This is a genomic window from Microbulbifer maximicatervae (SeqCode) (genome assembly GCF_052467825.1).
The window spans coordinates 2960073-3017743 of record NZ_CP174327.1 but is presented as its reverse complement, the minus strand read 5'-3'; the positions used below and the strand labels follow the sequence as shown (position 1 = coordinate 3017743).

Annotated in this window: 59 protein-coding genes (1 of these 59 only partly in view); 18 read left to right on the top strand and 41 right to left on the bottom strand. The window is 51.3% G+C overall.

Going from position 1 to position 57671, the window contains the following annotated elements; genetic code table 11:
* The first annotated feature begins 134 nt into the window (after nt 1-134).
* From arsC to sppA, 4 genes are all read left to right on the top strand, one after another.
* Nucleotides 135-479 (top strand): arsenate reductase (glutaredoxin), encoded by a 345-nt coding sequence (arsC, locus tag ACJJII_RS13390; protein WP_444916543.1) that lies wholly within the window; start codon nt 135-137, stop codon nt 477-479.
* Nucleotides 479-1099 carry an NAD(P)H:quinone oxidoreductase gene (wrbA, locus tag ACJJII_RS13385; RefSeq protein WP_444898064.1) on the top strand — a complete coding sequence of 207 codons (621 nt, stop codon included), beginning with the start codon at nt 479-481 and terminating at the stop codon, nt 1097-1099. Before arsC ends, wrbA begins: the two co-directional genes overlap by 1 nt.
* A gap of 10 nt (nt 1100-1109) precedes the next feature.
* The gene (locus tag ACJJII_RS13380; protein WP_413664962.1) at nt 1110-1457 is read left to right on the top strand and encodes a DUF2069 domain-containing protein; all 348 of its coding nucleotides are present in this window, start codon (nt 1110-1112) and stop codon (nt 1455-1457) included.
* Between the two features lie 86 nt (nt 1458-1543).
* Nucleotides 1544-3409, top strand: coding sequence for a signal peptide peptidase SppA (gene sppA, locus ACJJII_RS13375; RefSeq protein ID WP_413664961.1), 1866 nt, complete (start codon nt 1544-1546; stop codon nt 3407-3409).
* Between the two features lie 30 nt (nt 3410-3439).
* On the opposite strand, the gene ACJJII_RS13370 is transcribed toward sppA, so the two are convergent.
* From ACJJII_RS13370 to trpB, 13 genes are all read right to left on the bottom strand, one after another.
* Complete coding sequence (locus ACJJII_RS13370) at nt 3440-3733, bottom strand: DUF3175 domain-containing protein (RefSeq protein ID WP_444916542.1); 294 nt, start codon at nt 3731-3733, stop codon at nt 3440-3442.
* Between the two features lie 72 nt (nt 3734-3805).
* Nucleotides 3806-5026, bottom strand: a complete 1221-nt coding sequence (locus tag ACJJII_RS13365; protein WP_444916541.1) for an MFS transporter — start codon at nt 5024-5026, stop codon at nt 3806-3808.
* Between the two features lie 24 nt (nt 5027-5050).
* Nucleotides 5051-7081, bottom strand: a complete 2031-nt coding sequence (locus ACJJII_RS13360) for a transglutaminase TgpA family protein (protein ID WP_444919277.1) — start codon at nt 7079-7081, stop codon at nt 5051-5053.
* On the bottom strand, nt 7081-8091 hold the full coding sequence (locus tag ACJJII_RS13355) for a DUF58 domain-containing protein (RefSeq protein ID WP_444916540.1): 1011 nt from the start codon (nt 8089-8091) through the stop codon (nt 7081-7083). The genes ACJJII_RS13360 and ACJJII_RS13355 overlap by 1 nt, the downstream gene beginning before the upstream one ends.
* Before the next feature lie 4 nt (nt 8092-8095).
* Nucleotides 8096-9007: an AAA family ATPase gene (locus ACJJII_RS13350; protein ID WP_444916539.1), complete on the bottom strand. Its 912-nt coding sequence runs from the start codon at nt 9005-9007 to the stop codon at nt 8096-8098.
* Between the two features lie 148 nt (nt 9008-9155).
* Nucleotides 9156-10337, bottom strand: coding sequence for an O-succinylhomoserine sulfhydrylase (locus ACJJII_RS13345; RefSeq protein WP_444916538.1), 1182 nt, complete (start codon nt 10335-10337; stop codon nt 9156-9158).
* A 184-nt stretch (nt 10338-10521) separates the two neighbouring features.
* A complete protein-coding gene (purF, locus tag ACJJII_RS13340) occupies nt 10522-12009 on the bottom strand; it encodes an amidophosphoribosyltransferase (protein WP_444916537.1) in 1488 nt (495 codons plus the stop codon).
* A 45-nt stretch (nt 12010-12054) separates the two neighbouring features.
* Nucleotides 12055-12549 carry a CvpA family protein gene (locus ACJJII_RS13335; protein ID WP_282931877.1) on the bottom strand — a complete coding sequence of 165 codons (495 nt, stop codon included), beginning with the start codon at nt 12547-12549 and terminating at the stop codon, nt 12055-12057.
* A gap of 241 nt (nt 12550-12790) precedes the next feature.
* Entirely contained in the window at nt 12791-13435 is a 645-nt protein-coding gene (locus ACJJII_RS13330) for an SPOR domain-containing protein (RefSeq protein WP_413664955.1), read from the bottom strand.
* Nucleotides 13416-14690 (bottom strand): bifunctional tetrahydrofolate synthase/dihydrofolate synthase, encoded by a 1275-nt coding sequence (folC, locus tag ACJJII_RS13325; protein ID WP_444916536.1) that lies wholly within the window; start codon nt 14688-14690, stop codon nt 13416-13418. Before folC ends, ACJJII_RS13330 begins: the two co-directional genes overlap by 20 nt.
* Nucleotides 14691-14767: 77 nt before the next feature.
* Nucleotides 14768-15622: an acetyl-CoA carboxylase, carboxyltransferase subunit beta gene (gene accD, locus ACJJII_RS13320; protein WP_282931874.1), complete on the bottom strand. Its 855-nt coding sequence runs from the start codon at nt 15620-15622 to the stop codon at nt 14768-14770.
* Between the two features lie 160 nt (nt 15623-15782).
* Nucleotides 15783-16592 (bottom strand): tryptophan synthase subunit alpha, encoded by an 810-nt coding sequence (gene trpA / locus ACJJII_RS13315; RefSeq protein ID WP_444916535.1) that lies wholly within the window; start codon nt 16590-16592, stop codon nt 15783-15785.
* Between the two features lie 92 nt (nt 16593-16684).
* Nucleotides 16685-17908: a tryptophan synthase subunit beta gene (gene trpB, locus ACJJII_RS13310; protein WP_108732438.1), complete on the bottom strand. Its 1224-nt coding sequence runs from the start codon at nt 17906-17908 to the stop codon at nt 16685-16687.
* Nucleotides 17909-18275: 367 nt separating this feature from the next.
* Here trpB and ACJJII_RS13305 point away from each other — a divergent pair, with 367 nt between their 5' ends.
* Nucleotides 18276-18473: a hypothetical protein gene (locus tag ACJJII_RS13305; RefSeq protein ID WP_444916534.1), complete on the top strand. Its 198-nt coding sequence runs from the start codon at nt 18276-18278 to the stop codon at nt 18471-18473.
* A gap of 11 nt (nt 18474-18484) precedes the next feature.
* Here the strand turns inward: ACJJII_RS13305 and ACJJII_RS13300 are convergent, their stop codons facing one another.
* The 8 genes from ACJJII_RS13300 to leuC form a co-directional block, all read right to left on the bottom strand.
* Complete coding sequence (locus ACJJII_RS13300; protein ID WP_444916533.1) at nt 18485-19093, bottom strand: phosphoribosylanthranilate isomerase; 609 nt, start codon at nt 19091-19093, stop codon at nt 18485-18487.
* A gap of 125 nt (nt 19094-19218) precedes the next feature.
* A complete protein-coding gene (truA, locus tag ACJJII_RS13295) occupies nt 19219-20112 on the bottom strand; it encodes a tRNA pseudouridine(38-40) synthase TruA (RefSeq protein WP_444916532.1) in 894 nt (297 codons plus the stop codon).
* 132 nt (nt 20113-20244) lie between these two features.
* Nucleotides 20245-23628 (bottom strand): motility hub landmark protein FimV, encoded by a 3384-nt coding sequence (locus tag ACJJII_RS13290; RefSeq protein ID WP_413664950.1) that lies wholly within the window; start codon nt 23626-23628, stop codon nt 20245-20247.
* A 197-nt stretch (nt 23629-23825) separates the two neighbouring features.
* Nucleotides 23826-24821, bottom strand: a complete 996-nt coding sequence (locus tag ACJJII_RS13285) for an Asd/ArgC dimerization domain-containing protein (protein ID WP_444916531.1) — start codon at nt 24819-24821, stop codon at nt 23826-23828.
* Nucleotides 24822-25010: 189 nt separating this feature from the next.
* Complete coding sequence (gene asd, locus ACJJII_RS13280) at nt 25011-26126, bottom strand: aspartate-semialdehyde dehydrogenase (RefSeq protein ID WP_444916530.1); 1116 nt, start codon at nt 26124-26126, stop codon at nt 25011-25013.
* Nucleotides 26127-26225: 99 nt separating this feature from the next.
* Nucleotides 26226-27284, bottom strand: coding sequence for a 3-isopropylmalate dehydrogenase (gene leuB / locus ACJJII_RS13275; RefSeq protein ID WP_444919276.1), 1059 nt, complete (start codon nt 27282-27284; stop codon nt 26226-26228).
* 30 nt (nt 27285-27314) lie between these two features.
* Nucleotides 27315-27962 carry a 3-isopropylmalate dehydratase small subunit gene (gene leuD / locus ACJJII_RS13270; RefSeq protein WP_108732431.1) on the bottom strand — a complete coding sequence of 216 codons (648 nt, stop codon included), beginning with the start codon at nt 27960-27962 and terminating at the stop codon, nt 27315-27317.
* Nucleotides 27962-29410, bottom strand: coding sequence for a 3-isopropylmalate dehydratase large subunit (leuC, locus tag ACJJII_RS13265; RefSeq protein ID WP_444916529.1), 1449 nt, complete (start codon nt 29408-29410; stop codon nt 27962-27964). Before leuC ends, leuD begins: the two co-directional genes overlap by 1 nt.
* Before the next feature lie 197 nt (nt 29411-29607).
* Here leuC and ACJJII_RS13260 point away from each other — a divergent pair, with 197 nt between their 5' ends.
* From ACJJII_RS13260 to ACJJII_RS13250, 3 genes are all read left to right on the top strand, one after another.
* Nucleotides 29608-30480 carry a LysR family transcriptional regulator gene (locus tag ACJJII_RS13260; RefSeq protein WP_282931865.1) on the top strand — a complete coding sequence of 291 codons (873 nt, stop codon included), beginning with the start codon at nt 29608-29610 and terminating at the stop codon, nt 30478-30480.
* A 162-nt stretch (nt 30481-30642) separates the two neighbouring features.
* Entirely contained in the window at nt 30643-31380 is a 738-nt protein-coding gene (locus ACJJII_RS13255; protein WP_282931864.1) for a TIGR04219 family outer membrane beta-barrel protein, read from the top strand.
* Nucleotides 31381-31510: 130 nt separating this feature from the next.
* Nucleotides 31511-32563 carry an NAD(P)H-dependent flavin oxidoreductase gene (locus tag ACJJII_RS13250; RefSeq protein ID WP_444916528.1) on the top strand — a complete coding sequence of 351 codons (1053 nt, stop codon included), beginning with the start codon at nt 31511-31513 and terminating at the stop codon, nt 32561-32563.
* Between the two features lie 39 nt (nt 32564-32602).
* On the opposite strand, the gene ACJJII_RS13245 is transcribed toward ACJJII_RS13250, so the two are convergent.
* Together ACJJII_RS13245 and pcaB are read right to left on the bottom strand one after the other, a co-directional pair.
* Entirely contained in the window at nt 32603-33343 is a 741-nt protein-coding gene (locus ACJJII_RS13245) for a carbon-nitrogen hydrolase family protein (RefSeq protein WP_282931862.1), read from the bottom strand.
* A 322-nt stretch (nt 33344-33665) separates the two neighbouring features.
* Entirely contained in the window at nt 33666-35015 is a 1350-nt protein-coding gene (gene pcaB / locus ACJJII_RS13240) for a 3-carboxy-cis,cis-muconate cycloisomerase (protein ID WP_444916527.1), read from the bottom strand.
* Between the two features lie 672 nt (nt 35016-35687).
* On the opposite strand from pcaB, the gene ACJJII_RS13235 reads away from it, so the two are divergent.
* Both ACJJII_RS13235 and ACJJII_RS13230 read left to right on the top strand, forming a co-directional pair.
* Entirely contained in the window at nt 35688-36458 is a 771-nt protein-coding gene (locus tag ACJJII_RS13235) for a class I SAM-dependent methyltransferase (protein WP_444916526.1), read from the top strand.
* On the top strand, nt 36451-37386 hold the full coding sequence (locus ACJJII_RS13230) for a TauD/TfdA family dioxygenase (protein WP_444916525.1): 936 nt from the start codon (nt 36451-36453) through the stop codon (nt 37384-37386). The genes ACJJII_RS13235 and ACJJII_RS13230 overlap by 8 nt, the downstream gene beginning before the upstream one ends.
* Before the next feature lie 388 nt (nt 37387-37774).
* Here the strand turns inward: ACJJII_RS13230 and ACJJII_RS13225 are convergent, their stop codons facing one another.
* From ACJJII_RS13225 to ACJJII_RS13170, 12 genes are all read right to left on the bottom strand, one after another.
* Nucleotides 37775-38122 (bottom strand): hypothetical protein, encoded by a 348-nt coding sequence (locus ACJJII_RS13225; RefSeq protein ID WP_444916524.1) that lies wholly within the window; start codon nt 38120-38122, stop codon nt 37775-37777.
* A gap of 141 nt (nt 38123-38263) precedes the next feature.
* Nucleotides 38264-38578, bottom strand: a complete 315-nt coding sequence (locus ACJJII_RS13220; RefSeq protein WP_444916523.1) for a hypothetical protein — start codon at nt 38576-38578, stop codon at nt 38264-38266.
* A gap of 104 nt (nt 38579-38682) precedes the next feature.
* A complete protein-coding gene (locus ACJJII_RS13215; protein WP_444916522.1) occupies nt 38683-39177 on the bottom strand; it encodes a DoxX family protein in 495 nt (164 codons plus the stop codon).
* A gap of 1151 nt (nt 39178-40328) precedes the next feature.
* The gene (locus ACJJII_RS13210) at nt 40329-40613 is read right to left on the bottom strand and encodes a hypothetical protein (RefSeq protein ID WP_444916521.1); all 285 of its coding nucleotides are present in this window, start codon (nt 40611-40613) and stop codon (nt 40329-40331) included.
* A 71-nt stretch (nt 40614-40684) separates the two neighbouring features.
* Nucleotides 40685-41200 (bottom strand): ClbS/DfsB family four-helix bundle protein, encoded by a 516-nt coding sequence (locus ACJJII_RS13205; protein WP_444916520.1) that lies wholly within the window; start codon nt 41198-41200, stop codon nt 40685-40687.
* Between the two features lie 478 nt (nt 41201-41678).
* On the bottom strand, nt 41679-41966 hold the full coding sequence (locus ACJJII_RS13200; protein ID WP_444916519.1) for an energy transducer TonB: 288 nt from the start codon (nt 41964-41966) through the stop codon (nt 41679-41681).
* 121 nt (nt 41967-42087) lie between these two features.
* Complete coding sequence (locus tag ACJJII_RS13195) at nt 42088-42432, bottom strand: lipocalin-like domain-containing protein (RefSeq protein WP_444916518.1); 345 nt, start codon at nt 42430-42432, stop codon at nt 42088-42090.
* Nucleotides 42433-42493: 61 nt separating this feature from the next.
* Entirely contained in the window at nt 42494-42844 is a 351-nt protein-coding gene (locus tag ACJJII_RS13190) for a hypothetical protein (protein WP_444916517.1), read from the bottom strand.
* Nucleotides 42845-42977: 133 nt separating this feature from the next.
* Nucleotides 42978-43379, bottom strand: a complete 402-nt coding sequence (locus ACJJII_RS13185; protein ID WP_444916516.1) for a hypothetical protein — start codon at nt 43377-43379, stop codon at nt 42978-42980.
* Nucleotides 43380-43558: 179 nt separating this feature from the next.
* Nucleotides 43559-44347 (bottom strand): YwqG family protein, encoded by a 789-nt coding sequence (locus ACJJII_RS13180; protein ID WP_444916515.1) that lies wholly within the window; start codon nt 44345-44347, stop codon nt 43559-43561.
* A gap of 103 nt (nt 44348-44450) precedes the next feature.
* Entirely contained in the window at nt 44451-44804 is a 354-nt protein-coding gene (locus ACJJII_RS13175; RefSeq protein WP_444916514.1) for a hypothetical protein, read from the bottom strand.
* A 128-nt stretch (nt 44805-44932) separates the two neighbouring features.
* Nucleotides 44933-45364, bottom strand: a complete 432-nt coding sequence (locus ACJJII_RS13170; RefSeq protein ID WP_444916513.1) for a PH domain-containing protein — start codon at nt 45362-45364, stop codon at nt 44933-44935.
* A gap of 810 nt (nt 45365-46174) precedes the next feature.
* On the opposite strand from ACJJII_RS13170, the gene mutS reads away from it, so the two are divergent.
* From mutS to ACJJII_RS13150, 4 genes are all read left to right on the top strand, one after another.
* The gene (gene mutS, locus ACJJII_RS13165) at nt 46175-48826 is read left to right on the top strand and encodes a DNA mismatch repair protein MutS (protein WP_444916512.1); all 2652 of its coding nucleotides are present in this window, start codon (nt 46175-46177) and stop codon (nt 48824-48826) included.
* A 139-nt stretch (nt 48827-48965) separates the two neighbouring features.
* Nucleotides 48966-49289, top strand: a complete 324-nt coding sequence (fdxA, locus tag ACJJII_RS13160; RefSeq protein WP_108732342.1) for a ferredoxin FdxA — start codon at nt 48966-48968, stop codon at nt 49287-49289.
* A gap of 62 nt (nt 49290-49351) precedes the next feature.
* Complete coding sequence (locus tag ACJJII_RS13155) at nt 49352-50044, top strand: polysaccharide deacetylase family protein (RefSeq protein ID WP_444916511.1); 693 nt, start codon at nt 49352-49354, stop codon at nt 50042-50044.
* Between the two features lie 45 nt (nt 50045-50089).
* On the top strand, nt 50090-50248 hold the full coding sequence (locus ACJJII_RS13150) for a DUF1328 domain-containing protein (RefSeq protein WP_282931841.1): 159 nt from the start codon (nt 50090-50092) through the stop codon (nt 50246-50248).
* 25 nt (nt 50249-50273) lie between these two features.
* Here ACJJII_RS13150 and ACJJII_RS13145 read toward each other — a convergent pair whose 3' ends face one another.
* The gene (locus ACJJII_RS13145; RefSeq protein ID WP_413664916.1) at nt 50274-50816 is read right to left on the bottom strand and encodes a carboxymuconolactone decarboxylase family protein; all 543 of its coding nucleotides are present in this window, start codon (nt 50814-50816) and stop codon (nt 50274-50276) included.
* An 82-nt stretch (nt 50817-50898) separates the two neighbouring features.
* On the opposite strand from ACJJII_RS13145, the gene dinB reads away from it, so the two are divergent.
* From dinB to ACJJII_RS13125, 4 genes are all read left to right on the top strand, one after another.
* The gene (dinB, locus tag ACJJII_RS13140; protein WP_444916510.1) at nt 50899-51975 is read left to right on the top strand and encodes a DNA polymerase IV; all 1077 of its coding nucleotides are present in this window, start codon (nt 50899-50901) and stop codon (nt 51973-51975) included.
* A 273-nt stretch (nt 51976-52248) separates the two neighbouring features.
* Entirely contained in the window at nt 52249-52776 is a 528-nt protein-coding gene (locus tag ACJJII_RS13135; RefSeq protein WP_444912463.1) for an RNA polymerase sigma factor, read from the top strand.
* Between the two features lie 13 nt (nt 52777-52789).
* Nucleotides 52790-53254, top strand: a complete 465-nt coding sequence (locus ACJJII_RS13130) for a hypothetical protein (RefSeq protein WP_444916509.1) — start codon at nt 52790-52792, stop codon at nt 53252-53254.
* A gap of 234 nt (nt 53255-53488) precedes the next feature.
* The gene (locus ACJJII_RS13125; RefSeq protein ID WP_413664912.1) at nt 53489-53857 is read left to right on the top strand and encodes a hypothetical protein; all 369 of its coding nucleotides are present in this window, start codon (nt 53489-53491) and stop codon (nt 53855-53857) included.
* 89 nt (nt 53858-53946) lie between these two features.
* Here the strand turns inward: ACJJII_RS13125 and ACJJII_RS13120 are convergent, their stop codons facing one another.
* The 5 genes in view from ACJJII_RS13120 to ACJJII_RS13100 are tightly spaced (at most 49 nt apart) and all read right to left on the bottom strand, a layout consistent with a single transcriptional unit that may run on beyond the window.
* Nucleotides 53947-54405 carry a MaoC family dehydratase gene (locus ACJJII_RS13120; protein ID WP_444916508.1) on the bottom strand — a complete coding sequence of 153 codons (459 nt, stop codon included), beginning with the start codon at nt 54403-54405 and terminating at the stop codon, nt 53947-53949.
* Nucleotides 54406-54454: 49 nt separating this feature from the next.
* Nucleotides 54455-55231 (bottom strand): SDR family NAD(P)-dependent oxidoreductase, encoded by a 777-nt coding sequence (locus tag ACJJII_RS13115; RefSeq protein WP_413664910.1) that lies wholly within the window; start codon nt 55229-55231, stop codon nt 54455-54457.
* Nucleotides 55232-55233: 2 nt separating this feature from the next.
* On the bottom strand, nt 55234-56010 hold the full coding sequence (locus ACJJII_RS13110) for an SDR family oxidoreductase (protein WP_282931833.1): 777 nt from the start codon (nt 56008-56010) through the stop codon (nt 55234-55236).
* A gap of 24 nt (nt 56011-56034) precedes the next feature.
* Nucleotides 56035-57087 (bottom strand): phosphotransferase, encoded by a 1053-nt coding sequence (locus ACJJII_RS13105; protein WP_444916507.1) that lies wholly within the window; start codon nt 57085-57087, stop codon nt 56035-56037.
* Nucleotides 57080-57671: the 3' end of an acyl-CoA dehydrogenase family protein gene (locus ACJJII_RS13100; protein ID WP_444916506.1), read on the bottom strand. 641 nt of this gene lie beyond the right edge of the window; 592 of the gene's 1233 nt are visible here — the last part of the coding sequence; its start codon lies beyond the right edge, outside the window — the gene reads right to left on this strand; the stop codon is at nt 57080-57082. The genes ACJJII_RS13105 and ACJJII_RS13100 overlap by 8 nt, the downstream gene beginning before the upstream one ends.

The window sequence follows — 57671 nt, the reverse complement described above, 5'->3', positions numbered from 1 at the left end:
AGTATTACTGCCCCAAATAGCCAAGGAGCTCCCGAAAACCCCGCAGGGCGTTGGGGGAATTATTCAGAAGCGCCTTAGAACTCCGCAACATTCTTCGGTTAGAATACGCCAAACAGTAACAGGATGCCGCCACAATGTGGACGATTTACCACAACCCCCGCTGCTCAAAATCCCGCCAAACCCTACAGCTATTGCAGGATAACGGTATTGAACCGGAGGTGGTTCTCTATCTACAAACCCCACCTTCTGCCGAGGATATTCAGAAGTTGCTGCACAAACTGGATATTGATGCACGACAGTTGTTGCGCACTGGTGAAGAACCCTATAAGCAGTTAAACCTGAAAGACAAAGATCTGGCCGAATCCCAGTTAATTGACGCAATGGCTCAAAACCCTATTTTGATCCAACGCCCGATCGTTATAAAAGGCGACAAAGCAGTGATAGGACGGCCCCCTGAAAATGTACTGGGGCTGATCTGATGGATCGGGACAACGAAGGCTATGTCCTCATCCTCTACTACAGCCGCACCGGTGCTACGGCGCGCATGGCCACCGAACTGGCTCGCGGCGTAGAGGCCAGCGGGATTACCGCTCGCCTGCGCACCGTACCCGGCGTATCCCCAGACACTGAAGCCAGCGAGCCGCCGGTACCCACCGAAGGTGCCCCCTACTGTACAATCGAGGACCTGCGCAATTGCTCCGGTTTACTGATGGGCAGCCCCACCCGCTTTGGCAACATGGCCTCTCCGCTGCGCTATTTCCTTGACCAAACCAGTGATATTTGGCTCGATGGCAGCCTTACCGGTAAGCCGGCTGCGGTATTTACCGCCACTGGCAGTCTTCACGGTGGTCAGGAAACTACCTTGGTATCCATGATGCTGCCCCTGCTGCACCACGGCATGTTAATCGCCGGCATCCCATACTCCGAAGCCGCCTTAATGCGCACCCGCACTGGCGGCACACCTTATGGTGCCTCACACTGGTCCGGTGAACACGCCACATCGCTTTCCGATGACGAAGTAACCCTGTGCCGGGCACTGGGCAAACGAGTCGGCAGCCTGGCACAGACGCTGGATAATTCGCATAACGGCGACAACTAGAGGATAAAGTGTGAACGATTCTGTACAGCGCAAGCTCAAGATAGCGCTGCGAATTAACTGGATTTGTTATATCGGCATGCTCGTACTGTTTGTCGTCTGGAATCTATTCCTCGAAGGCGGCTCATTGTTCCTGTGGTGCTTGCAGACCATACCACTGCTGTTGGTACTACCTGGGTTACTAAAGCAGCACTATCGCAGCTATCTGTGGCTCTGTTTTATTCTTTTGCTGTATATCACTGCCAGTATTGTCGACGTAATGATGCCTACACGCGGCTGGCAGGATGGCGTACTGGTAGTCCTTAGCCTTATCCTATTCTTTTCATCAATGATGAGCAGCCGCTGGCATCGCATGCAATAGCCACCGGCACTACTCACATTGCTAATGATTTTGTAACTGATAAATAGACAACGCTTGCCCCTCAGCGCACTAAGGAGTTTTGAGGTTTGACTGATTCATCCAATGAGAAAGGACTGTTCCGCAGCTTTTTTGGTGCCATTGGCGGCTCAATTACCTGGCTGAGGCGAGTGTTTACCAACCTGGTGTTCCTGTTAATACTGGTATTCCTGGGTATCGCAATTTTTGGCAAGGACGAACAGCTGGTAGTCCCACAAGGCGCGGCCCTGCGCGTGGCTCCGAGTGGATTTCTGGTAGATGAACTCAGCCAGCCCAGCGGATTACCGATTTTCTTCGGCGGCTCCCAGGGGCCAGCGGAAATCAGGGTTAAGGATCTTGTCGACTCTATCGACAAAGCCGCACAGGACAAACGCATTTCCGCACTGGTGCTGGAGCTCGACAATATGGTCGGCGGCAGTCTCAGCAAGCTCGACGAGATTGGCGCAGCCCTGCAGCGCTTCAAGGCTGCCGACAAGCCCATTTACGCGGTGGGTGATAACTACACCCAGGCGCAATATTTCCTCGCCAGCCACGCCGACAAGGTGTACCTGAATCCAATGGGTTCCGTGATGCTCACCGGCTTTGGCGTCTATCGGAATTACTATAAAAGCGCCCTTGAAAAGCTCAAAGTCAATTTCCACGTGTTCCGCGTTGGCGACTACAAGGATTTTATCGAACCCTATACTCGCGACGACATGTCTCCGGCTTCTCGTGAGAATAACCAGCGCTGGCTGCATGAACTCTGGAGTGAATACACCGAACAGGTGACCGGCCTTCGCAACCTGCCAACTGAAAGCATCGATCTATTTATCGACGAGCTACCCCAGAAACTGCAGCAGCATGAGGGCGACTGGGCACGTACTGCTCTGGCCAATAAACTGGTCGACCAACTCGCCAACCGCAACTTGGCTGTTCAAGAGCTACGCAAAACCATTGGTGAAGATGAGAACGATGAACGCAGTTATAAGGCCATCGATGCCCTCACCTATTTACGCAGCCAAAAGCTCAGCGAAGTCGCCGCCAAGAAAGAACCCAATAAGATTGCCTTAATCACGGCAAGCGGTTCTATTGTCGATGGCCGCGCTCCCGCCGGCAGGATCGGCAGCGAAAGCCTGGGTGAACTAATCGCACAGGCGCGCAAAAAAGAAGTTGATGCACTGGTTCTGCGCATTGACAGTGGCGGCGGCTCCGCCTTCGCGTCAGAAGCAATTCGACAGGAGTTACTCGCCACCCGCGAAGCCGATATCCCTGTCGTTATCTCCATGGGCAGTCTGGCCGCATCTGGTGGCTACTGGATTGCTACCGGCGGCGATCGAATCTGGGCCTCTCCCGCAACCCTGACAGGCTCCATTGGCGTATTTGGTGCCTTCCCGACCTTTGAGGATTCCCTCGAGGCACTGGGTATTTATACCGATGGTGTGGGCACTTCAGACCTGGCCGGCAGCATGCGGTTGGATCGTGCCCTACCCGAGGCAGCCGCCAGCATCCTGCAACAGGGGGTGGATAATACCTACGCCAGGTTCCTGAGAATTGTGGCCGAGTCCCGTGGCAGCACTCCCAAGGAAGTGCACAAAATTGCCCAGGGCCAGGTCTGGACCGGGCGCGCGGCTAAAAACCTGGGGCTTGTAGACGATCTGGGCAATCTCAACGACGCCATTGCCGACGCCGCACAGCTTGCTGAGATCGAAGAATACGATGTAATAGAGATCCAGCGCGAGCTGACTCCCGGCGAAAGATTCCTGCGCGCCCTGAGCGATAATGTGGATGCACGTATCGCCGCCAGCCTTGAGGCAAACCTGCCACTCGGCGCCTGGTTAAACAGCTTACAACCGGTTTTGGCACCAATCGGCGAACTGCAGAGCTTCCGCGACCCGCGCGGACTCTACGTACGCTGCCTGCCCTGCCTAGCCCCCTAAAAGACTTCATCGCCTCTACCCTGCGCCGGCTCAATGCCGGCGTGAACGCCCATAAAGCTCACGCAATTCATTTTTCGCGGCCTCCAGGATTCTGCGCCTGCGCGCAGGTAAATGGTGGCCCGCACGATTGATATAAAAAGTGAGCATAGACATGGCTGAATGGAAAGGCTCTGATTTGCGCTGCTGACTGGCCTCAGCTGCACTCTTCAGGGATTTGGCTATCGCTTTTGGATCATCCAGGCTAAATACACCGGCTTCAAGGTCCAGCGCATGGCTGTTTGTCGTGACTCTCTGTGACCATTTGGCACTTTTTACTGATACCAAACCCCACCTCCATAACCGCAGTTCCCTGTTAAATATATGGTGGCTCAACCGGATTTGGTCGTTGCGGGATTCCTATACCTCGCTATCGGAAATTTTAACCTGCCGTAGAGCCCCACTCAGGGCAACGAGTGCGAATGCCAATAAACTCAGGATTCCCGCCCACAGTAGTGTCGTCAGAGGCGCTGCAACCTCGCTCAAAACACCCGCAGCCAGGGCCCCCAGCGCCGCAGAGCCAAATAGGGCAAATTGATAAATAGAGATAATGCGACTGCGATAATCCGCCGGCGCCAGCAATTGCACAATGCCTCGCCCCAACCCTGCGGAGGCTGCCGCAACCGCCCCCCAACACAGACACAACAGGATCAAGCCAAACTTTGTTGGCCCCAGGCTGATAGCAATCAAGAGTGCAGCGCTGTAAAGCAAGCACATCAAAATTCCCCGCCCAGGCTCCTGCCCCTGGCCCCGTCTCAACATAGTCACCGTCGCGATCACCGTGCCCGCTATAAATGCCAGCTGCAGGGTCGCGTAGTAACCGGCACCGCGACCGTAGTCCTCGGCCAGTAACGGTAAGACCACCAGGAAAACCCCGATATGCACAAAGCCATTGAATGCCATCAATGCAGTCAGCTCCCGCAAAACCGGGTGTTTCCATGCCTGACTGAGACCATCCAGAATCAGGGTGTGGGATCGCTTCTCTGGTGCCTTTTGACGCTCTTGAGGCTGACGCAAGGAGAAAAGCAATAATGAAGCCACTAGCACAACGGCAATCTGTACACCCAGCAAGTGCTGCAAGCCCCACTGGTCAAATCGACTCGCTAGCAACATTCCCACCGCCTGGCCGCCGTACTGCGCCAACATCATCCAGGTTACGGTTTTTTGCACGCCTCGCTCAGTGGCCTGCCCCTTGCGGTTGCGGGCACTGCGCTGCACCAGGTTGTCCCGTGCCGGCTGTAAAAAAGCGCTGCACACCCCCAGGCAAATTCCGTAAACCATCAAGGTGGATAAATTCAGGACATGGAAGGTGAAATACAACAACAATGCGGTATGACAAAGCGCCAGGCCCAAACAGGCCAGAGCCGACACCAGAGCCGGGTCTCGCCTATCCGCCAAAGCACCGCCAAACAACAGGAATACCAGGTTTGGCAGCAATACTGATGCCTGAATCCACCCCAATTGCAGGGCCGGAAGATCCACGATCGTCAGCGCAATCCAGGGCAGCAATATCACCTGCAACCCGGTTGCCAGGGAAGTGCCGCTATAGCCCAACAGAAACCTTTGCAATTGGGTTGGCATTCTAGATACGAAATAACTCAATGATTAATAACCTGCCAACTCACGCTTGTGCGACGTCATATTTGCCGAGTGCCGCAACCAGAAATACCAGCTTGATAGCTTCCGAAGTGTTCTTAGCCCAGAGCCATCACCACCATAGGCGGCAGACTCAAAAGCCTCTGTCACTGCTACGGCATAACCAGACATCTCCGGTTTTTCCTCGGCAATCCGGCGGGCATAGGACCCTGCAGTCTCACCGGAATGCCGCTGGACCCCATTGCGGGCCATGCGCCGGCAAAAGCGCTGGTAGAGCTTCTCTGCAGGCGCTAACTTGGGTCCTCCTGCGGAGCGGGCCGCCCATAAACTGATACCCAACAAAAGCACAAGAATCGGCGCCCCCAGTAATAGGGCGATACGCATTGGAGACAGATCACCAAATAGCCGCTGTAACAAATTCTGCTGCCGATCGGCATCAAAGCTCACTACGGTTTGATACCAACGGTAGTTGATCATATCCCACTGTAAGCGCAACTGGCTGAGAATGCCGATACGGTGTAAAGGAAATAGGGAGTCCTGCATAAACTCTTCACCCGCCGCACTCTCCAGACCGTCGCGCACCCGCTCCGGAGCTACTGCCGCTGTGGGGTCTACACGTTGCCAGCCTTGGCCGTCGAGCCAAATTTCAGCCCAGGCATGGGCGTCGTACTCTCGCACCAATAAGTACTCTTCTCCACTGACCCACTCACCGCCCTGGTAACCAGCCACTACTCGCGCCGGTATCCCCGCTGCGCGCATGGCAAACACATAACTACCGGCAAAGTGCTCGCAGAAGCCCTGCTGGCTATCGAAAAGAAACTCATCAATAGTATCGCCGCCCAGTGCTGGAGGCTTCAGGGTATAAGTGAAAGCACTGTGAAAGTGCGACAGCAGCTGGGAGGAAACCGCCTCAGCACTGAGCCCCTGGTCCCGCAGGGAAGCCATCCACTGACGAGTACGGCTATTGCCGAAACTGGGAAGTTGCAAATTCCTGCGCCGCTCCGCATTGCTGAGAGTAGCACTGAGCGACAGGGTTTCTCTCGGCCAGGAACTTACCTGGTAAGAAAAGCGGTTGAAAACCGGGGTACGTTTTACCAGGCGATCATCCGTTGTCTCTCCCACACCCGCGCTCTCTGAAGCCGGTTTTGCCATAGCGAATAGCCAGGGGCTGCGGCTCGCTTCCTGGATAACCTGGTAGCGATAACGGGGACCCACTTGCGGAAGCACCTGCTCACCACTTCTCCAATACACTCGCCCGCCATTTCGAGGGTCAACACCATAGCCCTGGCGCCAGGTACGCCCATCAAATTCCGAGTACACCAAGCCCCTCCAGTAGCGCTGCTCAGGCGGGGGGACAGGTCCATCAAAGGAGATACGCAAGGTCGGCTTGCTGGATTTGGAAAGCTCAGTAAAGTCTCCCGGGGCCATCGAATCACTGACACCGGTACGCCCAGCGGAGGTATTCTGTGGCACAGACCAAAGGGGCCCCAGCCTAGGCATAACCAAAAACAACAACACCATCAACGGCGTGGCCTGTGCCACCAACCGCAGGGATAATCCCAGAGCCCGGCGCGGGCGCGCACTAAAGTGTCCCAGCTGCGCCGCCAGGGCTGCAGTAATTACCAACACACTCAGTAAACCGTAAAGTGCATAGGGAATGGTCTGCTCTTGCACAAACAGAGTGGCGGCTACGAAGTAGGCCAGCAGTAGACTGACAAAGGCATCCCTACGGCTGACCAGTTCGAGATTTTTCAGGGTGAATGACAGCGCCAAGAGTGCAATCATCGGCTCCAAAGCAAACAAGCGCCGATAGGACAGAGCCAGTCCCGCCACCGTCAATAAAATCACTGTCAGTTTAAGAGCGCGGCCGGGTAAATCCCTGCGCCCGCGAAAGACTTCCAGGCGCCAATAAACCGCAAAGGCCCAGGCAAAAGCCACCCACAGTGGCAGCATTGTGAATTGCGGCAAAAGGGCGACAAACTGGGCAGCAAAAATCCACAGCAAACTTTCCCTGGGCAATAAATCCTTATTCGCAATCATCACTGGCCTCGCCCGGGGTACAGGGCCAATGCCTGCAAGACCTGCTGCTGATGCTCGGGACCGAGCGAAGGCTCTATTGAAATGCCAGGCAGGCACAAACCATATGCAATGCCTTGCTTTTCCGCTTGTAGGGTCCAGTCACAGAGATTGCTCAGGCGCATCTCTATATCCCTACCATCGAGTAAACCCCAGTCGAGCCACAAGCGCGTGTCAGTTTTGCGCTCATAGTCCTTGCTGTAAAGATCGCGTCCGGCCGCGTATTGCTTCCAGGCTACATGGCGTAACGAGTCACCCGCTTGATAGGGTTTTAGCGCGGCAAAATCATCTCCCCCCCGCTTCACCTCACCAAACTCCCCCTCGGCAACAGTCTCTCCTAGCGGTAAAGGGCCCGCAGAAATTGGACGGGGGTAAACCAAAAATTCAACATCCAGGTCAATGCGGCTCCAGCAGCGAAATAACCCGAGAGGGAAACGACTTTCAACCCTCAACCGAGGTGCCTGCACTCGCCCACGTTTTACTACCGGCATAGAGATACAAATATCCGCACTTTTCTGCTCGCACAAATCCACGCGACTGCCCTGCTCCGGTGGCCAACTCAGCTCGAGCCATTCCCGCTCCCGCTTGCCCTCACAACTGACATTAATTTCCGCCTCGGCAAAATCACCAGCAAAAGCTGCCCGGGTATCCACAAGGCGCAAGTGCACGCCACTTAAATTGGCAAAGGTGTGTAGTGGTAGCACCGCCAAAATGCTGACCAACAAAAATGTCAGAGCGAAAACCAGATTGTTTTCATAATTGGTGCCCAGCAACCACAATAATGCCACCACTATTAGGAAACCTAAGCCTGCGCGCGTGGGCAGGATAAATAATCGGCTGTGGTTCAAGGTAATCGCTCGGGCCCGCGGTGCCCGGCGACTAAGCCAGCGCTGCATAAGGTTGCGCCAATATTCCACCAGCAGGTGTATCGGATTGCGGGAAGGGTTCCGACGTTGGGGGTGACTTACATTCATCGACTCAGGCCGCAATCACATCCACTTGGCGCATCAGACGCTCAACCAACTGCTCGCCGTTGCTGCCATCGCTCTGTAATCGATGTCCTGCCACCGCCGGCAACACAGCCTGGATATCCTCAGGCAAAACATGGCCACGATTGTGAATCAACGCCCAGGCTTTGGCTGCGCGCAAAAGGGCCAAGGCGCCTCGGGGTGATAAACCCACTGCGCAATCCGGGCTCTGGCGGGTTTGCAAAACCAGTCGCTCAAGGTAATCCAACAGACTGTCAGAAGTTTTCACCTGCGTAACCAGGTTTTGCATTTTTCCGAGTGTGGCGGTATCGATTCTCGGCTTTAACTTCGCCAGCTGCTGCCTCGGATCGACCCCCAAATACAAAGCTCGTTCCGCCTCCCGGGTGGGATAGCCGAGGCTGATACGCATCAGGAAGCGATCCAGTTGAGATTCCGGCAATGCAAAGGTGCCCGATTGTTGCATCGGATTTTGCGTGGCAATCACAAAAAATGGCTGGGGCAGTGTGCGGGTCTCGCCATCGACACTCACCTGGCGCTCTTCCATGGCCTCTAACAGCGCACTTTGGGTTTTTGGCGATGAGCGATTAATCTCGTCCGCCAATAACACCTGACTAAACACAGGTCCCTCGTGAAAGTGAAATTGGCTGGACTCCCGATCAAATATCGAAACACCAAGAATATCCGCCGGTAACATATCACTGGTGAACTGCACCCGCTTATAAGTTAGCCCCAGCACCTGGGCGAGTGCATGAGCCAAGGTGGTCTTACCCATACCCGGTAGGTCTTCGATTAACAGGTGGCCTTTTGATAACAAACAGGCCAGCGCCAACTTCACCTGACGCTCTTTACCCAATAAAACACTGCCGATATCAGACACTATGGCGGAAACTATTTTTTGCACGGCAAATCCATTACTGCTCAATTTTTCTAAAGGGGGCTATTTCTGCATACCGGCAGGGGCGCGACAAAATGCAAACACTACCAGAAGCAGCGAACAGTATTTCACTGTCCGCTAACAATCATAGGTAGCTGGGCGCTTACGCCAGCGCTTATAACTGGGATAATCCACGCATCAGGTCGCGCTTGAGGTCCTCAACATTTTCCAGCCCTACCGAAACTCGAATCAAATTTTCAGTAATTCCGGCGCGAGCCTTATCTTCATCACTAAGGCGGCCATGGGTTGTCGTGGCAGGGTGCACAATAGTGGTTTTTGCATCCCCCAAGTTGGCGGTGCAGGAGAGGATTTTACAATTGTCGATCACTTTCCAGGCAGCTTCGCGACCACCGCGCACAGTAAAACTCAGCACTGCGCCAAAAGCGTCTTGCTGTTCCCGCGCTAGGCGGTGTTGGGGGTGTTTAGGCAAGCCGGTGTAATTTACCTTCTCAACCATCTCCTGCTCATCGAGCCACCAAGCCAAGTCGAGTGCATTGGTGCAATGCGCCTGCATACGCAGCTTTAAAGTTTCCAGGCCTTTGAGGAATACCCAGGCATTAAACGGGCTCATACTCGGTCCGGCAGTGCGCAGGAAAACCACCAACTCATCCATTACATCCTTGCGACCAACGGCAACACCGCCCAGGGCCCGCCCCTGGCCGTCGAGGAATTTGGTTGCGGAGTGCACCACAATATCAGCGCCCATGGAAAGAGGTCGCTGCAGTGCCGGGGTACAGAAACAGTTGTCGACAACCAGCATGGCACCAGCGCTGTGGGCGACCTGTGCCAACGCGCGGATATCGGCTACTTCACATAGGGGGTTGGAAGGCGTCTCCATAAACAGCAGCTTGGTGGAACCATCTACGGCCTGCTTCCAGGCATCCATATCGGTCAAATCGACATAGCTCACCCGCACGCCGAACTTTTCCATATAGCGGCCAAATAAAGCTGTAGTGGTGCCGAAAACACTGCGGGAACAGATAACGTGGTCGCCACTTTTCAGTAACGCCATACAAATACTGAGAATGGCAGCCATGCCGCTAGCAGTAGCTACCGCAGCTTCACCGCCTTCGAGAGCAGCGATGCGCTCTTCAAAAGTACGCACTGTGGGGTTGGTATAGCGGGAGTAGACGTTGCCGGAGCTTTCGCCAGAGAAGCGCGCAGCAGCCTCTGCAGCGGAGGGGAAAACATAACTGGAGGTGAGGTAAAGTGCCTCGGAGTGCTCTCCTTCCGGTGAGCGAACCTGGCCGGCGCGCACCGCCAGGGTTTCCAGAGCGTAACCGTCGTCTTCAAACATATACCGCTTCCTGGTCAGTATTTTTGGAAGCAGTCATCTTAACCGAAACGATCTTAACTGGCGCCCTCTTCTGCCGCGAGAAAAGGACGCTTACGCTTTTTTACTATTGGCAGGCTACAAAAACGGTTTTTTTGCCGCCCGCCAATCAGAACAGGAATATTTAGAGATTCCGTTCAGCGGTTAACTACAGAGCGCTGACATCAGCCTTTTTACGTTTGGCTGTGTCATTGCGCTGGGCATGAAGATCGTTGAGGTATTCCTCATCCACATCACCGGTGATGTAATTGCCGTCGAATACAGAGCAATCAAAGCGATCAATTTTTTGCTTACCGCCGCTGGAGCTAACTACCAGATCTTCCAGCTCCTGGTAGATCAACCAGTCTGCGCCAATCTCCTCACAGATTTCCTCGGTGGTGCGACCGTGAGCCACCAGCTCAGTGGCGGAGGGCATATCGATACCGTAGACATTCGGGTATTTTACCGCGGGGGCAGCACTGGCGAAGTACACTTTGGCAGCACCGGCATCGCGGGCCATCTGGATAATCTGCTTACAGGTAGTACCGCGCACAATGGAGTCGTCTACCAGCAACACATTCTTGCCACGGAATTCCAGCTCGATGGCGTTGAGCTTCTGGCGAACCGACTTCTTGCGCTGCTTTTGACCGGGCATGATAAAGGTTCGGCCGATATAGCGGTTCTTCACCATACCTTCACGGAATTTCACCCCCAAGCGGTGGGCTACCGTCTGGCCTGCCGTACGGGCAGAATCCGGGATCGGGATAACCACGTCGATATCGTGATCCGGCCGCATGCTGAGAATTTTGTCCGCCAGATGCTCACCCTGACGCAAACGCGCCTTGTGTACCGATACGCCATCCATAATGGAGTCAGGGCGGGCAAAGTACACATGCTCAAAAATGCAGGGAGTCAAAGACGGGTTATCTGAACACTGCTCGGAGTGCACAGTGCCATCCAGTTCGATATAGAGCGCTTCGCCGGGAGCAACATCGCGCACCAGGGTGTAACCCAGTACGTCCAGGGCCACGGACTCGGAAGCCACCATATACTCAGTGCCCTTCTCGGTTTCACGCTTGCCGTAAACCAGTGGGCGAATTCCGTTGGGATCGCGGAAAGCGACAATACCGTAACCGACAATCAGGGCAACGCAAGCGTAGGCGCCGCGCACGCGCTTATGTACAGAGCGCATCGCACTGAAGATATCTTCGGCTTTCGGCTGCAGCTTGTGCAACTTGTGCAGCTCGTGGGCGAACACGTTCAGCAACACTTCCGAATCAGAATCTGTATTGATATGGCGCAGGTCCTGCTGGAAGATCTCATCGACCACCTCGTGCACATTGGTGAGGTTGCCGTTGTGAGCCATGGCGATGCCGTAGGGAGAGTTCACGTAGAACGGCTGAGCCAGCGCCGGGCCGGAGCTACCGGCAGTGGGGTAGCGGACGTGACCAATACCAAAATTGCCCTTCAGACGCTCCATGTGGCGCGCGCGGAATACGTCGCGAACCAGACCATTGGCTTTCTGCTGGTTCAGGCGATCATCGTCACAGGTAACGATACCGGCGGCATCCTGTCCCCTGTGCTGTAGCAGAGTGAGCCCATCATAGAGCTGCAGATTGACGTCACTCTTACCGACGATACCGACGATACCACACATATATTTGACCCTATTGACTCGAGAAGAGCGCTTTTGGCGCTCTATTTAAAACAACTTTACGAAGAATTCCTTAACGGAGCCCGCCAGCTCCCGCGCACTATCCTCAAATTCGAGGAAATGGGGAATCAGAACAGACTGACTCCACCAACTGTCCTGTTCCACCGGCACCAATGCCGGGGCCAGGATCAACAGCGCCATCACGACAATGGCTCCCCGCACCAAGCCAAACGCCATTCCCAGCACTCTATCTGTACCGGATAGCCCAGTTGCCTCAACAAAAGCAGAAAGCACCATGTTGAGACCGGCGCCAGCGAGTAAGGTGCCGATAAACAGGATGCCAAAAGCTGCAATCATTTGGAGGGAGGGGGTGTCGACGAGGTTGGATAGCATTGGCGCCAGCTGGTCGCGAAACATCATGGCGACGATAAAGGCGGCAATCCAGGTAAGCAGAGACAAGGTTTCCTTGATGAAACCTCGACTAAGGCCGATAAGCGTGGAGATACCCACAATAGCCAGAATGATCCAGTCAGCCCAATTCATTCAATCCTACCTGCGTGGCGGCTGCTGCCGCGAAGAGCGCGCATTCTAACTGAAGGGACTAAGCGCGTGAAGCCGTAGGCCAACCGATTGGAATTTATTACTTGTAGTACCGCTTTCCCTGGACGTTTGGCACAGTGGCAATCGGTTAATTGCGAATAAAAATGCAAAGTGGAAATCTGCCAGCGAGTTACCACCATCCGCCTCGGGCTGAAATGGTGGCAACCTGAAGTCAAAGGCCCGATCAGGCCTTAAACTGAAGCACGAGGGTCTGGGCTTTCAGAAGGGTATCCAATTCTTTTTTCAGTTGATGGGCATCGGCCTTGTTGACCTTTGGCCCAACAAAGACCCGCACCAGGCGACCCTTATCTGTATCCACCGCCCGAGTATAGGCACTGTAGCCCTCGTTCATCAGGCGCAAACGCAGCTTGTCCGCATTGGACTCATCCCGGTAGGAAGCCACTTGAACCACCCAGGCCACAGGCAGGCCATAGGCATCCACAAGGGGCGAGGCCCCCTTTTTCGGCGCGGCCAGTTTTTCCTCCGGCTCATCACTCTTGGCGATCTCTGACCGTTCCTCTCCCTCATCAGCTACTGGAGCCTTCGGGTTGGAGAAGTTCTCTGGCAAGTCCGGCTGGAAAGCCTCACCCGGCGCCGGTGCAGGCACAGCATCCGCTACCGGTTGCGGCTCGGCAATTTCAATAGGGCGTATATCCGGCTCCGCCGGAATCTGGCTGGTTTCACTGATATTGCCTGCGGCCTCCCGGTCCAACAGGCTGGGCAAGAAAATAACGGCAAGCGCAGCCAAAACCAGCGCACCGACAATGCGCTGCTTAAATCCGTCGTTCAATCGCCCTCGGCGGGAGGGTTTACCCTCGCAATTCTCCATTACCTTCGTCTCGCATCTGCTGCAGAACCTCAGCCACAGTAAAGAAGGAACCAAATACAAGCAACCTGTCTTGTGGACCAATGGTCGGCAGCAGCTGTTGTAAACCATCGGCGACGCTTGGACAGCGGCTATCGGCGTTCGTTGCCTCAACACCTGCTGCGGCCAGACCTTCCAGCAAGGTCTCTCCGCTCGCAGCGCGGCTATTACCCGGTAACTCTGCGGGGTGCCAGGCATCCACCACATCCCGCAAAGGCGCGAAGAGTCCCACCAAATCCTTATCGGCCATAGCCGCTACCAGCGCATGGGTTTCACCATCTACAGGGTGACCTGTTAGCCATTCAGCCAAGTGTTCGGCCGCTGCCGGATTGTGCCCCACATCCAACAACAAGTTGCGCCCCTGCCATTGAACCTGCTGACAGCGCCCGGGCAGAGCAATTTCAGCCAGTGCAGATTCGATCCCACCCTGGGGCAATACATTGAGTAGAGCCAGCGCGGTAATTCCAGCAGCGATACTCGGGCGCGGCAAGCTGATCGGGGGGATCGCAAGTTCCAACTTACCAAAGCGGTAAAGTTCTTTTTTACCCTCTCCCGAATTGAGAGAGAAATCCTTCCCTATAAAGTAACTGGAACTGGACAATTTTTCTGCCGCAGACAGCACAGATTGGGTGGGATTGCTATCAGCACAGACAAAAGGCGCCCCAGCACGCAGGACACCGGCTTTCTCACGGCCGATTATTTCCCGGTCACTGCCAAGCCAGTCCTCGTGATCAATGGCAACACTGGTGATAATGGCGAGATCCGCATCCACCAGGTTGACTGCATCCAGGCGCCCACCCAGGCCAACTTCCAGAAGTGCAAACTCGACGCCTGCCCTTTGAAATAACCAGAGCGCCGCCAGGGTGGTGTATTCAAAATAGGTCAGGCTGGTCTCACCGCGAGCAACCTCGATAGCCTCAAACGCCAGCACGAGATCTTTATCGGCAACCTCTTCACCCCCGATACGCACCCTCTCGTTAAAGCGCAGAAGGTGTGGGGAACTGTAAGCGCCTACGGAGTGCCCTCCCTCACACAGCAGCACCTCCATAGTCGCCACGCAGGAACCCTTGCCATTGGTGCCCGCCACAGTAATCACTGTCGGTGCCGGTTTCTGGATACCCAGTGCATCGGCCACAGACGCGACGCGCTCAAGACCTAATTCAATTTCGGAAGGGTGCAGCTGCTCCAGACGGGAGAGCCAATCTTGCAGTGAAGGCATAGTTGAAAACATCGATGATGGGGGCTGCAATCAGCGGAAATTAAGCTGATCACAGCATTACCCCAGGGGAATGGAAATCAGTTGCCGGTCAGTTTACCCAATATGCGGGACACTGTAGAGCGCATTTCCTTGCGAGGAATAATCATATCAATTGCGCCGTGCTCCAGCAGGAACTCACTGCGCTGGAAACCTTTCGGCAATTTCTGGCGAATGGTCTGCTCGATAATATTCGGGCCGGCAAAACCAGCGCGCGCTCCGGGCTCCGCCGCATTGATATCACCCAGCAGGGCCAGGGATGCGGAAACACCACCGTATACCGGGTCAGTCATAATGGAGATATATGGCACACCGGCCATCTTCATTTTTTCCAGCACCGCCGAGGTTTTGGCCATCTGCATCAGGGAGATCAGGGCCTCCTGCATCCGGGCACCCCCGGTAGCAGAGAAACAAACCAGCGGGATACGCTGCTCCAAGGCACGCTGAGCGGCACGGGTAAAGCGCTCGCCGACCACATAGCCCATGGAGCCACCGTGGAAAGCGAACTCAAATGCTACCGCTACCAGGGGGGCACCATTCAGGCTGCCCTGCATGGCGATCAGGGCATCCTTCTCACCAGTCGATTTTTGTGCCTGTACCAATCGGTCTTTATATTTTTTGACGTCTTTAAACTTCAGGCGATCAACCGGCTGCACATCGGTGGCCAGCTCTTCACGACCTTCCTCATCGAGGAAGATATCCAGGCGGCGACGGGCGCCGATTCTAAAGTGGTGATCGCACTTGGGGCACACATCCAGATTGCGTTCCAGCTCCGGGCGATAAAGCATCGCATCGCATTTGACGCACTTCTTCCAAACCCCCTCGGGGACCTTGCTGCTGCCGGTGCGACGCTCTGTGCGAATTACCGCAGGGACAATTTTTTCTAACCAGCTCATCTCGTTTCCAAATCCGGAGGCTTTCTTTGGGCCGGCACATTTTACCGACCAGTGGGTTTCAGGCTAGGAATTAAAACACTAAGCTGAACAACAAACCCGGCCAGATCAGCCGCTATTTTTGGCTTTCTGGCCAGCTTTGTGCTTAGACCTATAGCTGCTTTTAGCGATCCAGGGCTTCGCGCATCTCGCTGACAATAGCTCCAACCGCCGTTTTAGCGGCTTCCAGGTCTGCCGCCGCATCTACTGCCGACACCAGCACGCTACCGACTACAGCACCGTCGCCATGGGCACTGACCTGGCGGGCCGAGGTACCATCTTTAATACCGAAGCCAACACACAAGGGCAGATCGGTAAACTGGCGAATATGGTCCAGATTGTCACGCACTGAATCCAAATCCAGGTGGCCTGCTCCGGTAACCCCTTTCAGGGATACATAGTAAACAAAGCCACTGGCAACATCGGTAATTTCACGAATACGCTCTTCAGTGGTGGTAGGCGTCAGCAGGAAGATATTGCGCAGGTTGCGCTCCGCCAAAAAGGCATTCAGGGAACCGGACTCTTCAGCTGGCAGATCTACGGTCAGGGCACCATCGACACCCGCAGTGGACGCCGCTTCAGCAAACTCCAGTTCACCCATACGCTGAATCGGATTGGCATAGCCCATCAGGATTACCGGGGTGTCACTATCCGACTGACGAAATTCTTTCACCAATGCCAAACATTTGCGCAGCGAAGCCCCATTGGCCAGTGCGCGCTCATGCCCTTTCTGAATTACCGGGCCCTCTGCCATGGGGTCGGAAAATGGCACCCCCAGTTCAATAACATCGGCCCCGCTGGCCACCAACTGATGCATCAACGGCACAGTATTTTCCAAGCCGCCATCGCCGGCGACAATATAAGTTACCAGCGCCTTGCGGCCCTCATCGCGCAACTTGGCAAAGCGGCAATCAATTCTATTTTGTTCTGTCACAGTCTATTCCCTGAGCTACTCCTGGCAGAAAGCCAGCTCAATTATTTGATCTTCACCCATTTTGCCCGCCTCAGAGGCGGGCGGTGATATTGCTACACCTCGATACCGTCGATAGCGGCAACGGTGAAAATATCCTTATCGCCTCGGCCGGAGAGATTTACCAGGACATTCTGCTCAGGGCTCATGGAAGCCGCCAACTTGAGCGCGTACGCGACTGCATGGCTGGATTCCAATGCCGGCAAAATACCCTCAGTGCGAGTGAGTCGACGGAAGGCATCCAGGGCTTCATCATCATCGGCGGTGACATATTCCACCCGGCCGATATCTTTCAGCCAAGAGTGCTCAGGGCCAACACCCGGGTAGTCGAGCCCCGCAGAAACCGAGTGAGTCTCGATAATCTGGCCGTCATCATCCTCCATCAGGTAGGTGCGGTTACCGTGCAGAACACCGGGAATACCATCATTCAGTGGTGCAGCATGCTTACCGGAAGCCAGGCCTTCACCGCCGGCTTCGACACCAAACATTTTCACTTCAGCGTCATTCAGGAACGGGTGGAACAGGCCGATCGCATTGGAACCACCACCGACGCAGGCCACCAGCGCATCGGGCAACTGGCCAAAGCGCTCCAAACTCTGGCGACGGGCTTCACGGCCGATAATAGAGTTGAAGTCGCGCACCAATTGCGGATAAGGGTGAGGACCAGCCACAGTGCCGATAATGTAGAAAGTATTATCGACATTGGTTACCCAATCGCGCATGGCTTCATTCATGGCATCCTTTAGGGTCTTGGAACCGGATTCCACCGGCACCACTTCTGCCCCCAGCAGCTTCATACGGTATACGTTGGGGGACTGGCGCTTAACGTCTTCCGCACCCATATAAACCGTACACTGCAAACCGAGACGCGCCGCCACGGTTGCCGTAGCCACACCGTGTTGACCAGCGCCGGTTTCGGCAATAACACGGGTCTTACCGCTGTGTTTGGCCAGCAGTGCCTGGCCCACCGTGTTATTTACCTTGTGCGCACCGGTATGGTTCAGGTCTTCCCTCTTAAGCCAGATTCGCGCACCGCCCGCCTGCTCAGTCAGTCGCTCAGCAAGATACAGCGGCGATGGCCTGCCTACGTAGTGCGCCAGATCGTGATCAAAGGCAGCGACAAAATCCGGATCATCTTTCAGGCGGCTATACATTGCCTGAAGCTCATCCAATGCGCTGATCAGCGTCTCCGATACAAAGCGACCGCCGTAGGGACCAAAATGTCCGCTCGCATCCGGGAAGGTGGAAAAATCGATAGCACCTGGCTTACTCACACTCATACTCCGTGGGTCACGTGGGGTTAAAACTTTCTTTCTATTTACCTACTGTTTGAATAGTTCTTCCTGAACTATTCAAACGTCGCCAGAAAATACTGGCGCAGATGCGTCGATCTACTGGTATTTACTGGCTCGCGCCGGCCAAGCCGGCGGGCGGCACTTCCCTGTGCCGCTTCAATACTATTAGCCGTAGTTCTTCCTGAACTATTCAAACGTCGCCAGAAAATACTGGCGCAGATGCGTCGATCTACTGGTATTTACTGGCTCGCGCCGGCCAAGCCGGCGGGCGGCACTTCCCTGTGCCGCTTCAATACTATTAGCCGTAGTTCTTCCTGAACTATTCAAACGTCGCCAGAAAATACTGGCGCAGATGCGTCGATCTGCTGGTATTTACTGGCTCGCGCCGGCCAAGCCGGCAAGCGGCACTTCCCTGTGTCGCCTCAATACTATTAGCCGTAGTTCTTCCCGAACTATTCAAACGTCGCCAGAAAATACTGGCGCAGATGCGTCGATCTACTGGTATTTACTGGCTCGCGCCGGCCAAGCCGGCGGGCGGCACTTCCGGTAACGCCTCTAAATCTATCTCTTCGCCGCGCTGACAAACGCAAAAACTTTTTCTCGATCCTTGCGTCCCGGCTGACGCTCTACACCTCCGCTCACATCCACCCCTTGTGGGCGCGCAGCTTCTACTGCTGCAGTTACATTCGCGGGATTCAAGCCACCGGCAAGAACGATCGGGCGACTGCTATCCTGGGGAACCCTGTCCCAATCAAAGGTCTCTCCGGTGCCACCGGGGATACCGGGCCTGTAAGCATCCAATAGAAAACCCCGGGCTTTGGGGTGCTCAGTCATTGCGGCTTTGACATCGAGGTCATCTTTCATCCGCAACGCTTTGATATAGGGGCGCCGGAATTGTTCGCAGAAACGGGCTCTTTCATCGCCGTGGAATTGCAACAGGTTGAGCGGCACCGATTCCAGTACAGCGTCCACCTCACTCTGTGCCGCATCGACAAATAACCCCGTCAGGGTGACAAATGGGGGAACTGCTGCTGCAACTTTAGCTGCCATATCAAGATCGATATAGCGCGGGCTCGGCTTATAAAATACCAGGCCCAACGCGTCGGCACCCGCATCTACAGCCATCAGAGCATCTTCTATACAAGTGATGCCGCATATTTTTACTTGCATCGTGTAACCTGGACTCAGCCGGCTGGCCGATCAAAAGAGGGAACGACGGATACTAGCAGATAGTCAGAAGGCGCGAAATGCACGCCCTCTCCCAGATTTGCTTTAGCCTCGAAAAATTCAGCAGTCTAACTGGAAAGCAAAGCACCCAAAGGCTGTGGCACCAGCAGTGGCCCAGGCTCACATTGGGGAAGCTGGAAATGATCCGGATAGCGCACATCAACGAGATACAAGCCAAACGGCGGTGCAGTCACGCCTCCGGCGGAGCGGTCCCGCTGATCCAGCACCTCTTTTACCCAAATTGGTGGACGCTCACCTCGCCCCACAGCCATCAAAACCCCGGTGATATTACGCACCATATGGTGAAGGAATGCGTTAGCACTAATTTCCAAGGCAACCAGCTGACCCACTGGAGCAATATCCAGGCGGGTAATTTCACGCACCGGGCTCTTGGCCTGGCACTGAGAAGCACGGTAGCTGGTGAAGTCGTGGCGGCCGATCAAGTAGCTGGCTCCCTCACGCATCGCTTCCAAGTCCAGTGAGTGCTGGGTCCAGGTTACCTCAGCGGCGCTGTGGGCTGAGCGGGTCGGCGCACTGTGAATCAAATAGCGATAACTGCGTGCGTGAGCGGAAAAACGTGCATGGAACTGCGCCGGCATTTCCCGCGCCCAGCGCACCCGCACAGAATCCGGCAACTTGGTATTAACTCCCTGCACCCAGGCGCGGTCCGGGCGCTGCGCTCGGGTATCAAAGTGAATGACCTGGTTGGTAGCATGAACGCCCGCATCGGTACGCCCGGCACAAACCAGGGTCACATCCTCCGCTGCAATAGTGGATAAAGCCTGCTCCAGATGAGCCTGGACAGTCTCCGATGCAGACTTCTGCTTCTGGAAACCGTGCAGTTTGGCTCCGCAATATTCAACGCCCAGGGCTATGCGGCGCAGTCCTTCGGGCAGCCCCTCACCTTCAGGGACCTCCCCATTTGGCTTGTAAATATATTCCCTCTGCGTCACCTGACTCATATCACCAAAACCACTTGCTCTCCCCACTGCGACTGCGTCGGGTAAAAATCACTGCCTGGAACTTCCCGGTAAAAATAAAAAAACCTCGCAACCAGTGCGAGGTTTTTTTCAAAAACGGAATACGCTGCTAGCTTACACCATCCGCTCCAGCATTTCCTCGGCGCGGTCTTTGTGTTCACCGCCACCATCCTGGGCTACCTCTTTGAGGATATCCTTAGCGCCCTCTTCGTCACCCATATCCATATAAGCTTGAGCCAACTCCAACTTGGTCGCCATCTCATCGCCGCCTTCCAGCAAACTCAACTCTGAATTGAGGTCGCTTTCCAGGTTGAAGTCGAGGTCACCAAAGTCAGAATCTGACGGCTTCTCGACAATCGCCTCAACCTGCTCTGTCGCTTCAGGCTTAGCTTCAACCAGGGGTTCTGGCTCAAGAGTCAAATCACCCTCAGTGGATTCATCGATGAGAGCCAGCTCATCCTCCAGGGAGAACTCCTCTTCGATTGCATCCGCATTGAAGTCCAGGTCGCTAGCCCCGGCCAGCTCCATACCTGCAGCATCGAGAGTATCCAGATCAGCATCGAGGGATAAATCTGCTGCCGGCTCATTGCTGGCCGCGACTACCTCTGCCGAGGGCTGCTCAGTTGCGTTGAGATCCGCAGCAATATCATCCAGGTCGATACCGTCGAGATCCAGGTCGGAATCCAAGTCGCCGCCGATCATCTCCAGATCGCCATCAGAGAAGTCATCCATGGATAACTCTTCTGCAGACTCCTGGGCAGAGGAGACTCCTTCTGTCAGGGAGATTTCCTCGCTCAAACCGCTGTCAACGGAATCCAGTTCCAGAGCATCATCCAATTCAAAGGCCGTATCCAGCTCAACCGAAGTCTCTTCTTCTGTCTGGGGCTGAATCTCTTCCTCCATCATGGAAAGATCCAGCTCAAAATCCAGGCCCGGAACGGAACCACCGCTGGTAGTTGCCTTTTCTTCCAGCTGGGCCTCAACTGAGGCCTCAGAGTTTTCTTCTGCCGCCGGCTCCAAGTCGAGGGAATCCAGATCCAACTCAGAGGTATCGAATTCTATTGGAGCATCGACACTCTCTTCTGTGTTATCAGAAAGCTCAAGCCCCAAATCCTCTTCAATCAAAGCGGGCTCTTGATTACTTGAGCCCAGATCACCCAGGTCCAACTCACCCAAATCAAGTTCATCAAGATTTAAGTCGTTTTCAACTTCTGGTTCCGATACCTCAGCAGTAACTTCTTGGCTGTCTCCGTCGAGAGCACTGTCCAGGTCCAAATCATCCAGATTGAACTCGGTATCCAGCGACTCACTTTGATCTGCGCTCGCCTGCAACGGCTCTTCAAAGCTGCTATCCAACTCCAGGTCCAGGGACAGCTCTTGCTCAGAATCAGAGCTTTCCTGATCCAATGACAGATCCATAGTCAGGTCATCGAGGAGAGAGGTATCGGGCTCCAGCGCGTCACCGCTACCAACCAGTCCCGGCTCGGCGCTGGTGAAGTCATCGTCCAGGGCCGCGCCGATATCGTCGAGCTGCGCCGCTTCGAAGGACTCATTGGAAAGACCCATAGCCGGGGCTTCAAAATCCGGCGCACCAGCAATGGATTCACGCAGGCGGGCGGCGCGATCGGCAGCAGGACCGTCGCTGATGCTGAGCAGCTGGCGGTAGTGATCGTCAAACTTTTCAACGTCCTGGTTGTGGGCGTAAACCTCCATCAACATCAGGCGCGCATCGACTACCTGCGGGTCCTTTTCCAGGCCCAGCAGCAGCTTGCTTTCCGCTTCCTCATACTGCCCCAGGGACAGGTGAATCTCCGCTTCAGAAATTGGGTCATCAGTGCCTACATCGCCGAGATCGCCCAGATCGAAGGTATCGTCTGCCTCCATGCTCTCAACTGCAGCGAGAGTTTCATCGGGTTCGGCAATATCCTCAGGAATATCCAGCGGCTCTTGTTCCATAGCCATCTGCTGTTCAAGTTCCTGCTGCGCCTCTTGTTCAGCCTTGCGGCGACGCCAGGTGAACAGGCCAAATATAGCGGCCAGCAGACCCGCACCACCCAGGCCAATCAGCATTCCGTTATCGGCCAGCTGCTCCATAAAGGTTGGCTTGGGCTTAGTTTGAACTTCAACTACACGGTTACGCGTCTCTGCTGGAGCCGGTTCTGCTTCAACAGTTTCTTCTTCCGTATCAGCAGCAACATCAAACTCTTCGCTGTCTTCAACAGTCAGGCTGTCATCTAAAGACTCTACTTCAACGCCATCCGCCTCAGTGGGGTCGAGCAACACGTCTGACTGCTCCGCGGCGGCCTGCACCGCAGCCAGTTCCTCATTGGAAACATCAATCAGCGTATCCATGGTATCGATCTGCTCGTCGAGCTCGGCGATACGTTCACGCAATTCAGTGTTTTCGAGCTTGGACTTATCCAGCTCTTCCTCAGCTACTGTGAGATCGCCTTCCAGCGCCTCACTGTCATCAGTGCCGACTCCAGAACCGGAAGTAACGGACTCATTGTCCCCCGGTGCAGCCAGGCTAACGCGCCCTTCAACCGTTTCGCTGACATAGGACTCCTCCTCAACCGCACGGGCATCCAGCGGTGCGCCAGTAGCCACTTCCACTTCGGAGCGCTGGCGCCAGGAGTCATTCTGTTGAGCCACCTCAGAAATCGCCTCCGTCATAGTCAGAGTGCGCAAATCCTCGGTGTTGGGCAGGCGCAGCACGGCACCTTTCTTCAACAGGTTGATATTGTCATTAATAAAGGCTTCTGGGTTCAGCCTTTGAATCGCCAGCATGGTCTGCTGAACAGAGAACTCGCGACTGGCGCGATTTTGCAGCGCGATTTCCCACAACGTATCGGAGGAACTTACCGGGCCATATACCTGGCTGTTGCTCTCACTGGTGTCTGTAGTCGTATAACGTGGCTGCGGGCGAGCGGGCTCGCGAGTTTCCGGGGCAGTCCTTTCAGTTGGGGCTGGTTCGGCTGGTGCCTGACGAGCAGCCGGGGCCGGTGTTGTGCGAGGCTGGGGCTGCTGAACTGGGGCTGTGCGACGCACTTGCTGCCGCTCGCGCTCAGCTGCGCGCACGGGTTGCTGCGCAGCCGTTGGGGAAAACGCCGGCAGGTCCATCAGCAGCGTATATTCGCGCAGTAGACGGCCACTGGGCCAGCGAGTTTCAACCAGGAAATTCAAAAAAGGTTCGCGAATGGCATCGCGACTGGAAATGCGGATAACCGGCTTACCACCGGAGTAGTCCACTTCAAAACTTAAAGAAGTAAGGAGGTAAGAGCGCTCGACACCAGCGCGTTCGAATTCTTCAGGACCTGCGAGGCGAACCCTAATTTCGGTATCTTCCAAACCGCGAGTCTGCAGCAGTCCGATTTCCGCATCGAGAGGCTGGTTAAGGGTCGAGTTGAGCTTGATCTCACCTAGTCCAAGCGCCAGAGCCGCGTTGCTTCCCAGTGCACCGACTAGACCAACTGCAAGTGCCAACTTACGCACACGCATATCCGATTCCCTTTATTGTTAGAACCTTCCCAGGGTTTCCGAAAAGCGCGCCTTCAGAATATCCCCATTACTGAACGGTAATCGTTCAACTAATTAGCCGCCGTTTAGGCAGCCGCCAACTATGGCGAATTTTTCGCCAGTCTCAGCCAGGCCAAAGTTAAGATTACACCTTCACTATGGCCGCTAAGTATTAAATATCAGTAGTTTTTTAGCAACAAGTGGGCAATTTGTGCACAGTTTATTGCTACATCTTTACGCAGGTTGTCAGACACCGCACAAAGATTTAACTGTCGCTTGTTGAGTAGACTTTGGCGCAAACGGCCGATGATTGTCACGTCACTACCCACCGCACTTTCTGCCGAGGGTTGCTCCGCCATTTTGAGGCCAGCGCCATTTGCCAGCAGCGCACTCACTTTTTCCAGATCGACATCTTCAGTTAAAGCGACACCCAAATTAGCTAGCTGACCGTGGAAAACAGAGACCGTATTGATGCTGGCATCGACTGCTACCGCATCTCCGAATAAACGGCGCAGGTCGTGAACTAAAGTCAGCTCACTGAGGGTGTGGCCACTGGCAAGCAGAGCCTCGCAGGCACTGAGCTGGTTAAATGCCAATCGGTGGCCAATTTCAGGATCAATTTCTGCGTCCTGGCCACTAAACATCCGCGCGGTTTGTGCCGCCATAGCATCAATTGCGGCCTTGCCCAGAGCAGACACCGGCTGATTGAGCTGTACCTCTACCGCTTGCAGTTTATCTTTCAGGGGCGCCAGGGCTTCCGCCACCATGGAGGCGCCGGCACTTGGCAGGGCAACAACGCGGCGCTCGACAGAAGCGAGTTCACCGCTGTTAAACATTGGGTGTACCAGGGCAACACTTTCATCGCCACGGGTATTGTTGGCCACGTCTACAATCCAGGCGCCATTTTGTTCTGCTGCAGCCATGGCGGCTTCAACGGCTTCGCCGGCGCTCAGCAGAATTACGACCTGCTTATCGTTAAATGTAAATTTCTCCAGGGACTCCACCGGAATATTGCGATTGGCAAATACCTGGGGGTCTACTTCCCGTTCGTCAGTCTCCAGCAAACTCAGCTGCTCGGCGGAAATTACTTCACGCTCTTCGAGTACTTCCAGCAGGGGACCAAAGGCAGCGTTATCAACACCGACAATGACCAGTTCGCGGGTGGCTTCGGACATGGCAAATCACTTCATTGAATTGGAAAGGGAAAATGAGGGGCGATTATACCCGTGGGGAAAATTCGAAAAAGGCGCTATGACAAACAGTAGCCGTTTTTTACGCGAAGAAGTTCACAGCTTGGCAAAAAGTCCTCCACTAAAGTGGCCTATTTCCACTCTTAGTAGAGGACTTACTCAGGTCCGTACCAGTTACAGTTTGCCGAGTAAAATCAGCAGGATTCTACGCAGGGGCTCTGCGGCGCCCCATAGCAGCTGATCCCCTACAGTAAAGGCGTTTAAGTACTCTGGACCAACGCTCAATTTACGCAGTCGACCGACAGGAATATCCAACTTTCCGGTAACTGCTGTTGGCGTCAGGTTCTGCACCGTAGCCTCACGCTCGTTGGGCACTACATTCACCCAGTCGTTGGCACCATTTAACAATTGTTCAATGTCGGCAAGTGGCAAATCTTTTTTCAATTTTATGGTGAAAGCCTGGCTGTGACAGCGCATGGCACCGATACGTACGCAAGTGCCGTCCACAGGAATCGGGGTTTCGGTCTGTAAAATCTTGTTTGCTTCAACTTGCGCCTTCCACTCTTCGCGGCTCTGGCCACTCTCCAATTGAGTATCGATCCAGGGCAGCAAACTGCCCGCCAGTGGCGCGCCAAATTCTGCAGTGGGGAATTCTGCTGAGCGCATATCTGCTGCTACTTTGCGATCAATCTCCAGAATGGCGCTGGCGGGGTCGGCCAGCTCTGTTGCCACACCATCGCGCAGCGCACCCATCTGCGAAATCAATTCGCGCATATTGCGCGCACCGGCACCGCTGGCCGCCTGGTAAGTCATGGCGGTAACCCACTCGACCATGCCCGCCTTAAACAGCCCACCCAGAGCCATCAACATCAGGCTCACGGTGCAGTTGCCACCGATAAAGTTTTTCTGCCCGGCATCAATCGCGCGATTAATCACATCGCGATTAACCGGGTCCAGCACAATCACAGCATCATCCTGCATTCGCAGGCTGGAAGCCGCATCAATCCAGCAACCCTGCCAACCGGCCTCGCGCAAGCGGGTAAAAACTTCCTTGGTGTAATCACCACCCTGACAGCTGACAATCGCATCCAGCTGGCTCAGTGCATCAATATCGTAAGCATCGCCCAGTGGCGGCAGGGGCCTGCCGATGTCCGGCGCCGTACCTCCGGCGTTGGAAGTTGAGAAAAAAACCGGTTCGGCGATATGGGCAAAGTCATCCTCTGCTCGCATGCGCTCCAGTAATACCGAGCCGACCATGCCGCGCCAGCCGATAAAACCTATTTTTTGCATTGCGGTGTCCTGTATGTGAGGTGGTCAAAGTGCGCCGCCGGGAAAGCGGCGCGATAGTGGAATCGAAAATTGCGGTTTCGAAACTTGTGGAATCGAAACTTAAAGTGCGGCTACAACGGCAGCGCCCATCTCTGCGGTAGAGACTTTCTGGCAGCCGTCGGTATAAATATCGGCAGTGCGCAAACCCTGCTCCAACACCTTGCTCACTGCTGCTTCAATCGCATCTGCCGCCTCGTTCATATCGAGGGAATAACGCAACATCATGGCAGCAGACAAAATAGTCGCCAGCGGGTTGGCGATACCCTGGCCTGCAATATCCGGAGCGGAGCCATGGCACGGCTCGTAAAGACCAAAACCGCTTTCGTTCAAGGAGGCGGAGGGCAACATACCAATGGAACCGGTAAGCATGGCGGCAGCATCGGAGAGGATATCGCCAAACATATTGCCAGTTACCATCACATCAAACTGCTTGGGCGCCCGCACCAATTGCATCGCCGCGTTGTCCACGTACATATGGGACAGCTCGACATCGGGATATTCCGAAGCCAGACGATCCAACACCTCGCGCCAGAGCACTGTTACTTCCAGTACATTGGCTTTGTCTACAGAACAGAGTTTGCCATTGCGCTTTTGTGCCGCCTCAAAGGCAGAGCGGGCAATGCGTTCAATTTCTGATTCGCTGTACACGTAGGTGTTAAAGCCTTGGCGCTCACCATTTTCCAATGTCTTGATACCGCGCGGCTCACCAAAGTAAATGCCGCCGGTCAATTCGCGCACAATCAAAATATCCAAGCCGGCAACCACTTCAGGCTTTAACGAAGAGGCATCGGCCAGTTGTGGGTAAAGAATCGCCGGGCGCAGATTCGCGTAGAGGCCCAGGCCGCTGCGAATTTTTAACAGACCTTTTTCCGGGCGAATTTCCCGCTCCAGGGTATCCCACTGGGGGCCGCCTACCGCACCGAGCAGCACCGCATCGCAGTCACCCGCCGCCTTCAGAGTTTCGTCAGTCAGAGGCTCACCGTGGGCATCGATAGACGAGCCACCAATCAGGCCCTGCTCAAAGCTGAGCCCCAGATTGAATTTTCCCGATGCAACTTCCAGCACCGCCATGGCCTGTTCAACAATTTCCGGACCAATGCCGTCACCCGGCAGAATCATTACTTTTTTCGTCACAGGAATTTCCTTTAATTATTGAACCGCATCAAAAAGCCAGGGGGCTTTCTCTCGGCGCGCCTGCTCATAAGCGCGAATATCGTCGGCGTGCTCCAGGGTCAGACCGATATGATCGAGACCATTTAGCAAACAGTGCTTGTAGAAGGCATCCACTTCAAATGGAATCAGCTCGCCACAGGGCTTGCGCACATGCTGCTGTTCCAGGTCGATGGTGAGCGCATAACCCTCCTGCCCGTGTGTTTCTTCAAACAACTGGTGCACTACATCTTCCGCCAGGACAATTGGCAAAAGACCATTTTTAAAACAGTTATTGAAAAAGATATCGGCAAAGCTGGGCGCGATAATTGCGCGGAAGCCGTGATCTTCCAGTGCCCAGGGCGCGTGCTCACGGCTGGAACCGCAGCCAAAATTCTCCCGTGCAATCAGCACTGAACCACCCTGGTAGCGGGGGAAATTAAGGGGAAAGTCCGGATTGAGCGGACGGCCAGAACAGTCCTGCCCGGGAACCCCCTCATCCAAATAGCGCAACTCATCAAACAGGTTCGGGCCAAAGCCAGAGCGCTTAATGGATTTCAAAAACTGCTTGGGGATGATCAGGTCGGTATCCACATTGGCCCGATCCATCGGTACCACGAGACCTTCGTGCTGGGTAAACGCTTTCATCAAACCATCTCCTCTTCCAGCTGTACCGGTGCCATCTCCCGCACATCGACAAAGTGGCCGGCAATTGCAGCCGCTGCCGCCATACTGGGACTCACCAGATGCGTGCGACCACCGTAACCCTGGCGCCCTTCAAAGTTGCGGTTGGAGGTGGAAGCACAGTGCTCTCCCGCCCCCAGCTTGTCCGCATTCATCGCCAGACACATGGAGCAGGACGGTTCGCGCCACTCAAAACCGGCTTCAACAAAAATCTCGTGCAACCCCTCGCGCTCAGCCTGGGCTTTTACCGCCTGGGAGCCCGGAACAATCAGCACCTGCTTGACGCTATCCGCCTTGTAACGACCCTTGGCAACTTCTGCTGCTGCGCGAAGATCTTCAATCCGGGAGTTGGTGCAGGAGCCGATAAATACGCGATCCAGTTTGATATCGCTGATATTCTGCCCGGCGTTCAACCCCATATATTCCAGCGCTCGCTCCATGCCCGTACGCTTGGTGGCATCGCTCTCGTCACTGGGGGTAGGCACCTGGGCGCTGATCGGCGCCACCATCTCAGGGGAAGTGCCCCAGCTGACCTGCGGCTCAATATCCTCACCGACCAATACCACGACTTCGTCAAATACCGCATCGTCATCGGAGTGCAAGTGGCTCCAGGCCTCAACTGCCCGATCCCACATTTCGTCTTTCGGCGCGTAGGGCTTGCCTTTCACGTAATCGAGAGTGATCTGGTCTACCGCCACCATCCCCGCGCGAGCACCGCCTTCAATGGCCATATTGCACACGGTCATACGGCCTTCCATGGACATGTTGCGCATCACTTCGCCACCGAATTCAATCGCGTAACCGGTACCGCCAGCAGTGCCAATTTTGCCAATGATCGCCAGCACCACATCTTTTGCAGTGACACCTGGGCGCAGCTGGCCGTCGACGCGAACCAGCATATTCTTCATTTTCTTCTGGGTAAGGCACTGGGTAGCCATCACATGCTCCACCTCAGAAGTGCCAATACCGTGGGCCAAGGCGCCGAGCGCCCCGTGGGTGGAGGTATGTGAGTCGCCACAAACCACCGTCATACCCGGCAGTGTCGCACCTGTTTCCGGGCCGATCACATGCACAATACCCTGTCCCGGCTCATTGATGCCGAACTGGACTACATCAAAGTCACGGCAGTTTTCATCCAGGGTCTGTACCTGGATTCGGGAGATATCATCGCGAATACCACTGACGCCAGCGGCGCGCTCGGCCGCCTCGGAAGGCACATTGTGGTCGGGAGTGGCGACTAGCGAATCCTTGCGCCAAGGTTTGCGACCAGCCAGACGCAGGCCTTCAAACGCCTGGGGGGAGGTCACCTCGTGAATCAGGTGGCGGTCGATATAGATAAGTGAGGAGCCATCATCACAGTTCTTGATCAGGTGGTCCTGCCAGAGTTTGTCGTAGAGTGTTTGCCCTGCCACAGCCATTCCTCTCAGTAGTTAAGAGCCTGAGTCTACCCAGCCCCACCAAATAACACCAATTTATATTTATTATCTAAAGTATTCCTAAATGGAATTCGAAAGCCAAACTGGGGTAATATCCATCTTCTGGCGTCTCTGCCATTTATCCAGCGGCTCAATTTGAGCCTTTATCGACAAACCGCTTCAGGGGAAACAGCTTGGAACTACAGTGGCTGCGGGCATTTCTGGCAATCGCCGAACAGGGTTCGGTATCTGAAGGCGCCGAGCTGCTGCACCTGACCCAGCCCGCGATGAGTAAGCGCTTGGCCGCCCTGGAACAGCAGCTGGGCTCCCCGTTGTTCGATCGTATTGGACGGCGATTGCAGCTCACCGATGCCGGTCGCGCCCTACTGCCCCGTGCCCGCCATATACTTAATGAAATCAGCGACACCGAGCGGGAATTGCGCGCTTTGAGCAACTCGGTCAGCGGCAGCTTGCGTATCGCCACCAGCCACCACGTAGGTCTGCATCACCTACCCCCGGTGCTGAAAGAGTTCAGTTTCCGCTATCCACAAGTTGCCTTGGACATCGACTTTGTCGACTCGGAACAAGCTTACGAAGCCCTGATGGCCGCTAAATATGAACTGGCCGTGGTCACCCTGGCACTTAAGGAGTATCCGCACCTGAATGCCGAAGTGATCTGGCCCGACCCCTGTGTTGTGGTGGCGGCCCCGGATCACCCCCTGGCAAAGCTGCCGGAACTGGAACTCACCGACCTCGCCAACTATCCCGCCATACTGCCAGATATGAATACCTATACCGGGCGCCTGATCAAAAGAGAGTTTGATGCCCAGGGGTTAAAACTCACCGCGAAGCTGGCAACCAACTATCTGGAAACCATTAAGATGATGGCCTGTGTCGGTCTCGGCTGGAGTGTTCTGCCCCACACATTGGTGGACAGCAGCTTGGCAGTGCTGCCTGTCAAAAAGCTGCAAGTACTGCGAAACCTTGGCGTAATCAGTCACCGAGGCCGAACATTGAGCAATCCCGCCAGCGCGCTACAACAGATGTTGTTCGAAGCAGCTATTTAGTGAGGCAGGAAAAAAGCGACCAATTTACTAACAGGCAATACCCAAACGCACCATTTTTACCAGTGCAAAACGTTAAAGATTTGTAAAAATGTGCAACTTAGCCACGGCACGGGAAAAATTTATCTGTAAACTCCGCGACAAATTCATCACGGAGTGAAGTCAATGAAGAAATCCGCACTTGCCTTGAGTACCCTCCTCGCCTGCGGCACCGCAAGCGCAGATACTATCCTCGGCCTTGATGCTACTGCCGGCGCATGGCTGCCAGGCTACAGCGGTAATATCGGTACCGACGAATACAAGCTGGATAACCTGTCCCTCTCGGAAGATAACATTACCTTCTTGCAGGTTGCCCTGGAACACCCCATTCCCCTGGTGCCCAATGTGCTTCTGGCCCACAGCAATATCGATACCGACGGTGACGATACCCTGGCCACCTCCGTTACTTTTGATGATGAAACCTTCACTGCCAATTCAGAAATCCGCACAGATCTGAACCTCACCCATACCGACGCTACCCTTTACTACGAAATTTTGGACAACTGGGTAAACCTGGATGTCGGTTTGACCGCGCGTATGTATGACGGTGAATTTACCGCAGTGAGCGATACCCAGGCAGAGACTGTCGACCTCACTGGCTACCTGCCAATGGCCTACGGCATGGCGCGCTTTGATCTTCCATTTACCGGCTGGTCTGTAATTGCCCAAGGCAATGCAACAGCCTACCGTGGCGATACCCATACCGACCTGACAGCTAAAGTGCGCTGGGATTTTGTACCAGCTGTCGACTTTGCCATCGAAGCAGGTTACCGCGTAATGACTCTCGACCTGGAAGAGCTCGACGACTTGCAGAGCGATATTGAAATCAAAGGCCCATACATCGGTTTCAACCTGCACCTGTAAGCAATCCACCTAGGATTGCTGTTCGCGCTCCCCAAAAACTTTTGCAGCAGTAACGCCTGCGAGGTATAGCTACCTCGCACAATCTGCACTAAGGTGGCCCAGAAGGGGAGCGCAACTCACAGGCAGGGCCATGAATCCATTACTCGAAAAACTCGGAATTTCCCATCCCATCTTTGCAGCACCCATGGCCGGGGTATCCACACCCGCTCTCGCCGCCGCTGTATCCAATGCAGGAGGACTCGGCTCACTTGGACTCGGCGCCTGCTCAGTGGAAAAAGCCGTAGATGAAATTCGTTGTACTCACGACCAGACCGAGCACCCCTTTAATGTAAACCTCTTTTGCCACCAGCCCCCGACAAAAGATCCCCAACGGGAGCAAGCCTGGCTTTCCCATCTCGCCCCACATTTTGCCGCCCTCGATGCACCGGTTCCCAAGCTGATCAATGAACCCTACTCAACATTTATCGGCAATAAGGCCATGCTGGAAGTTTTGCTCGAGCAAAAGCCACCGGTTGTCAGCTTCCACTTTGGCCTACCGTCAGAAGAGTTTATCGCCGCACTAAAAGGTGCAGGGATTATCTTGATGGCCACGGCAACCTCTCCTCAAGAAGCCAAACTGGCTGAGGATGCTGATATCGATGTTTTAATTGCCCAAGGTATTGAGGCTGGTGGGCATAGGGGGGTCTTCCACCCAGAGGGCGACCAGGAAATTGGAACTCTGGCGCTGGTGCGATTGCTGTGTTGCCACAGCAGCCTACCAATCGTTGCTGCGGGTGGCATTATGGATGGCGCTGGCATTCGCGCTGCACTATCTCTCGGGGCTAGTGCCGTGCAAATGGGAACCGCATTTGTCCTCTGTCCGGAATCTGCGGCCTCCGACAGCTACCGCAGCGCCTTGCAAAGTGAGCGCGCACAGCACACAGAGATCACCGCCAATATTTCCGGGCGCCCCGCTCGCGGTATCAGCAACCAATTCTATAAAGCACTAAGTAAGGGCGCTCCCCTTCTGCCGGATTACCCGATCGCTTACTCCGCGGGCAAAGCCCTGGCTCAAGCAGCTGCAAAAGCGGGCAATGACGAATATGCCGTTCAATGGGCCGGACAAGGAGCCCCTCTCGCACGAGCCCTGCCCGCAGCCGGATTGGTGACAGCTTTAGTAGCAGAGCTGGAAGCGAGTCAATGAAGGGAGCTATTGGCAACTACCATTTATAGAGTTGCACAATTAAAGAGACACAATCTCCGAACACCACCCTTCATCATCACGCTCAACGCAAACTAGTTGGCTGGCTGTATCACTCGCACTGACAATCTCACCTTCGGGGCCCCAAGCTGCACTACAGCCGGCTGTGGAATAACCACCCGTCGGCTGATTAAAGTTCGCAATAGCCACCAATAAATTGTGCTCTAAAGCATAATTTGCCAACTGTTGACTATCCTCCGGGTATCCCGTCGGAGTAATCAATACCCCCGCCACATAAACTGAAGCCCCCTGCTTTTCATAGGCGGCAACATGACCTGGGTTACACACATCTGCACAAATAGCCAGAGCTACGGTCTCACCTTCGATGTTCAGTGATAGATATTCAACTCCGGGAACAAACCACTTTTCTTCTCCAGGGTGCAAATGTATTTTCAAATAAACAGAAATCTCACCCTGAGGAGAAAATACGAGCGAACCGATCGCAATACCATTCTTCTGACGAATAGGCGCACCCACAACTAGCCAAACACCACTGTCAGCTGCCACCTCCGCTAGAGGGCTTAACTGTGGATCGTCGATCTTAAGCGCTAATTGTTCAGCCAGATCCGGCTCATAACCAGTTAATGAAAGCTCGGGAAACACCACAATAGAGGCCTTTTTCCTTACTGCGACTTTTACAGCACGGACATGTGACTCAATATTGCGTTCAATATTTCCTTTCACTGACGGCAACTGTGCCAATGCCAATTTAAACTTGCCCATCACCCCACCCTTCAGATCACCAGTTAAATACAACATGAACCGAATAAATTACTGTATATGTTACACCACAAGTAATAAGCATCGATTCTTGATTGTGTTAATTTTTAAGTTTCTTCCAGCTATAGAATCCCTATCTTTAAATAAATAACCTACATTTTCTTCAGGTATCTATTTAAAAATAAAATAGTTGACTGAAAAAATAACAACCAGCCAAGATAAATATTTAGACTCTAATCTTAGAGAGTTTGCATTAAGAGCAGCGGACACAAGAATCAATCCACAGCAGCTAGCACTGACAATTGGGAAACGGCAGGTTACTGAGTCAGCGCTCTTTTCCAGCAAGCGTTGCATCAACCATCTCCCCGCATGATCCAAGATAGTTATGAGGGTCAAGAAGTTGATCTAACTCCGCATCAGAGAGAGCCCCCGACACCTGTTTATCTTCCTTTAACAAGTCAGAAAAAGGACGACCCGTCTCCATTGCCTGGCAGCAAATCTGGTAAACCAAATCGTGGGCATTCTCACGCCCCAGTTTCGGTCCCAGTCCCATCATTACAGCCTCAGAGAGCACTAAACCTCCAGTCATTTCCAAGTTTCGCATCATTTTTTCTGGAAATACCTGAAGTCCTTCTAGCGCAAAACGTGCCTGGGATAATATCGATGCGGTAAGACAGAATATCTCCGGCAGAACAATCCACTCTATCTCCCACGGGCCCGTAGCCCGCTCATGGTCTTCAACCATCGCTTCCAGCAAAGAGGCAACCTGCTGTCTAACCACTGGGACAGTACCGCTGATAAGAACTGCTGATAGAGGATTGTGCTTTTGGGGCATTGTACTAGATGCTCCCCGGCCAGATATAAGGGGCTCCGCCACCTCCCCAACTTCTGTCTGTGCCATTAGTTTTATATCGAGGGCTATTTTTCCCAAGGTGCCAGTAATCAGCCCCAATAGACAAGCCACTTCGGTAACGCGATCTCTCATCGTATGCCAGGCGATACAAGGGACTCCGAGATCGAGTTCCTGCATAATTCCTCTTTGAACTTCTAGCCCCTGATGCCCCAGGGAAGAAAGATTACCCGCCGCACCACCAAATTCCCCTACAAACGCCCGAGACTTTATCTCTTTTAAGCGCGCTTGATGGCGATGAATACCAGCCAACCAAACAGCCGCCTTGTAGCCGAACGTTATAGGTACCGCTTGTTGAAGATTGCTGCGCCCAACCATAGGTGTATCCCTGAAACGCTTGGCCAGGCTCGCTAAAGCATCTGCTATCCCATTGACCTCCGTCTCAACAATTTCAAGCGCCGCCCTAATCTGTAAGACGGTTGCCGTATCCGTAATATCTTGAGTAGTAGCCCCCCAATGACACCACTGACCTAAATCTCTACTACACAGTGACACTAGCTGCTCTACAACACCCAGCACCGGATAACCAATCAGCTCCGTTTGCTCCTTGAGCTTTACAAAATCTATCTGCTTGGCGTCACAGTGTTGAGTAATGTCCTCTGCAGCCTCTGCAGGGATTATTTTTAACCGCGCCTGTACTTTGGCCAGCGCCGCTTCAACATCGAGATAGCGCTGAACACGCTGTTCATCCGAGAAAATCTTCCGCATTGCTGAAGTACTAAAAATATCGCAAAAAACGACAGAATCAATCGCGGTTGCTCTCATATCAAATCACGCTTAACAAGATGCCTAGACGCCAACAGGATCAAAACCACAACAACATCAGATTAGCTAAGGAAGAGATATTCTAAAAAATTAACCTAAGAATCGAGGCGCCAAGAATATGGGGAACTAGAGGCGCCGCTAATCAAGCACATCAATCCAACCTAAGAGAATTGAATACAACAAGCTAAAACATACTCCTGATTACACTACCCTCTATCCAAACAGCATCTTAAAGCGAATTTAATCCATTAAATTCAACCCCAAAAAATAAGTTTTATTTGACATATATCAACTCTAAAAACAAAAGTACTGCTAACCTGAGCCGGCATGAAAAATATAAATAAAATGTGAATTATGAATATTCCACCTCAAAGAAAAGACCTTGACGCTCCTCCTCCAGCTTTGCATACTCAACTAAGCAACAAAACCAAACAATAAAAAACTGCCAGCATGCCCACCCAAAATAAGCTGCAGAATACAAAAAACTACCAAATGGACTTCCTGGTAACGACTAACTTTATGTATTTAAAATACCAGCCTTATCAAAACAGCAATTAAACTTAAATAATTAAAGCCGCAAATACCTAAAATTTCACCAGCCATGTAGTAAACACCAATACACACACCACTGCATAGCATACTTTATCCCTAAAATTGAAGGAGCAGTTCGGGATGAACTTACCACTATCAACTGAAACCATCTATAACAAACAAGCTCACAGCTGGAACCGCTCTGAGAAAATCCTACTCAGTGATTTCACCGCTCGCCCCAAAGTTTTGGAAGCAATCGGAGATATCTCCGGGAAAAACATATTGGATATGGGCTGCGGTGAAGGCTACGTATCCAGGATGCTACTTGATAAGGGAGCAGGTTCAATCTTTGGTGTTGACTCTTCCTCAGAGATGATTTCCCAGGCAAAGGAAACAGCTTCTGCTGGAAATTTGACGAAAGCAGAATATGCAGTTGGAAATGCCGTTACATTTACAGAATTTCCTAGAGATAAGTTTGACCATGCTATTGCTGTATTTCTTTTCAACTATCTAACCATAGAAGAAATGACAAAGGTTATAAGTAAGGTCAAGTGTCTATTAAATAAAGGGGGCACCTTTATTTTTACAGTGCCTCACCCTTGCCTTCCGTTCATGAGGGAAGAAGTTCCTCCATTCTACTTTCAACACGGCAACTTGACTTATTTAGATGGCATAGATCAAACATTTGAAGGAAAAATATGGCGCAGAGACGGCAAGCCAGTTTCAGTACGATGCGTGCATAAAAATTTTTCACACTATTTTGAAATTCTGGCACAAGCTGGTTTTAAATCCCTGCCAACCGTTCAAGAACTCTCAGTGACTCAAGAGCACCTCGACCTAGATCCAGATTTTTTCTCACCACTAGCCGGCTATCCACTACACGTATTATTTAAGGTGCAAGTAAATGACTAACTTAGCCCCAAGTGAAGTAGTTCAAGTCCAAGCCTGGACTGCTAATGATATGACCGCAACTTCCAACTGGAAGTTTCTGTGGCCTTCAAACTGGAAATCTGAAGTCGAGGCTTTGGAGAGCTGGGCCAAACAACAAAACAACCCGATTGAAAATCTGACCCAAAAATCAGTTGCCACACCTGAATTCGACCAGCTTGCCAACCAGATAAAACATGAAATAGAACATGGTAGTGGTGTGGCATGGATACAGGGCGAGGAATCATTAAGCAAGCCAACGCTTAACCTACTATTTCTAAAGCTTAGCCTGGCAATGGGCAATACTATAGATACTTATGGCCGGCTTTATGGGATTCTCGACACAGGAAAAGACTACACTAGCGAAGCTATTCCTGTATCTCAAACAAATGCACCCACTGGCGTCCATACTGATAGCTCACAACGTACCGTACAACCAAAGATACTTGGATTATGCTGCCTTACTCCAGCAGTTGAGGGTGGAAAATCAAAAATCGTGTCTGCGGCTCAAGTTCATGAAAACTTGCGAAAAACTGCTCCACAAAAACTAGAGATCCTGTACAACAACTATATTAGAGATTTAGTTACTCCAGGCAGTGACAAAAACATAAAAAGCATACTTGAAAACTGTTTTCCTATTTTCGAATATTCAAACGAAAAGCTCAGTATTCGTTATATGCGGTACTGGATTGAGAAAGGCCATCAGCGCGTGAACCAGCCTTTATCAAAAGAAGTACTTAAGGCTCTGGATATACTAGATAAGGAATTAAACAGTGCGGAGAATACATTAAGCTTCTACATGAACTCTGGAGATATGGTCTTCGTTGACAACACCAAAGTCCTACATGATCGGGATGGATTTATTGATACTCCGGATCAGAAGCGGGTTTATACCAGGGTATGGATTGATTAGGCTCCATCTAATCAACCCATAAACCATATACTCTTTAGCAGAACACCATCACTTTGTGAGCTAATAATTTGCGAAATGCTGATTGGCAGCCTAAGAAAAACTGGAGAAGTACTTTAAACGCTTCTCCAGCTTTAGCGGGTGAAAGATTTCCCCGCAAAAATTTCAATTAACTTCCAATTAAACCTAACGATACCGGATACCTACTAAAGGCAGGCTAGTCTTTTTATTAACACCTCAAACACCGGACTTATGAAGCTGGAGGCTTTTGGTGGGCAAAACGAGGCCAGCTTTTCAAAGCTTCATGCTTTAACTTACATGGTTTCACTTGCCTGATTTTGACCCATGCATGCAGCAAAAGATAGGTTGCATGACATGGGATTATAAGGCATCACAGACGCTGTATTTGAACGTGCTGAATTTTACCACCATATACAACCACATCTTCCAAACCGGAATACTCTACTTTCTCTCCAGCATGTGTTTCACCTGTAAAGTTAAAGTTGAAATGAACTATCCCGGGTTTGGTTTCTGTAACACTGCATACTTCCCACTCAAGCTTTGAAAACATACCATGATGAAGTCTCTGCATAGACATGATGTCACTCACACCTAAGAATAGATCTCCTTTTCCTGACCTGAATGTGGAGCTTTCACAAAATAGTTTTGTGATTTCATCAAAGTTACTTTCGTTTGAGAGTTTGAAATAATACTCCGCTACCTCCAAAGAACTCATCATCTTTTATTCCTCTCGATTACACATATCTGAGTTGTAGCATAGACCTACTCATAAGCGCAACGCTTTACTCAGGCCATCACCGGGATAAAGCTGCTTTGGTCTACAGCACAAAGCGAGCAGAACATAGGATTCAGCAATTTGTTATGCTTTACTCCAAATAATTGAAAAAACAACCCACATGAATATAGGAGTATTGATTCCTAGTAATAAAACACCAAAATGTTGAAAACGTTTAAGCTTGGGCTTCCATCTGCTTTTGTAAATTTTACTAAACCGAAACGGTTCGTCTATTTCCTTACTTGAAATAAACATCGAAGTTATCATTATCAAAGCAGCGACAACCAATATGATTGATTTTATCAAACCACTCAGTTGAGTAAAAATCACAACCCACCAAGAAACCGGAACTACACACCCAGCAAAAAAACCTACCGCAAATAATGCTCTATATTTCATCCGACCTTTTTAAAAATATAACAATTCAAACACATGTGTGCTTTAGCGCATCTGTTTGATTTGATTTACTAAAGCTTGGGCAGACCTTACACACAACACCTCAATCAGCCGACTGAATTAGTGGTCGACAGCTTTAAATTGTTATGACCTTTCGCACACAGAAAATATGCCCACGCAATTAGTATGATTTGCAGTGGCGCACGTAATAACAAATAAACAGGCCCCCATTGATGCCCACCAAGACCAATACCGTTTAATGCCGCATAAATATTTGCAGGCAAGAAAATAACGAAAACTACAATAGCAAGCCATGCAGCATGGAGCTGATATCTTGGCACAAAAAGAGCAATACCTATCAATAGCTCAATCAATCCAGTGAGATAGATTATTGCTAGGCGGAAAGGAACCCAAGACGGTAACATTTCCACCATGCCCTCCGTTTTAACAAAGTGCCCAACGCAGAAGAATATGAAGGTTATTCCCAATCCCCAATAGGCGTACTTTTTAACATTCAGAGGCTTGCCGCTAAACTTTGAATAAATAAAAGAGATACCTAAGGGACTAGACAACAGTAAAAGAATAATTATTGGAGTTACCATAGTTTCCTCATAACGCTAAGCTCACCCACAGAGACGCATTCGCGCTGGAGCCGGTGACAGCGCCTTGTGTGGTTGTTCTTGCCCGATTCTGATATTGAAAGTACTTTTCGCTAACGAGTAAATTGGGAGCCATCTTCGCTGGCCACCGAAGACCTTGTTAGTCACAGTTCATTGCTGAACCGATTAGTTTATATAGACCATTAAAGAGTACGAACGTGACAGATATCCGCAAGGCACAACTCAGATAGTTATGTGGATCTCAAACCCGAATAGCAAGGTGGAGATAGCTTATCGTATGAAACCTCAATAGATCAATGTCAGAATTGATACCGGCAATAAATAACTCGATATTTATGTGAGATCTACAGGCCAATTCTTTAGTCTCACCAATAAAAATTTCATTAAGTTATTAAGGATGTCACTCAATCTCAAAGAATACTAATAGAATCTACAGAAAGACTCGAATTAGAGTTTATTTGCGCACGGAGAAAGCAGACACCCCCCCTAAATACGATCGTGAAAAATAACACCTACCGGGATAAAAGTATGGCTTAAAAAATTGACGAGCAACCATAGTCACTTGCCATGAGGGCCTCTCACTGCGACGTAATCCCAATGACCGAACTGATTGAGAGTGATTGTTTACAGCTGGGGGATACTCCCTCTGAGCAGCAATACTGGATAGTTATCGCCGTATCATAACCCGATGCAGGCATATGAAGTAAAACACTGGGTTGCTCACTGCCGACTTTATAATCCATAGAAGAGCTTGAAATTTCCTTTTATCAAGCAATAGAAAGGTTTGAACCCGTTCCGCTAAGCAACTTTCGAGTTTGTTAGCAAACTCAAGCTGATATAGAAAAGTATCAACACTTCCAGAATCTATTTTTTTCAACTTAATAGACAGCAAGTCAGCATTTACTCGTGTTACTTCAATATTTTTAGGTGGGGCAGAGGCCATAGATTCGCCACAAAGTGCTAAAAATAAAAATTTTAGAACATACTTAAACATAGCTCGTTTAGCTCATAATGTCGGATTCAGGCGCGCCAGGAGCGAAGCGCCACTTGTGTATTAAGGGGAGCGCAGCAACCTTACACTCAAAAGTGCGTAGCTTTGGGTGTCGACTGGAACCCCTTGTTGTGTAAGAGGATTACCATATGATACTTGTAATTACTATTACTGCTACAATATACAAAACACCATTAATCGCAGTACGAATAGTTAACGGTGGGTCAGATTCTCTAGCGCTCAATTTCTTATATAGATAAATACTACTTAAGCTAACAAATACACATATCGTAGCAATCACATAATCTTGAACGCTAGGCACTGTCTTGTCTGTAAGAATATATGCAAAAAAAAGCAAAATACCTGATATAGGAAGCCCTATAGCTGTATATGCACTTAGCAGTACGTTTTTTATTTCACTATTCACTCTTCACCTCGAACAAAACGCTTAAATTAGGTACTTCTTAGGCGTCATCTGGGTTTACAGGTTGTATAAATTTACTTGATATTATTCTGCTTCTTAAACCTGCGCACCTTTGTGCGGATATTTTTCATTGGAGATGAAGTATTAAACTGGATCATCCTCCCAAGGGTGTAACTTTTATACCAAATGTGCCCATAAAGTTCATCATTGCTCAATGAGTCTATAAGCTTCAGTATTTTTTGTATTGTAAACTGGAATTCTGTCAGCAACTGTTTATAAGACCAATCCTTATAGGATGCATGAAAGTGCTGCGCTAGCCTCCCAAGCTCATTCCAGCTGTAACCTTTTTCTGGAAAATCTACTTCGAGATTATTTTCCCTAAGCTCATGCCATTTTAGGACAAGATTTCCCCAACCGATCAGGTATGAAATAGTATCAGAAACGCTTATTTCTGTATTTTTTATATTACCCTCAACACCAATCTTTCTCGAAAGCTCCTTGGGGACCCCCATATAATCAGCAAATAAACTTTCATAAGAATTTTCAATTGACGAGATTAATTCTTCTTTATTTTTCGAAATTGAAGACATAGCTATCAATGGTTACTCGATTACAGAGTATTTACATAACGCTCGCATTTACGGTGGGTGAAGTGTAGCTTAAGCCCTTCGATAGCGGCGAATAATATGTGCTTGTTCAGTGATTTACACCCACCATCACGGCACCGCCATCTCCACCAAAACCTCCTATATCACCACTGCCAAGGTAAGCGCCAGAGCTAAAGCTAAAGTTCTGGGTTATTCCAAACTTTACAGCTAACCACAGTACACTGGAAATTAGGACGCCAGTAAATACTAACGGAAAAAAATTGAGTTAAGCAAATTTTCGGAAGTAAGATCGATCATATACCAAGATCCGACTAGGCCGAGAAAATTAATTATGAATGATTTCATTTGCTCCCCTTGTACCACTTAACACCTTGCGGAGACCCATAGGGCCGTAGACTCGCTGCCTGTGATTGTTATTTCCGTATACACTCGCCGTCCAGATTGTAGCTTATTTTGAGCTTCACGCCATGAACTGGGGCACACCTATTAATTCCCTAGGCACTAACTTGTATTTCATAAGAGCTTTTCTAGCTGCCTCATCAAATACGCCTTCAGGATAAGAATCTATGATTTTAAAATTTTCAAAAAAACCACCAGGCATTACCGTCACTTCGAACTCTACCCAACCCTCTATATAATTTTTAGGTGCCTCTAAAGGATAATTTGGCTTTACATAAATTATTGTTGCCGACGCAATTCCGGACATGAGAGAAATAGTGAGAGTAAATATTATTGGAATGCTCTTCATGTTCTTATTCTCACAACGTTAAGATCAGCGGCGGCTTGCTTAGTGAACATTTAACATACATATTGGAGCGCAGCAACGGTATAAAAAACGCACAAAATAAAACGTCAGCTACATTGCCTTGTTAAGGCTTTTGCCTGCTAAACGTAAATTTATTGCCATTTTCTACCAGCCCTCTAAAGAAATCCTTATCAATCTCGGCAATATGAGCCTTTACCATATAAGAACCATCCAAGCGAAGAATGAGAGTGTTACCTATTAACGCCCAAGCTCCTTCAAAAGGTAAAACCAAACAGCCTAGTTTTGGATAGTTTGTACACTTAAAAGTGTTGTCATATCTAAACTCACACTCGTCCCAGCCTGACTCACCACCAAATATACCCCCACTCCTATCCTCCCAGGTGCCTACTAGATTCTGAGCTAAGCAAGTATTGCTACTTAGTAACAATAGAGTGATGAGCTTATTCATGGAGAACCTTAACGCCTTTAGTATGTGCTACCGCATAGAAAACGTCACATGTCTAATTTTATTATATACATTTACCTACTGCCTTAATTGAAAAATGTACTGTACCTGCATGACTTGTCTTTTTGTATAGGCACAGCTCTGAGCCTATTTTTACTTGGCCAGGAGAACTTACCACCACATGAGCTAAGTTACCGTTAGCTAATTTGACCAAAAGCTTAGGATCATTTCCAGTTTGGCTGCCATCATAAACCTGAGCATGCGCGACACCTGAAACAAGCTCAGTGCTTTTAGGAAAACCGACATATAGGAAGAGCACTCCAATTCCTAGCGTAACCAAGATTGCGAACAGAATGCCTTTGTGTTCGCAATACCAGAGTTCAACTGTCGCAAATATGGCTCGTTTATCTCTCATAGTTTAGACAATGCTGCCATTGCTTGTTAGCTTTTTTACTGGAAGTCCCCACGAGCTTTTAAAATACCATTTTGCTTCAAAAGAAACAGCTCATCGATATAGTTGCCGTAAACTGCTACAGCAGAACTTCCCTCTATTTGTAGTAAGGCTCTGGGAACCAATCGATGGCATGTTCTTTCTCATAACCTGTTATATCAATTACCACCGGCTCAGAGAACTCGATCTTCACTGGCTTGATCTTCGTGTTCTTATTATATGAATGGGCATAGTCATAAGCGGCATATGCGCCAGCCCATTTCCCAGATTTAGTCTTGTAAACCGGTGTGAATTGATACTTGGAGTGATAGTAACGACCATCATGCTTCACGACATATAGAAGAACACGCTCATAGTTAGCGAAAGGCGGCCTTCCGTAATGATCGAAAACCGTAAATTTGATTTCATTACCCTGATATGTGCCCCGATATGGATCAATTATTCTATAGGTCGCTAGAAACTGACTATCGAATGGTATTTCGCCTTCCTTTGGTGGCACAGGTTCAAGGCTTATCTTCTCCCCGATAAAGACAAAATACTTACTACCTTCCGTATCTGATAAAGCAGAACCAGAAAAAATGAGGCTTATTTATAAGATTGCTAATCGCACAATATCTCCTGAGAGCTAACGCCGCGTTCACCGGCTTGTTCGGTGCAACGCTTTGTTAGCCTTAAATTTTAACAGCACTGCAATACAATCCATGATTTAGAGAAGTCATGCTTTCTCGCGTCACTTTCTTTAATCCAGAAATAAAGCATACCCATGTCACCCCACATAGCTTCGATATCGTCGTCAGAGTCGAATTGGAGAACCATTCGCCAATCGTTTATCTGTCTCCGTAGCTGCTTAGCTTCTTCAGAGTTGTACCCTTCTGGGCCTCCGCAATTTACTCCACCACTTACAAGCTGACACTCTTCTTCCATATCATCATTTTGTACTGGTGTCGGGAAACCTCCAATTTGATGGCGAGGCTCATCTCCGTACTGTTCTTCGATAAAGTCGTAGTATTCATCGTCTTCGTCTTCAGATAAGCCAATTTCTTCCAAGCTAACTCTTTGAGCATCTGGATAGCTAGTGAAGCTCTCCGCTTTCACATACTTAATAGGGGGCGCTGTATGATCTTCACTTAGATCGTTGGGCAGTTCATGAGAATACAGATCTCCAGATCCATTTTCATAGATTACAGCCCAGCCACCCTTATCATTTGGATCGAACCCCCAAGGCCACGCTTCGAGATCATAGAAGAATAACAATCGACCACTATCAGGTAGCCAGTCTATATTTCGACTTACGTTAACTTCGCCCAGGTATAACTGGGCAATGAACCCAAGTGGATTATTATTTTTACGTGGCCAGTCGATAGGTGAGCGTACTACTGGCTCTCCGCCAAGAAAACTAGCCACTTTCATTTCTGTGGGAATAATCCTCAGGCACTTTTTACCGAGGCTTAGTATTCTCTCGTTCACTGATACTCATTTCCTTTGATGGGTAGGCTAACGCCTTGCACACGGGCTTAAGCTGCGAAGCAGTTTAAGTCCGAGCAGCGTAGCTGCATTGTGCTGCAACTGGTTATGTGTGTACAGCATAAGCGCTTTGCTTAGTTTTAAGCCAGATGTAAATAGGCAGTGATAAGCAGAAAACGCCTGACTGAATTGCAATGAGGAAGAATAAAAGAAAACCCTCTTGCGGTGCATAAAATATAAGTGTTGTAATAGCCATGATTAAAAAAATAGCAGCCTGAAAATATGGCTCAATGCTATGTGACCTAATCCATAGAATATAAAAGATGAAATAAGGCGCTATGGCTAGTAAAGCAAACCCATAGGTAAGCAAATCTTCAGAGGTGTAAGCCAAACTGCGAAATGGATAAAGGCAAATGAATATTGGCAGCAACATGGCTATATGATTTGTAGTTTTACGCATTCATCCTCCTATACACATAACGCCCAGCGCAGGCGCAGCCAGCGCGGAGCGCATTTTGTGTTAATGTTTGAGCGACAGCGAGTAACACAAAAGGTGCGTAGCGTTGGCTGTCGCTCTGCCGCTGCTTGTTAGCATTGGGGCGCCCCGAGGTAATTGAGCAGCTCCCCAAGTTGATTCTTTGGTATTGCTTCGAGTGAAATTGACGATTTCCCATGCCCCGAAGAAACCTCAAGAGTTTTAACATATTTTGGAACATGCGATCTTATGATCACTTCCTGTACTTCATGCAGCTTTATTTTCAAATAGTTTTTTGAAGCGACGTTTTCTGGAAGCCAAATTTCGCCATTACCATACTTAATTGAAAGTGGCCTATGTTGAAGTACTTTCAGCCCTAGAAAAATTAATGCCAACCCCAAAATACCAACAGCTAGGCAGAAGATGGCCAGGGTTTCCAGATTTATAGATGAAGTCCAAATCAGATAAGCGCCCACTATAGCCGTTATTCCCAGCACTAGATGAGCGATTCCATTTCCACGACTTCGTAGTTCGATGACTTTCATAAATGCTAACAGTTAATTCAAAAGCAGCGTCTATATATCACCCTTCTATATAATTCTACCGCCCTCAATCAAAGCCCGCTTAAAAACCCAATAAAATCAAAAAAATACATTGAGTGTCACGAAACGAAACAAGTAGATATAAAGCAGCGTCTTTATAATTCCGCGCTCTCCCTGCTTTATATCATTTTTCACATCCTTTAAAAATCAACAAGTTATAGAATTTTCCCCAGAAATAGGAGCAGCGTCTTTTGAATTCTGATATACGAAGCAGGACTTAGTTATCAGTACTGTATTTCATCAGCCTACTATGCACATATGTCCCAGCTGGAGGGATGCGCTACCGCGTAAAGAATTGGCTTGTTTAGTACTCGACCTTACTGAGTCAGGAATCTTTTTTGTTGAGATCAGCAGCAGATTCATTAGAGGAAAGAAAAGTGACGGTCCTTACCTCAAAGACGAAAACGTCCCGCTTCCCTACAAGGCTCTCATAAAATCACAGGGTCGCTGCTGGTCATTCGACTTTCAGTCGATAAGCCATCCATAGTGGTTTGCCCCCCACTCTGCTATTCTGCGCCCCCTATAAAGAAGCCCTTCGAACTTTAGCCTGGACCTTTCTGTTCAGATCTATCCCGATTGCATGCTTCAAGAACATCAGGTTTGGGCTTGCCGTTCATTATTTGATCGAACGCTTCTGCTTATTAAGCCCCCGAGGAAACCTGCCCCCTACCCCAATCTGAGCCGGCCGCCACTCCTGCGGGGCTCTTGGGGTTTGCGAACACTTTTGTAACTTACTGATTTTCTTAGAGAAAAATGCCAAAAACCGCAAACAAGACCAAGGCCGCGAAACCCGAACACACCCCCATGATGCAACAATACATGCGCATCAAGGCCCAGCACCCCCAAGAGCTGGTGTTCTACCGCATGGGGGACTTTTACGAGCTGTTCTTTGATGATGCCAAGATGGCGGCAGAGCTGTTGGATGTCACCCTTACTGCCCGTGGCAAGTCCGGGGGTGAGCCTATACCCATGGCCGGTATTCCATACCATGCAGCTGAGGGCTACTTGGCGCGGCTGATTAAAGCTGGTGTTTCCGTTGCCATTTGTGAACAAATCGGTGATCCCGCCACCAGCAAGGGACCGGTTGAACGCCAAGTAGTACGTATTGTTACTCCAGGCACGGTCACGGACGAGGCACTTCTCAACGATCGCCGCGATAACCTCCTGGCTGCTATTTCACACTTGGGCGATGTATTTGGCCTGGCACTGCTGGACCTGGCAACCGGTCGTTTTGTGGTTCAGGAAACAGATACTCTAGAAGCTCTGGCCGAGCAGGTGCAGCGCCACAATCCCGCTGAACTGCTTGCGCCGGAAGAGCTTAGCCTGCCGATTGAAATCGAACGCCGCGCGGGCGTGCGCCGCCGGGCACCTTGGGAGTTCGAGCTGGAGAGCGCTTTGCGTCTGCTCAACCAGCAATTCGGCACCATGAACCTGGAGGCCTTTGGTTGTAGCCATATGCACGGTGCTGTGATCGCTGCCGGCTGCTTGCTGCAATATGCACGGGACACCCAGCGTACCGAGCTGCCCCATATTCGCGGCCTGCTGACGGAAAGTGGTGATGAGACAGTCGCCTTGGATGGTGCCAGCCGCCGCAATCTGGAGATTGATCTGAACCTGAACGGTGGCGATGACAATACCCTATTGTCGGTCTTCGATAGCTGTAAAACCGCTATGGGTAGCCGCTTGCTGCGCCGCTGGTTTAACAACCCCTTGCGCCAGCTGACTACCTTGCGCAACCGCCAGGATGCCATCGCAGTATTAATTGCCGATTATGGCTTTGAGCCTCTGCGTGATGCCCTAAAACCTGTGGGCGATATGGAGCGAATCCTGGGCCGTTTGGCACTGCGCTCTGCACGTCCTCGGGATTTGGCTCGCCTGGGCCAGTCCCTAGCTCAATTCCCGGAAATCCAGCAACAGTTAGCGGAATCTGACGCAACTTTATTGAGTGAATTGTGCAGCCAGATCGGCGAGTGGCCAGAAACCGTAGAGCTGCTGCAAGATGCCATCATTGAAAACCCTCCGGTAGTAATTCGCGACGGTGGCGTTATTGCTACCGGCTACGACGAAGAACTGGACGAGCTGCGCGCTATCAGTGAAAACGCCGGCGATTACCTGGTGCAACTGGAGCAGCGGGAAAAAGAGCGAACCGGTATTCCCACCCTTAAGGTGGGTTACAACCGGGTGCATGGCTACTTTATTGAAATCAGTCGCGGGCAAAGCGATAAGGCGCCAGCTGAATATATTCGCCGCCAGACCCTGAAAAATGCAGAGCGCTTCATTACTCCCGAGCTGAAGGAGTTTGAAGACAAGGCACTCTCCGCCAAGAGCCGCGCGCTAGCTCGTGAAAAGGCGCTGTACGAAGAGCTGATCAATCAGTTGAATGAGTCCCTGGCAGAGCTCCAAGCCGCTGCTGCGGGTATCTCCGAATTAGACGTGCTGGCCTGCTTGGCCGAGCGCGCTGACGATTTGCGCCTGTGCCGCCCCGAACTGGGCACTGAGCCGGGCCTGCATATTACCGGCGGGCGCCATCCGGTGGTGGAGCAGGTATTGGACGAGCCCTTTGTGGCCAACGATATTGAGTTGCACGACGACCGCCGCATGCTGGTAATTACCGGCCCGAACATGGGCGGTAAATCTACCTATATGCGCCAGACAGCATTGATTGCCCTGTTGGCCCACTGTGGCAGTTATGTACCCGCCGACAGTGCCCAGATCGGCTTGCTGGATCGTATCTTCACTCGCATCGGCAGTGCCGATGACCTGGCCGGTGGCCGCTCCACCTTTATGGTGGAAATGACCGAGACCGCCAATATCCTGCGCAATGCCACCGAGCACAGTTTGGTACTGATGGATGAGATTGGCCGTGGTACCAGCACTTACGACGGCCTGTCCCTGGCCTGGGCCTGTGCCCACTACCTGGCAGGGGAAGTGCGCGCCTTTACGCTGTTCGCCACCCATTACTTTGAACTGACTGACCTGCCCAACCAGTGCCCTGAAGCCGCCAACATCCACTTGGATGCCACCGAGCACGGCGAGGGAATTGTCTTCCTGCACCGCATCCAGGAAGGGCCCGCCTCTAAAAGTTACGGGTTGCAGGTGGCCAAACTGGCCGGTATCCCCAGTGATGTATTGACCGAGGCCCGCGCGCGCTTGGCAGCATTGGAAGCCGGCGCCCAGTCGGTAGATGTGCCAGCTCCTATTGCTACGCCTGCATCGGCCCCCAAACAGGAGCCGGAAGAAGCCGCTGTGCCAATGGCTGCGGGCCCTGGTTCCCCCCAGCAGGTAGATCTGTTTGGCAGCCCGAGCCACCCGGCCGTGGATGCCCTTGAGGAGCTTGATCCAGACGATTTGACGCCACGCCAGGCACTGGAAGCGCTCTATTCTTTACGCAAGTTACTGAAGTAAAAGACCGGGCGACCCTGGTCGCCCAATTCATCCTGTTATAAACAGTGAACTAAATCGACTGAAAAGCCACTACAATTCGCGCCAGTAATTGATAAAATCCGCTGCACGAAGAATTCAGTGGCACTATCGAGGGACAAACATGACATTCGTAATTGGGGAAAACTGCATTAAGTGTAAATACACCGACTGTGTAGAGGTTTGCCCGGTAGACTGTTTTTACGAAGGCCCCAACTTCCTGGTAATTCACCCAGACGAGTGTATCGACTGCGCCCTGTGTGAGCCGGAGTGCCCCGCCAACGCGATTTTCTCTGAGGATGAGGTTCCGGACGATCAGCAGGAATTTATCGAGTTGAACGCAGAACTCGCCGAGGTATGGCCCAATATTACTGAGAAGAAAGACCCATTACCGGATGCCGAGGAGTGGGACGGCAAGAAGGGCAAGCTGGACCAGCTGGAGCGCTAAACAAGTTCAAAGAAAAAAGCCGTCATTGACGGCTTTTTTTCTATCTGTGGAAACCCCAAAAAATGAAAATAATAATTAATGCTATTTGCATTTGGCTTTTTGTATTTTCAACCTGTGCCCAGGCAATTACCGGCAAGGATAAATGGGTAGCGCTTATTTTTGATGAGGGGCCCTCCCCCGACAAAACCGAGCCACTGTTAAAGCGGCTCGAATCTTTGGAAGTGACTGCCACTTTTTTCCCTACAGGGCAGGAAATGGAAAGGTACCCGGAGCAGACCCAGGCAATCATTCAGGCTGGACATCAGTTAGGCAACCATGGTTACTCACACACAAACCTTTCCCAGATGCCTTTGAGTAGTGCCAAGGAAGAGATTAAAAAAACCTGTCGGCTACTACAAAGTAATGGCTATACCAGCAAGCCCATGTTTCTCCCGCCTCACGGAAAGATGTCTGACGAGCTGGGTATGCTTTTAAGCGATCACCAGTTCAAGATTGCTCACTGGGATATCGATCCTACTGAGCAACTGCAAGCAGGCGCTCAAGTCGCAGCTGACTATATATCCCAGAGGGCAAAAGACGGAAGTGTGGTTCTGCTTCACCCCATGTCTGGTCAGCACCATCAGGTAATGGAGGCCCTGCCCCTCATTACTGCGCAACTCAGGCAAAAGGGCTTCCAGTTTGCCACACTGGAGCAACTAACCCTGATGGAAGCAGGCGACCATTTGGAACCTGTGGAGCGGGACTCTATCAATTAGCGGAACGGGAGCCCAAGGCTCCCTCCACTCTATTGGGAGCCTCTTATGTTGCGCTGGGCTGTCACCTTCCTGGTTATTGCGCTGATCGCCGCCTTCTTTGGCTTTAGTGGCATCGCTTCGACCGCAACTGAAATAGCCAAGATTCTCTTCTTTATTTTCCTTGTGATGTTTGTGCTGGCACTGATTTTCGGCAGACCCAAGTAGAACAGCCGCCCAAGGGCGCCTGTTATTACTTCTTGTGAGGCACTCGGGTCGGCGCCAGGCTGAGCACTTCAGCAATGTGATTGGCCCCCAATACCATCTCCATTACGCCCAACGCCTCAAGAATCTCATCATCTCCGGCACCGAGCTTTCGCGCAGCGGCGATCAGGTGCTCGCGATGGTCATCAGGGGCGCTGTTGGCATTGCGCGCCAAGTCAAACAGGGCGTGCTCTTTTTCAGAAAAGTGCACATGCTTGGGGTCAGTGCGAATCCGCATCACTTCATCGGTTTCCACTCCAAGCATTTGCAGGGACATACTGTGATGGTAAATGCCATAGTCACAGTGGTTATCGGCTGAGACTGCCAGGCCAATGGCTTCTTTCAGCTGCGCCGACAAACAGCCGTGAATCATCACCGTCTTAAACTTGTACCAGTTTGCCTCAAGCAATCCCGGGTGTTGAGCGTAGACACGGAACAGACTGGGAATTCCCCCCAGCTCGTCATCAATCTCAGCAAAAACCCGGGCTACATCATCGGAAGCTGGGTGCTCGACCAACGGAATACTGCTCATTATTCACCTACCTGTCATCGCCGGGTGTCCGAGTGGCATAAATTACTTTCTGGCACGACATAATACTGTATATAATCACAGCATGAGAAAGATTATCCACTGTGATTGTGACTGCTTCTACGCTTCGGTCGAAATGCGTGACGATCCCAATCTTCGTGGACGCCCTTTGGCCGTTGGAGGCAGTAGCGACCGCCGCGGAGTGATCTCTACCTGCAACTATGAAGCCCGCAGCTATGGGGTTCGCTCCGCAATGCCTACCGCCCAGGCCAAGAAACTGTGCCCTGATTTGATTGTAGTACCCGGCAACATGGCTAAGTACCGGGAGGTCAGCGGGCAGATACGGGAGATATTTCTCGACTACTGCGATGATATTGAGCCCCTATCCCTGGACGAAGCCTTCCTGGATGTCACCGACAGTGGCCGCTGCCACGGCAGCGCTACCCTAATCGCTGAGGATATCCGGCAACGGGTGCGCGATACCCTGGGTATCACTATTTCTGCCGGGGTGGCCCCGAATAAATTCCTGGCCAAAATTGCCAGTGATTGGCAGAAACCTGACGGATTGACAGTCATTACGCCGAGCGAGGTCGATCAATTTGTTTTGCGCCTGCCTATCAACAAAATTCACGGCGTGGGACGGGTAACCGCAGAGAAAATGCATCGACAAGGCATTCGCACTTGCGCAGATTTACGCAATTTTTCGCAAGTTGAACTGAGTAAGAAGTTTGGCAAATTTGGCCGCCGCCTTTACGACCTTTGCCGTGGTGTTGACGATCGCCCGGTAAGCGGCGATGGCTCCCGCAAGAGTGTTAGTGTCGAGCGCACCTTTCGCGAAGACTTATCCAGTTTTGACGAATGGCTGGAACAGCTGACAGAGCTGTATATGCGTCTGCTGGAGCGGCTGGAAAGACTCGGCGATCGTTACGAAGTAAATGGTACCACCGTTAAAGTAAAGTACGCAGATTTTACTACCAGCACCCACGAGCGCAGCAGCCGTGCCGGGCGCATTTCTGAATTCCGCCAGCTACTGCAGGAGTGTCGAGAAAAACGCCCTGCTCCCATCCGCCTTCTTGGGGTAGGCTTGCGACTCACAGACCTCCGGGCGGGGCAAGGCCCTGTTCAATTGCCACTACCCTTGCCGGAGCAAGCCTCTTTTTGACGTTTGATTGCTTAATTAGGCGCATCATCACTTATTGATAAATCTGGCGTTGGCCCTTACCCGAGCAACCACCTCTCAAACCAGGGGCAACTATACTTCGCAAGCCCGAAGATTCGTATCTGTCGTACCGTGACATCGGCTGAAATTATAAGTACTGGCCAGAGAATAATTGCGACGCAGAACCATACTACAATCTTCTTTATTGACGCCGCATAAACCAATACTCGGCCAGTGGTTCGAGGCGGGATAATTTGCGTACGGAGGCTCAAGACATTGTCTCTCAAAGAGTTACGCCAGCTATCTGACGAGGCGCTATTCCAATACTACAAGGAGTCGCGCAAACCTGCTGTGTTCCGTCAACTCTACGGCCGTCATAAAGATTCTCTGTATCGCTACTGTATGCAAATGGCGCCATCTTCATCCACTTTACTCTTGCAAAAACTCTGGCGTGGTCTTTTGGAAAATCCGCCAGAATTGCACGGGCGCCTGCTTAAAAGTTGGCTTTACATCCAAGTCAATAAATTGCTCAAGCTTGAGGAATTTTCCAGTTCGAAGAAATCCGCGCAAGAGTCTCCCCAGCAGAATAGAATTCTCGCAGCGATTCAAAATTTACCTTCTCAATTGCGCAATGTTTTATTACTGCATATGGAATGCAAGCTGCCACTGGCAACCGTGGCTGACATCGAGCAGCTCTCTCTCAATAAATGCCGCACCCTATATCATCGCGCCCGCACCGCACTGGACGAAGCGATATACGGTTCGGAGAGAAGACCTTGGCAAGTAGAAGTTATCGAAGAGTAATCGAGTTAATGCTATGAGCAATTGGGAAAATCAATATTTTAAAGAAGCCGAGACGTTGACTTCCCCGCAGCAGCTGGATGACGATCTATATAAAACAGCCCAAACCTATAAGCCGAAGGTAAACGTCAATCATCTACTCTCTCGTGCAACAGTAAGTTGTAGCTTGGTAACCGCCTTGCTATTGCTTCTTCATCCAGCCCAACACCTGGGTGCCTTCACTCACAAGGCAAATTCCACCGAGCAGCATTTGTACGAGCCGGCGTTAAGGGATTGGAAAGAAACTGTGATGGCAGTTACCCCAGCGCCAGATCCCTGGCTCGCACTACGCAATCAGGTAAATAGTGGCGAGTATGTTGCCTTGTGCCACTTTTGGCGGACTGAACAGCAGGATGCAAGTGAAGAATCCCTGCCCGATGAATTACGTAAAAGTGCTAAGCGTCACTGCCGAATTTTATCGAGCACGGCTTCAAGGAGCTAGAAACAACTGATATCAAGTTCAAGCGGCCAGTTCGAATTCTCACTTCCTATACAGTCTCAACTTAGCCACTACACTGTGGTGGGCATCTACGGTGCCGGTGGTCCTTCTGCCGGAGAAAATCCAGTACTAAAGTCAGTAATCAACCAACTTCATGGGCGGATATTCTCCCACACACGAAAGCTCACTATTTACCGTCACCTTAAAAATGGGGTTTCGCGCAAAAAAGCAGCGATATTGTTTGGCTACAGCAGAGGGGGAAATGCTGCGATAAAAATCGCCAATGCACTTGGTCGCCAAGGCATCTCTATACAATGCCTGGTGATATTTGATGCCCACAGCATCAATGACAAAAGAAAATTCAAACTCAAATATGACAATATCAAAAGGGCTTACAACTTCTTTCAAAGAAACCCCAGAACCGCCGGAAAATATGGCTGGTGGGGTATAAACCCCTACTGGGGATGCACCCTATTCTCACCATTTATCGAAGTCCAACAATTTGACTTTACTGGTGAGTACTACAAAAAAGGGATTCCCGCTTCTCACTTGAATATTGTTCGCATGGGTCTCAACACCCTTAAACAAGAAGAAACATTTATGTAAACTCACCTTAAACAACTCTCAAACAGATCAAAACCACCACTTTCCACTGCGACTTAGAAAAATGGTGGTCCGGCCTTATACTGACCCCACTAGGTAATCTGCAGAAAAATCCACTCTGCAACTAAAGCTGGCTTCGCCTCACCCTCTATTTCCATAGTTACCATCAGCTTAATTTGATACTGGGACTCTTTTTTCTCCGTAATATCCAGTATTTTCCCGGAGACGCGCACCCGGCTACCGGTCCTTACCGGGTTGATAAAGCGGACTTTATCCAAACCATAATTCACCCCCATATAAGCACCTGTAACCGTTATCTGTAGAGCCCCTACAAAATAAGGCAGCAGTGACAATGAGAGAAAACCATGGGCAACCGTTCCCCCAAAAGGTGTTTTGGCGGCGGCCTCTGGGTCTACATGAATGAACTGTCGATCCAAGGTGCACTCAGCAAAGCTATCAACTCTCTGCTGGTCAATTTCAAACCAGTCTGTGGGCTCTGTTTCAAAACCAATGTAATAGCCGAGGCTATCAGGTGAAATTTCTACAGGCATCGAAGGCTCCTTTTCGATTCTCTATTCGCTTTCTCTGCGACTCCCAACCTCAATAGGCCGAGAGACCGCCATCTACTGCCAGTGCCTGCCCGGTAATGTAAGTCATTTTTGGGGAAACCAGCATCAACATGGCCGCTACGACTTCTTCCGGCTTGCCCAGGCGTTTCATCGGGCATCCCTCAGCGAGAAACGCTTGAACTTGTTCAGGGCTGGCATCTTCAGTTGCAATATCGGTAACCATCGGGGTCAGACAATAGAAGGGGCAAATCGCGTTTACACGGATACCGTACTTGGCGTTTTCCATCGCTGCCGTTTTGGTCAGGCCGATCACACCATGTTTTGCCGCTGCGTAAGAGGCTATCTTGGGAGCACCGCCCAGCCCCGCCATAGAGGAAACATTCAGTACAGCTCCGCTGGTCATCTTCAATAGGGGCAACTGGTGTTTAAGCCCCAGGAAAACCCCCTTAAGGTTAACGTTGTACTGAAGATCCATCATGGCCTCATCTGTCTGCTTGAGAGACATCATCGGAGGCGCGATTCCGGCATTGTTAACAGCGATATCCAGCTGTCCAAACTCTGACTGAGCCAATTGCGCCAGAGCAGCGCAATCAGACTCTTGGGAAACATCACAGCGCTGGGCGCGCACAGCAATATTTTGGCTTCCCAGTTTGTCTGCCAACTGCATCAAGGCCTCTTCATTGATATCTCCCAATACCAAACGAGCGCCCCGAGAACCAAGCTCCTCGGCCAGTAATTTTCCAAATCCACTGGCAGCACCGGTAATCAGTGCGACTTTATCGCTAAAATCGAGAATTGGATCATGCATGGTTAAATCCCCCCACACGAAGTCAAACCACCATCCACAACGACACATTCGCCGGTCGTATAACTGGAAGCATCGGAGACCAAATACAAAACGGTGCCCGCCATCTCTTCCGGCTCCGCATGACGGTGCATGGGAATATGGCCAACCGCAGTTTTATAAATATCCTCGTGAGAAAACAATGCCCCGGCGAATTTGGTTTTTGTAAGCCCTGGTAGTAAAGCATTCACCCGGATATTAAATTGCGCACACTCCTTGGCAAACGCTTTGGTCATATTGACTACCGCCGCCTTGGTAATTGAATAAATACCCTGCCCAACACCCGGCTGCAAGGCATTCACTGAGGCGGTATTTACAATAACGCCACCACCCTGCTCTCGCATCAATTTGCCGGCTTCTACCGACATAAAGAAATAACCGCGTATATTGACCTCTACCGTCTTTTCGAAGGCCGCTAGATCAGTATCAAGAATATGGCCAAAATAGGGATTAGTCGCTGCATTGTTGACCAAAATATCCAAGCGACCAAATCGCTCGCGTATATCGCCAATAACCTGCTGGATATTATCCATATTGCCGATATGACAGGGGATCGCATCGGCACAGCCACCGGCATCCACAATTGCATCGGCTACGGCCTGACACCCTTCAATTTTTCTGCTGGAAACCAAAACATGGGCACCCTGCTCAGCCAAGAGTTTTGCGATGGCCTCACCAATACCTCGACTGGCGCCCGTCACCAGGGCAATTTTTCCCGAGAGATCAAAAATATTCTTTGCCATTTCTTATCCTTATAATTTCAGAAGTTAACCGTTAGCAGCGATATCCAATGCAGCTTGTGCGAGGGGTTCTACCAGGGCTCCCAGTTTTGCCGCATTTTTATTGGAGGCATTGCCGTCTTTTGCACGCTTCACCACCCCCTGAACAATCGCTGCCAGGCGAAAGAAGCTAAATGCCAGATAAAACGGCCAATTATCAATCCCATCAATACCCATTCGCTGGCAGTATTTGGCCACATACTCTTTTTCGGAGGGGATGCCCAAGGCCTTTATATCCAAGCCTAATAGGCCGGACATTTTGTCTTTGCCAGCGGGCATTCGCATTTGCATACACTGGTAAGCGAGGTCGGCATAGGGATGTCCCAGTGTGGAAAGTTCCCAATCCAAAAGCGCTATGACCTTGGGCTCCTGAGGATGGAAAATCATATTGTCGAGCCGGTAATCACCGTGCACCAATGCGATACGCCCATCATCATCCGGTAAAACGTCACCCAACCAGGCCATCAACTCATCCATCGCGGCAATGGGTTCCAGCTCAGAGGCTCGATATTGAGTGCTCCAGCGGTCCAGCTGCCGCTGGAAGTAATTACCTGGTCGGCCGTAATCCGAAAGACCGACGGCATTAATATCCAAACTATGCATGGCCGCCAGTACACGATTCATTTCATCGTACATAGCGCTACGCTGCTCGGCGTCAACTTCCGGCAGTGCCGCATTCCAGAATATCCGGCCCTCACAATATTCCATTAAATAAAACATAGAACCGATTAGGTCCCGGTCCTCACAGAGGTGCAATACCTTGGGCACCGGTACCTTAGTATCGGCGAGTGCCGACATTACCCGGTACTCCCGATCTACGGCATGGGCAGATTTCAATAACTTGCCTGGAGGCTGGCGTCGCAAAACATAAGATCGCGCCGGGGTTTGCAACTTGAACGTGGGGTTAGACTGGCCACCGGGAAATTTGGTGACCGTTACAGGCCCATTGAAACCGTCGACTTTGCCGGACAAATATTCTTGCAGTCGCTCAACAGGCAGCTCTTCCACAGAGCTGCGCAAATTGTTTACCGTCTCAGTCACTGAGTCCTCCATGATTTTCCGCGGCGGCATAGTGAGCAGCCAGGTTTCTGCCCAACTGCATCATATGGACTTGATCGGGACCATCCGCCAGACGGATGGTCCGAGCATAGGCATAGTGATGGGCGAGACTGTAATCCTGCCCCAATCCCGCGGCGCCGTGAATCTGTATGGCGCGATCTATTACCTTACAAGCCATCTGTGGCGCGACAATTTTTATCATCGCGATTAAATCTTTGGCCGCCTTATTGCCCAACCGATCCATTTGCGCAGCGGCCTTCAGAGTCAGCAGGCGTGCCTGCTCAATTTCGCAGGCGGATTTGGCAATATCTTCACGCACCGATCCCTGCTTGCTCATCGGGCGACCAAAAACAATGCGATGCTCTGCGCGTGCCGACATCATCTCCAGCGCTCTTTGAGCCTGGCCAATTAAGCGCATACAGTGGTGTATCCTGCCCGGCCCCAAGCGTCCCTGGGCAATTTCAAAACCGCGCCCCTCTCCAAGAATTAAATGGCTTGCGGGCACCCGGACATTTTCGAAAATCACTTCCGCATGCCCTTCCGGTGCATCGTCATAACCGAATACC

What these genes read in the sequence shown, in the direction of transcription:
- arsC (WP_444916543.1), top strand. Translation starts at nt 135, where the DNA reads ATGTGGACGATTTACCACAACCCCCGCTGCTCAAAATCCCGCCAAACC.
- wrbA (WP_444898064.1), top strand. Translation starts at nt 479, where the DNA reads ATGGATCGGGACAACGAAGGCTATGTCCTCATCCTCTACTACAGCCGC.
- ACJJII_RS13365 (WP_444916541.1), bottom strand. Translation starts at nt 5,026, where the DNA reads ATGCCAACCCAATTGCAAAGGTTTCTGTTGGGCTATAGCGGCACTTCC.
- ACJJII_RS13360 (WP_444919277.1), bottom strand. Translation starts at nt 7,081, where the DNA reads ATGATTGCGAATAAGGATTTATTGCCCAGGGAAAGTTTGCTGTGGATT.
- ACJJII_RS13355 (WP_444916540.1), bottom strand. Translation starts at nt 8,091, where the DNA reads ATGAATGTAAGTCACCCCCAACGTCGGAACCCTTCCCGCAATCCGATA.
- ACJJII_RS13345 (WP_444916538.1), bottom strand. Translation starts at nt 10,337, where the DNA reads ATGTTTGAAGACGACGGTTACGCTCTGGAAACCCTGGCGGTGCGCGCC.
- purF (WP_444916537.1), bottom strand. Translation starts at nt 12,009, where the DNA reads ATGTGTGGTATCGTCGGTATCGTCGGTAAGAGTGACGTCAATCTGCAG.
- ACJJII_RS13335 (WP_282931877.1), bottom strand. Translation starts at nt 12,549, where the DNA reads ATGAATTGGGCTGACTGGATCATTCTGGCTATTGTGGGTATCTCCACG.
- ACJJII_RS13330 (WP_413664955.1), bottom strand. Translation starts at nt 13,435, where the DNA reads ATGGAGAATTGCGAGGGTAAACCCTCCCGCCGAGGGCGATTGAACGAC.
- folC (WP_444916536.1), bottom strand. Translation starts at nt 14,690, where the DNA reads ATGCCTTCACTGCAAGATTGGCTCTCCCGTCTGGAGCAGCTGCACCCT.
- accD (WP_282931874.1), bottom strand. Translation starts at nt 15,622, where the DNA reads ATGAGCTGGTTAGAAAAAATTGTCCCTGCGGTAATTCGCACAGAGCGT.
- trpB (WP_108732438.1), bottom strand. Translation starts at nt 17,908, where the DNA reads ATGAGTGTGAGTAAGCCAGGTGCTATCGATTTTTCCACCTTCCCGGAT.
- ACJJII_RS13305 (WP_444916534.1), top strand. Translation starts at nt 18,276, where the DNA reads ATGCGTCGATCTGCTGGTATTTACTGGCTCGCGCCGGCCAAGCCGGCA.
- ACJJII_RS13300 (WP_444916533.1), bottom strand. Translation starts at nt 19,093, where the DNA reads ATGCAAGTAAAAATATGCGGCATCACTTGTATAGAAGATGCTCTGATG.
- truA (WP_444916532.1), bottom strand. Translation starts at nt 20,112, where the DNA reads ATGAGTCAGGTGACGCAGAGGGAATATATTTACAAGCCAAATGGGGAG.
- ACJJII_RS13290 (WP_413664950.1), bottom strand. Translation starts at nt 23,628, where the DNA reads ATGCGTGTGCGTAAGTTGGCACTTGCAGTTGGTCTAGTCGGTGCACTG.
- ACJJII_RS13285 (WP_444916531.1), bottom strand. Translation starts at nt 24,821, where the DNA reads ATGTCCGAAGCCACCCGCGAACTGGTCATTGTCGGTGTTGATAACGCT.
- asd (WP_444916530.1), bottom strand. Translation starts at nt 26,126, where the DNA reads ATGCAAAAAATAGGTTTTATCGGCTGGCGCGGCATGGTCGGCTCGGTA.
- leuB (WP_444919276.1), bottom strand. Translation starts at nt 27,284, where the DNA reads ATGATTCTGCCGGGTGACGGCATTGGTCCGGAAATTGTTGAACAGGCC.
- leuD (WP_108732431.1), bottom strand. Translation starts at nt 27,962, where the DNA reads ATGAAAGCGTTTACCCAGCACGAAGGTCTCGTGGTACCGATGGATCGG.
- ACJJII_RS13255 (WP_282931864.1), top strand. Translation starts at nt 30,643, where the DNA reads ATGAAGAAATCCGCACTTGCCTTGAGTACCCTCCTCGCCTGCGGCACC.
- ACJJII_RS13250 (WP_444916528.1), top strand. Translation starts at nt 31,511, where the DNA reads ATGAATCCATTACTCGAAAAACTCGGAATTTCCCATCCCATCTTTGCA.
- ACJJII_RS13245 (WP_282931862.1), bottom strand. Translation starts at nt 33,343, where the DNA reads ATGGGCAAGTTTAAATTGGCATTGGCACAGTTGCCGTCAGTGAAAGGA.
- pcaB (WP_444916527.1), bottom strand. Translation starts at nt 35,015, where the DNA reads ATGAGAGCAACCGCGATTGATTCTGTCGTTTTTTGCGATATTTTTAGT.
- ACJJII_RS13235 (WP_444916526.1), top strand. Translation starts at nt 35,688, where the DNA reads ATGAACTTACCACTATCAACTGAAACCATCTATAACAAACAAGCTCAC.
- ACJJII_RS13230 (WP_444916525.1), top strand. Translation starts at nt 36,451, where the DNA reads ATGACTAACTTAGCCCCAAGTGAAGTAGTTCAAGTCCAAGCCTGGACT.
- ACJJII_RS13225 (WP_444916524.1), bottom strand. Translation starts at nt 38,122, where the DNA reads ATGATGAGTTCTTTGGAGGTAGCGGAGTATTATTTCAAACTCTCAAAC.
- ACJJII_RS13220 (WP_444916523.1), bottom strand. Translation starts at nt 38,578, where the DNA reads ATGAAATATAGAGCATTATTTGCGGTAGGTTTTTTTGCTGGGTGTGTA.
- ACJJII_RS13215 (WP_444916522.1), bottom strand. Translation starts at nt 39,177, where the DNA reads ATGGTAACTCCAATAATTATTCTTTTACTGTTGTCTAGTCCCTTAGGT.
- ACJJII_RS13205 (WP_444916520.1), bottom strand. Translation starts at nt 41,200, where the DNA reads ATGTCTTCAATTTCGAAAAATAAAGAAGAATTAATCTCGTCAATTGAA.
- ACJJII_RS13200 (WP_444916519.1), bottom strand. Translation starts at nt 41,966, where the DNA reads ATGAAGAGCATTCCAATAATATTTACTCTCACTATTTCTCTCATGTCC.
- ACJJII_RS13195 (WP_444916518.1), bottom strand. Translation starts at nt 42,432, where the DNA reads ATGAATAAGCTCATCACTCTATTGTTACTAAGTAGCAATACTTGCTTA.
- ACJJII_RS13190 (WP_444916517.1), bottom strand. Translation starts at nt 42,844, where the DNA reads ATGAGAGATAAACGAGCCATATTTGCGACAGTTGAACTCTGGTATTGC.
- ACJJII_RS13175 (WP_444916514.1), bottom strand. Translation starts at nt 44,804, where the DNA reads ATGCGTAAAACTACAAATCATATAGCCATGTTGCTGCCAATATTCATT.
- ACJJII_RS13170 (WP_444916513.1), bottom strand. Translation starts at nt 45,364, where the DNA reads ATGAAAGTCATCGAACTACGAAGTCGTGGAAATGGAATCGCTCATCTA.
- mutS (WP_444916512.1), top strand. Translation starts at nt 46,175, where the DNA reads ATGCCAAAAACCGCAAACAAGACCAAGGCCGCGAAACCCGAACACACC.
- fdxA (WP_108732342.1), top strand. Translation starts at nt 48,966, where the DNA reads ATGACATTCGTAATTGGGGAAAACTGCATTAAGTGTAAATACACCGAC.
- ACJJII_RS13155 (WP_444916511.1), top strand. Translation starts at nt 49,352, where the DNA reads ATGAAAATAATAATTAATGCTATTTGCATTTGGCTTTTTGTATTTTCA.
- ACJJII_RS13150 (WP_282931841.1), top strand. Translation starts at nt 50,090, where the DNA reads ATGTTGCGCTGGGCTGTCACCTTCCTGGTTATTGCGCTGATCGCCGCC.
- ACJJII_RS13145 (WP_413664916.1), bottom strand. Translation starts at nt 50,816, where the DNA reads ATGAGCAGTATTCCGTTGGTCGAGCACCCAGCTTCCGATGATGTAGCC.
- dinB (WP_444916510.1), top strand. Translation starts at nt 50,899, where the DNA reads ATGAGAAAGATTATCCACTGTGATTGTGACTGCTTCTACGCTTCGGTC.
- ACJJII_RS13130 (WP_444916509.1), top strand. Translation starts at nt 52,790, where the DNA reads ATGAGCAATTGGGAAAATCAATATTTTAAAGAAGCCGAGACGTTGACT.
- ACJJII_RS13120 (WP_444916508.1), bottom strand. Translation starts at nt 54,405, where the DNA reads ATGCCTGTAGAAATTTCACCTGATAGCCTCGGCTATTACATTGGTTTT.
- ACJJII_RS13115 (WP_413664910.1), bottom strand. Translation starts at nt 55,231, where the DNA reads ATGCATGATCCAATTCTCGATTTTAGCGATAAAGTCGCACTGATTACC.
- ACJJII_RS13110 (WP_282931833.1), bottom strand. Translation starts at nt 56,010, where the DNA reads ATGGCAAAGAATATTTTTGATCTCTCGGGAAAAATTGCCCTGGTGACG.